The organism is Staphylococcus equorum, assembly GCF_029024965.1.
Taxonomy (GTDB): Bacteria; Bacillota; Bacilli; order Staphylococcales; family Staphylococcaceae; genus Staphylococcus; species Staphylococcus equorum.
Map to the genome: position 1 here is coordinate 1,672,472 of NZ_CP118982.1, position 57,671 is coordinate 1,730,142.

Below are 57,671 nucleotides of genomic sequence, written 5' to 3' on the forward strand. Positions count from 1 at the left end.
CTCCTGTAGAAGATTTTACAGGACCAGTTGGCCGTTACGAAACAATATTGGAAATTATTCGTGATACTCATCCAACTGTAAGAGAACTACTCGGTTACTTAAATGCTGGTGGCGGGCATTTCACCTTGATTGGTACTCCTGAAGATATCGTAGATCAAATGGAGTACTGGTTACTAAGTGGTGTAGCCGATGGTTTTAATTTGATGCCGCCTGTCTTTCCAGATAGTTTAGAGGATTTCGTAGCATTGATTGTACCAGAATTACAAAAAAGAAATTTATACAGAACAACTTATGATGGTCATACTTTCCGTGATCATTTGGGATTAGAAAAAATTTAATCATTCTTCAAATAATATAATTGACGAGAAACCAGAACGGTAATTTGTCTAAGAATCATTACAGAACGAAGACAAACCAAATGACCTTACATCATTTGGTTTTTTAATAAGTCTTAATTTTTAGGATTTATGGCAAGACAAATCAGCGTCGTATTTATAGATTTTTTATTCCTCTACACTTTCTCATATCATATCTTTAGTATCTTCAAATCTTCTTTCAATTGTTTGAGACCACAATTTTCACTAATTCTATTATACATTTGTTTTTTATTTACCTTTATATAAGTTGCATCAATAAATAACGATAAATGATTTATTAAATTCATTTTATTTGAAATGTGGCAGTGGGTTGGGCGGACTCCTGTGGAAAAGTATTAATCGAAGAATACAGGCTGATACTATTAACTAAGGAAAGAAAGCACAAAAAAATGCCAACAAAGTCATAGACTTTGTCGACACTATGGAACGATTTGTCTAAGCATCGTTGTTTTGGTTTTTATTATTTATAGTTATACAAAATTTATGATTTTAGAATGGTAAGTTCATGCCATTCATCATATTTTCCATTTGTTTGCGTTTGCCTTTTTTGCCTTTACCGCCACCGGAAAATTGTTTCATCATTTTTTTCATATCAGTGAATTGTTTCATTAATCTATTGATTTCTTGCACTGAACGTCCTGAACCTTTAGCAATACGTTTTTTACGAGAAACATTTAAAGTTTCAGGTTTGTTACGCTCATTAGGCGTCATGGATTGAATGATGGCTTTAATATGATCAATTTGCTTATCGTCCATATTCATATTTTCAATGCCTTTCATTTTGTTCATGCCAGGAATCATTTTCATAATGTCATCAAGAGGTCCTAAACTTTTAACTTGGTCTAATTGTTCTAAGAAATCTTCCAATGTAAACGAAGATGTACGCATTTTCTTTTCTAAGTCTTTTGCTTTATCTTCATCCACATCTGTTTGTGCTTTTTCAATTAAACTCAATACATCTCCCATACCTAATATACGAGATGCCATACGTTCAGGATGGAATGCTTCTAAGCCATCTAGTTTCTCACTCATACCTACAAATTTAATCGGTTTTTGAGTAACTGATCTGATTGAAAGTGCAGCACCACCACGTGTATCACCGTCTAATTTTGTTAATGTTACGCCAGATAATTCTAATTGAGAATCAAAAGATTCTGCAACATTCACAGCATCTTGACCTGTCATCGCATCAACAACTAACATAATTTCATCTGGTTTCGTAATTTCTTTTACATCGCTTAATTCTTGCATTAATGCTTCATCAACGTGTAAACGACCAGCAGTATCAATAATAACAAAATCTAAATGCGCTTCTTTTGCATGTGCGATTGCATTTTCAACGATTTGTTGTGGCTTAACTTGATCGCCTTCACTATAAACTGGAATGTCGATTTGTTTACCTACTGTTTGCAATTGATCAATTGCCGCAGGACGATAAATATCTGCCGCTACCAATAATGGCTTTTTATTATATTTTTTACGCATTAATAATGCTAATTTACCAGCAGTGGTAGTCTTACCAGCACCTTGTAAACCAACCATCATCACTACAGTTGGCGGCTTGTTAGCCATTTTAATCGTAGCATTTTCCCCTCCCATAAGTTGGGTGAGTTCTTCTTGCACAATTTTGATGACTTGTTGTCCAGGTGTTAATGACTTCATAACATCTGAACCTAAAGCTCTATCTGATACAGTTTTGACAAATTCCTTTACCACTTTAAAGTTAACATCGGCTTCTAATAATGCTAATCTTACTTCGCGCATCATCAATTTAATATCTGCTTCAGTAACTTTACCTTTGCCTCGGATTTTTTGCATCGTTCCTTGTAGACGATCGGATAATCCTTCAAATGCCATATCAAATACCCTCCTTTATATACTTTTATTCTAAATCTTCAAGTGCTTGAATGTATTGTTTTATTTTTTCTGGATCATTTATGTGCTGTTTTATATGTTCATATAATTTTTGTCTTTGTTCAAAATTCCGGTATAATCCTAATTTTTCTTCATAATCTTCCACTAAATCGCCAGTTCTTCTTATATTATCATACACTGCTTGGCGACTCACATCAAACGTATCAGCAATCTCACTTAAAGAATAATCTTGTAAATAAAATAATTCTAAATAGTTTCTTTGCTTATTTGTTAGTAATGATTGGTAAAAGTCAAACAGATAATTCATACGTATCGTTTTAATTAAATCATTTTGACTCATCTGAATTACCTTCAATTTCTGCTTCACTCTGATTTGACTCAGGTGCTTCTTCGACATTTTGTTCAATCATATCAGCGAATAATCCATACACATAGCTCTCAGGATTGAATGGTTGGAGATCATCTAATTTTTCACCTAAACCTACGTATTTAACTGGGATATGAAGTTCATTACGAATCGCTAATACGATACCACCTTTAGCAGTACCATCTAATTTTGTTAATACAATACCTGTAACGTTTGTAACCTCTTTAAATGATTTTGCTTGTGACAATGCATTTTGACCTGTCGTTGCATCAAGACAAAGTAAAACTTCATGAGGTGCCTCTGGTACAGCACGTCCAATAACTCGTTTAACTTTCTCTAATTCATTCATTAAATTAGATTTATTTTGTAAACGGCCAGCAGTATCACATATTAAAATATCTACGTCTTTACTTTTAGCTGCGTTAATTGCATCATACATTACAGCAGCTGGGTCTGAACCTTCTCTTTGGCTCAACACTTCAACACCAACGCGTTCACCCCATACTTTAAGTTGTTCAATTGCACCAGCTCTGAATGTATCTCCAGCAGCAAGCATTACTTTTTTGCCTTCAGCTTGGTAACGATGCGCTAATTTACCAATTGTTGTTGTCTTACCAACACCATTCACTCCGACCATAAGGATTACATTTAATCCTTCATTTTCTATATTCATCACTTCTGAGTTATCATCATCTTGGTGATAGATTTCTACAATTTTCTCAACAATAACTTCACGTAAATCCTCTGTTTCAGTAATATTGCGACGTTGCGCTTCTTCACGTAATTCTTCTACAAGTTGCATCACAGTATTAAATCCAACATCTGCAGTAATTAACATTTCTTCTAATGCTTCGAAGAACTCTTCATCAACTTTACGATAACGTGCGAGTAAATTATTAAGTTGTGCTTGGAAATTCTCACGCGATTTTTCTAAACCAGCTCTAAATTTGGCACCGAGCTGTTGCGCTTCAATTTCTTCAAAATCTTCAATAGAGATTAATCCATCATCATCAAAGTCAGCTTCTTTTAATTTTTTAACTTTTTTCGCTGGTTTATCTTGAATTTCGGTTTCTCTATCTTGTGATGCTTCACCTTGTTGTTCTGATTGTTGTTCTGCGTCTTGTTGTTCTAATTCTTCAAGTTGTTGCTTTTGTTCTTCTGAAGGTGCTGAAAATTTATCTTTTAATCGTTTGAAAAAGCTCATGTTTGTTCCTCCTTAATCACTTCATCAATCGTATTTAAATTAACACTTACTAGTTTGGAAACTCCAGATTCTTGCATTGTTACACCATATAAGCGATCTGAGAATTCCATTGTACCTTTACGGTGTGTAATCACAATAAATTGAGTTTGGTCTGATAGATTTTTTAAATATTGTGCATAACGTATCACGTTTGCTTCATCAAGTGCCGCTTCAACTTCATCTAAGATAACAAATGGCGCTGAGCGAACTTTTAAAATCGCAAATAATAATGCTATAGCACTCAAGGCACGTTCTCCACCACTAAGCAGTGACAAATGTTGTAACTTCTTACCAGGTGGTTGCACAATGATATCTACACCTGCAGATAGATAGTCATCATCTGTTAAGCGTAGTTCTGCTTGACCCCCACCAAACAATGATTTAAACACATCTGAAAAATATCCTTGAACGGCATGAAATGTTTCTTTAAAACGATCTTTCACTTCTTGATCCATTTCTTCGATAAGTTGTTCTAAAGTTGTTTTCGCTGCTCTCAAGTCAGCACGTTGTTCATCTAAAAATGTAAAACGCGTATTAATTTCTTCAAATTGTTCAATCGCATTTAAATTAACTGGTCCTAACTCTTCAATAGACATTTTAGTTAATTTTACTTTTTTGCGTAAAACGTCTATATCTTCATCTAAATCATATAATTCACTCGCACGTTCATATGTTATGTGATAATCTTCGCTCAAATGATCAATCGCATAATTAATTAATACATCTAAACGTGACTGCTCGGATTTAATATCTTGATAACGATTTTCTATAGAAAGAATATCTTGATTTGCTTCTTGAAGTTTTTGATCTGTCACTTCAATTGTATCATTCAATTCGAGTCTACGCGATTTAACGTCTTCTATGTTTTGAGATAATTTTGCTTTCTCGGCTTTACTTTGTTCCATATTATATTGAATCGTTTCAAATGCTTTTTCGCCTGTCATTTCATCTGAATTAAAGAGTTTAATTTGTTCTTCTAATTTTTGATGTTGCACAATAACATCATTGAGTTGTTTTGCTATTTTTGACTCAGTTTGTTTTTGAGTATTTAATCGTTCTTTTACAACTGCCAAATCGGATTGCTTTTGATGTAATTGTTGCTGGATTTGTGTTGTGCTTTCTTTACCTTCTTTAGAAAGTTTTGTATAAAGATTGATATCATCTTCTAATTTTTGTAGCTGTGTTTTGATTTTAGATAATCTTTGCTTTTTATCATCAAGTGTTTGTTTACTTGTTTCACTTTGGTAGCCATCATTTTTTTCAAATTCAAATTCTTCATGCTCGTCTTTTAAATGCGCTTCACTTTTACGTAATCTGTCTAGTTCTAATTCATAATTATGAGCACTTTGTTTAATAGCATTATAATGTTGACTTGTATCAAAATATTTTTCGCTCAGTTGATCTGACTCATTTTTAATATTTTGAAATTGTTTTTCAAATGCTAATGTTTGCTGTTGATAATCTTCGAGTTGGGCACGCATCGTTGTCAGTTCATCTTTTTGAGCTAAAATACTTTTAGATTTACGATCTCCGCCACCCGTCATTGAACCACCAGGGTTCACGATATCGCCTTCTAAAGTCACAATACGCGTACGATAACGGATTTTACGTGCTAAGTCGTTGGCATTTTTCAATTCATCTACAATTATTGTATTACCAAGTAAATTTTGAACTACATTTTGATAATCTGAATCTACTTCAATTGCTTGTGCAGCAATATTAATAAAACCCTCACTATTTTGTGCAGTTTTCATAATTTCATTACCAATTTGGCGAGGTTGAATTACATTGAGTGGTAAAAACGTCGCTCTACCGAAACCGTTTTGTTTTAGATATTGAATTGCCTGTCTACCATCTTTTTCTGAATCTACAATCACATGCTGTAGTGATGCACCAAGTGCAGTTTCGATTGCTTTAGTTAAATCGGATGGCACTTGAATTACTTCAGCAACTGCTCCACGTATCCCTGAAAGTTTATTGTCTTTAGCCTTAAGTATATGTTTTACACCATTAAAGAAATAGCTATATTCTTCCTGTTGCGTGGCCAAACTATCGATACGGGATTTTAATTTATCGTTAAATCTATACGCTTGATGCAATTTTTCTTCGTACTCAGATTGTTGTTGTTTAAGTTGTGTTAATTTCTTTTCATAATTATTGAGCTGTTGCTCAGATTTTTTCAATTCTTTTTGAGCCGTCGCGGTTTGTTTTTCAGCTTCATTGATGTCGCTTTGAATTTTCTTCAGTTGTTCAAAGGCTTCAAGTAATCTACTATCTAAACGTGATTGTTTCGTTTCATTTTCTTGGATGGTATGTTCTAAAAAGCGAATGTCATTATTTACATCAGATTGTTCAGACATGAGTTGATAATATTCATCTTTGATTGTTTCTAATTTTTCGTCATGTTGTTCATCACTGACATAGAGTTGTGATTCAAAGTATTGAATTTTTTCATTCAACTCTTTTTGTTGTTTTTTTAATTTATCTATTTGATTTTGTGCATCTATCTTTTCTTGTTTTAAGGTTTCTGTTTGTATTTTAAGACTTTCTTGTTCTTCTTCAAAACGAGCGTTTGTTTGTGATTGATTTTTCTTACGTTCTTCTAACACGTTAAGTTGTCCTGCATACTTTTCAACTTCTTCTGTCGCTTTAACAAGTTGAAAATTTAATGATTCAATATGTTCATCTAGTTGTTGTCTTTCAGATTTATATTTGTTTAATGCTTGTGTATATTGTACTTTCTCTGCATCTTTTGTAGCTTGATGACTCTTTAAATTATTTAAATTATCATCAAGTTCATGAATATTCTTACTATATTGTTCAATATCATAAACCGTTACAAGTACATCACTTCTTTCCATTTCTTTGGAAAGATGTTTATATTCTTTAGCAATTGCTGCTTCTTCTCTTAATGGTTCAACTCGCCCCTCTAAATCATATAGAATATCTTGTATTCTTGAAAGGTTATCTTCTGTTTGATCGAGCTTTTGTACAGAAGCAGCTTTGCGTTTTTTATATTTTAAAACTCCTGCAGATTCTTCTAGTATTTGTCTTCTATCCACTGGTTTAGCATTTAGTATTTCATCTACACGACCTTGCGAAATAATACTAAACGCTTCTTTTCCTAAACCTGAGTCTAAAAACAAATCAATAATATCTTTTAATCTTGCACGGTCATTATTAAGATAATACTCACTTTCACCACTTCTGTATAATCGACGTGTTACGACGATTTCTGTCGCGTCTAATTGTAACTTGCCTGAGCTATTATCTAATTTCAATTTAACTTCTGCATAATTTTGAGCTTTTCGATGTTCTGCGCCTGAAAAAATAATATCTTCCATTTTAGCGCCACGTAGTGATTTAGCTGATTGTTCACCTAACACCCATTTTATTGCATCTGTTATGTTACTTTTCCCACTGCCGTTAGGGCCTACAATTGCTGTTACACCTTCATCAAATTGTACATTTGTGTGCTCCGCAAACGATTTAAACCCAAAGGCATCTATTGATTTCAAATATACCATGCTATTCTCCTTTAAAGTGTTCCTTGCTGCTTCACAGTTTAGAAATACTCATGCATTAACCTGAAGGCTAATATATTTCTTTATTAACTACATTGCTATTGCGAAGGTCTTAACAATATATGATTTTTTTATCATATTGTTTTATAACAAAGTTATTTAGCTTTGTTTTTCATTGATTTATATGCACTTTCTGCTGCTTTTTGTTCGGATTCTTTTTTAGTCTTCCCTTTACCCTCTGCTACTGCAGCATTTTCTAATATCACTTCAGAAGTAAATAGACGATGATGCGCTGGTCCTTCTTCATTGATTAAACGATAAGTGACATCACCTTTATTTTGTTTATGGACAAATTCTTGAAATTGGGTTTTAAAGTCTACAACACCATCAAGTTCTTCATCTTCGACATACGGAAAAATAATTTGTTCTGCAAATTTCCACACAGATTCTAAGCCTTGGTCTAAATATAACGCACCTACAAATGCTTCAAATGCATCTGATACGAGTGAAGGACGAGTTCTGCCACCTGTTTTCTCTTCACCTTTACCTAACAAGATAAGTTCATTGATTTGAATTTTTTTCGCAAATATTACAAGTGAAGGCTCACAAACAATTGTTGCACGCATTTTTGTTAAATTACCCTCTGGCAATTCTGGATATTTATCAAATAAATAACGTGAAACCGTCAATTCTAATACCGCATCTCCTAAAAATTCTAATCGTTCATTATGCTCTAAACGATTCATATTAAAATCATTTATAAAACTCGAATGCGAAAATGCTTGCTGATATAATTCTATTTGTTTAAAATTCAAGTCTAATTCTTGCATCTTCTGCGCAAATTTTTTTTCAAATGCTTTAACCATTTCTATTTTTTTATAATTGGACAATCTATTCCCTCCTCAGATTTAATGATAAAGTACTAATACCTTTATATTTTACGTGAAAATACAATAAAACTAAAGAAAAAAACTGTCTACTGTATTTACCATCTATATATCTAGTGATAATCGTTATAGCACTATTATCTTACAATATAAATTCTGTTTAAAATCAATAAAAAATCTGAGCCGTCATCTCAACGACTCAGATATTTTTTTATTATTTTTCGATACTATTAATAAAGTTTACTGCGTCACCAACAGTGTTGATTTTTTCAGCTTCTTCATCAGGAATTTCAGTACCAAATTCGTCTTCTAATTCCATAACTAATTCAGCAATATCAAGTGAGTCAGCGCCTAAATCATCTTTGAAAGATGCCTCTTTAGTTACTTTTTCAGCGTCAACACCTAAACGGTCAACGATGATATCTTTTACTTTGTCGAAGTTTTCCACGTCGATTCACCTCCTTTAAAAAATCTTATTATAGACTTATATATTTTCCCACTTTATCAATTGAAATACAAGTAGTATTTCAATTGATTGTACTGTATAAACATTATATAAATGGATCTTATACAATAAAGTGTAGTAATGAAGTTGTGACACAATCATTTTAAATCTATACTTTATACCATATCATAATCTCTTATATGAGTTCAGAAGTTTTATAAAACAAGATTTGTCATGTTGTGTAGCACTTACTTACATATACATACCACCATTGACATGTATTGTTTGACCCGTAATATACTTCGCTTTGTCTGAAGCTAAAAATGCTACAGTATGAGAAATATCTTGGTCTTTCCCGAATTTAGCTAATGGGATTTGTTCTAACATTTTTGCTTTAAGCTCATCACTTAAAGCATCAGTCATATCAGAAACAATAAAACCTGGTGCAACAGCATTTACTGTGATGTTTCTTGAAGCCAGTTCACGTGCTGATGATTTCGTTAAACCAATTACACCAGCTTTAGTCGCAACATAGTTTGCTTGCCCTGGATTACCCATAGCTCCAACAACACTTGATAAATTAATAATTGCACCACTCTTTTGTCTTAGCATTTGTGGTGTCACTTTTTGAATACAGTTGAAAACGCCTTTTAAGTTTGTATCAATTACGTCATCCCATTCTTGCTCTTTCATACGCATAAGCAAATTATCACGCGTAATACCTGCGTTATTAACAAGGACATCAACAGAACCAAATTCGCTAACAACCGCTTTAATCATTGCTTTTACTTCATCACCATTTGCAACATTTGCTTGAATAGCAAAACTTTCAACGCCTATCGCTTTAATTTCTTCAACAACAGCATCCGCTTTTTCTTTGTTTCCCGAAAAATTCACAGCAACATTGTATCCTTCTTCTGCCAATTGTATCGCTATACTACGTCCTATACCTCTCGAAGCACCAGTTACTAATGCACTTTTAGTCATTTTCATTCCACGCTTTCATATCTTCTAATGTTTGAATCGAAGTTATTTTCACATCTCTATTTATCTTTTTAATTAAACCTGAAAGTACTTTACCAGGACCAATTTCAATAAAGTGATCTACACCTTGATCAATTAACCATTGCGTTGAATCAATGAATTGTACTGGTGAATATAATTGTTTAATCATATTATCCTTAATTACATTGGCATCTGTTTCACCTTTTGCATGCACATTTTGAACTACAGGGAATTGTGCATCATTCCAGTCAAATTGTTCAACATACTCAGCAAAATCGTCTTTGATCACCTGCATCATAGATGAATGAAATGGGCCAGATACAGCAAGTGGTAGGACACGTTTCGCACCTAATGATTTGCCTTCTGCCACTAATTTATCTATTAATGTTTTGTGTCCAGAGACAACGATTTGTCCAGGAGAATTTATATTTGCTGGTTCAATAATTTCTTCATCTGTTGAAAGTTTTTGACATATTGCATTAACATCATCAAAATCCAAACCTAATACTGCTGCCATACTTCCAACACCATCAGGAAAAGCGACGGCCATCAGTTGTCCACGCTTACGAACAATTTGAACTGCATCATCAAATTTCAATACACCACTCGCTACTAGACTCACATATTCACCTAAACTATGGCCCATTGTATAATCAGCATTTAGATTATTAAGTGCTTGTAATAAAGCTGAGCTATGTGTGAGCAACGCCGGTTGTGTATTTTCTGTTTGACCTAATTTATTTTCTTCATCTGAAAACATTGTTTCTAAAATATCAAAATCCATTTGTGCTTGTGCTTGATTAAGAATCGTTGTTGCAGCATCATTTTGATTAAATAAATCATTTGCCATCCCGACTTTTTGTGATCCTTGGCCTGGGAAGATAATCGCAGTTTTACTCATTTACTTTACCCACCGTTTCTCTCATAGTTTCCACAATATTTTGTTCTCCCGCTATTTTAGCTTGACGGATTGCTGAATAAAAAGCTTTCGCACTAGAACTACCATGTGCTTTTACTACAATGCCATTCAATCCTAATAATACCGAGCCACCATATTCTGCATAATCCATTTTTGACATTAAACCATTTAAGTCTTTACGTAATACAAATGCGGCAATTTTATTCTTGAAACTACTTAGAAGCGTTGTTTTAAGCATTTTACCCATCGCTTTTGCAACACCTTCTAAATTTTTAAGAATCATATTACCAGTATATCCGTCTGTAACTACAACATCAGCTGCGTCGTCCATTAAGCCTTTTGCTTCTACATTTCCTGTGAAATTGAAGACATTTTGTTCGTCCATCAAACTAAATGCTTTTTTAGTTAACGTGTTACCTTTAGCTGCCTCTGTACCAATATTCAACAAACCTACTGAAGGCTGTTCAACGCCCCTGATTTTTTGGGCATAAATATTGCCTAATTGGGCGTATTGTAATAAGTGTTCCGGCTTGGCGTCTGCATTAGCACCTACATCCATAAACACAAATCCTTTTCCAGAAATTGTTGGCAAAGTGAGGACTAATGCGGGACGCTCAACACCCTTAATACGTCCTACTATAAACAAACCAGCAGACATCAATGCACCTGTATTTCCTGCAGATACACAACCATCTGCTTCACCAGCTTTAACTACTTCAGCCATACGTGCCATTGAGCTATCTTTTTTACGTTTAATCGCTCTAACTGGTTCATCGTCCATCGTAATTTCTTCTGTACAATGACGTACTTCTACACGACCATGTTTGAGTGTGCATTTAGTTTGATCACCAAATAAAATTATTTCTAAATCTTTAAAATCATTCACAGCTTTTTCAACAGCTTCTAAAACGATTTCAGGTGCATCGTCTCCACCCATCATATCAATCGCTATTTTAACCATCTTGTTCATCCTCACTTGTATAATACATTTTGAATGTACCTCTAAATACCAAAGTATCTTTGACATACGAATTTACTTTTATCATATAATATTTACTTGTAATTTCAATCGTTTGTGCGTCAGCACGTACTGTATCATTTAATTTCACTGTTTTTAAAAATGCTACATTACTTTCCTGAGTTAACACAACAGGTTTATGTATAAGCGCTACACACAGTGAATTCGCTTGTGCAAAAAGTACATGTCCTCTGGCAATTTTATTTCTAGTAAATACAGAATCTTCATCAATATCTATAATTGAAGTTGCGAGTTGATCAGGCTGAACATTTATTACATCGCCTATGATTTCACTACCATCAATGGATCGAATACTTTCATAATTTTTTCTTGCTACGGATTTAATTCGTTTTCTTAGTTCTGGAATATCTAAGTATGTACGATCTAACCTAATAGTTTGAATACTCACTGAAAAAAGTGTACTCAAATCCAAATCTGTAATAAAGGGGTTTTTTTCAATCTCTTTTTTAATTGCTTCGCGTCGTTCTTGTTTTTTTAACTTCATTTTGTTCTAACCACCTAAATCACCTAATTTTTAGTACCAAGTCTTAAACATTCCTAACACATCATAACACTTTCTATTTCATTAGCTCAACAAAAAACATACTTCCTTAGATGTTTTTCATGTCAGATAACCAATATAAGAAATATTATAACGTTTAAATCGATTTCCAAGGGGGTTAATTATCAAAATAAATACAAACACTAATCATTCTATATAAATATTTATTAAGATATTGAATTAAATAAAATTGAAATGTATAATTTGAATTGTTTTAAAGGTGTATTATATTTATTTTTCAAAAATTATTCCATTAATTGGATAATTTATTTAGGAGGATCTAATGAAAAAAGTATTATCAACTACATTACTGTCATGTTCATTATTAGCCTTTACTACAAGCTATGCTCATGCACAAGAAAGTAATAGTATTAAACCTGAAAGTTTAGAATCATCAAATACCCCTACGATTAATAATAATGCAGATGTAGAACAATTTTTACAAAATAATGCACAATCTCTTGTTAATCAATCATCCAAGACCAAGCAAGAAACTATAAATAAAGAAGCTTTCAAACAATACAACGTAATAGATAAGCAACAAGATAAAACTGGTGTCACACATTACGCATTGAAACCAAAGGTAAACGACGTTACATCAGAAGGCACAACAATTAAAGTACATGTCAATAATAAAGGTAATGTAACATTAATAAATGGTAATGTAGATAAACCATACATAAAGGTAGAGAATGAAGCTAAATTATCTTCTGCTAACGCTGAAAATAAAGCTTTTGAAGCTATAGGTAAAGCAAAGTCTGATGTAAAAAATATAAAAAGCTATCCTGTAGTCAGTAAAAATAACCTTGATATAAATAGTGATAAACAAAGACTTGTTTATGATATCGAACTTAATTACATTTCCCCTAAAGCAGCACATTGGAAAATTCAAGTTGACGCTACTACTGGTGAAATATTAACAAAACAAAACGTTATCAAAAATGCAACAACTGAAGGTAAAGGAACAGGCGTTAATGGAGATGAAAAACAACCTTTAAGCGTTACAAAAGCAAATGGTTCATATTCATTACTCGATACTTCTCAAGATGCAGTTATAGAAACTAAAACTGCAAATGAGACCACAAATGCCTATTCACCTATTACAAATGACAGCAATAATTTCAATAAAGAAGATCAGCGCGCTGGTGTAGACGCTCATTACTACGCAAAAGAAGTCTATAACTATTTCCTCAATAAACATGATAGAAACAGTTATGATAATAACGGCGGTGACATTGATTCGGTAGTCCATTATGACAAAAGCTTTAATAACGCTGCTTGGACCGGTCAGTATATGATTTATGGTGACGGAGACGGCCAGACGTTTAAAGCATTGTCAGGTGCGAATGATATCGTCGCCCATGAGCTCACGCATGCAGTAACAGAACGAACTGCTGGTTTAGAGTATAGTCATCAGTCGGGTGCATTAAACGAATCTTTCTCTGACGTTTTTGGTTATTTTGTTGATTCAGACGATTGGTTACTAGGTGAAGATGTATATACACCAAATAAAGATGGCGATGCATTAAGAAGTTTAAAAAATCCAGAACAGTATAACCAACCTGCCCATATGAATCAATATTTACAAGGTAGCCAAGATAGTGGTGGGGTTCATACCAATAGTGGCATTCCTAACAAAGCTGCATACCTAACAATTAATGCAATTGGCCAAGAAAAAGCTGAACAAATTTATTATTTAGCACTCACACAGTACTTAACACCAAACGCCCAATTTTCTGATGCAAAAGCATCATTAAAAGAAGCTTCTAACCACCTTTATGGTACGAATAGCGAAACATCTAAAGCAATTGAAAAAGCTTGGACTGACGTAGGTGTTAATTAAAACACTAGCAAACATTATACATTCTCGTTTCAGCGGGAGCTGGGACATAAATATCCCATTCTCAAATTTATAGCACTAATCTATTAATTTATAATAGATTAGTGCTTTTCTATTTAAAAGCGCGTGCCTTCCTAGGGTATCGGACTCGGACAGAAATCTAATTTTTCTAACAAGGTCTCATCGTATGAACCAGCCCAGCAAAGCCCCCTAGAAAATGGAATACAAGAGCTGAAGCTATTGCATAAGCACTACTTATCTTCATAAATGAAGTAGTAGTGCTTTAAAAACTTAGTATAAAGGCATTTTCAGTTCAGTCATCTACCGCCAATATAACAATAAATGCTGAGAGATTATTTACTTTACTCACCAACCGTTAAAAGTCTATAGCCAAAATAAAACACTTTCGTATAAATTCATTTTAGTATGAATTCAACGAAAGTGTTTTTATTTTATTCCCACAATTTGGGATTAGTTCATAATAGCACTTGTTTTGTTATTTTGTGCCTTCTTTATTAATCAAAACTCATATATAATAAGTTTTCTTCTACAAATGTTCTCAACATTTGATATTGTGATTCGAAAAAGACACCAGACTGAATTAATTCAGCCGCTTCATCTCTTGCTACTTCTAACATTTTATAATCTTCAACAACATTTGCGACTAAGAAGTCAGGCAAACCACTTTGTTTCACACCAAAGAAATCACCTGGACCCCTCATTTCTAAATCACGTTCACTTAATTCAAAACCATCTGTCGTTTGCGTCATAATATTCATTCGTTCAATACCCGTTTCTGTTTTCGGTGAAGCAATGAGTACACAATAACTTTGCTCTTCACTTCTACCTACACGCCCTCTTAATTGATGTAATGTAGATAAACCGAAACGATCAGCATCATAAATCATCATGAACGTTGCATTAGGTACGTTAACCCCTACTTCTACAACGGTAGTTGATACTAAAACGTCTATTTCGTGATTACTAAATTGCTGCATTACTCTATCTTTTTCTTCTGAATGCAACTTACCATGTAGTAGTCCTACTTTTTCAGAACCATAATATATCTGTAGCGATTCATATAACTCAACAACGTTCTGTACGTCTTCTAAATGCTCAGAACTTTCAATTAGAGGACAAATTACATATGCCTGCCTACCTTTTTTTAATTCCGAAGTCATTTGATTGAGTACACTTTCATAGGCTTCATGTTTGGACCATGAAGTAATAATCGGCTTTCTGCCTTTTGGTAATTGTTTAATGGATGACACATCCATTTCTCCAAAAACGGATATAGCTAATGTTCGTGGAATGGGTGTAGCAGTCATGAAGAGGACGTTAGTCATCGCACCTTTTTCTCTCAACAATTGACGTTGATTCACACCAAAACGATGTTGCTCATCTGTAATCACTAAACCAACATTATTAAATACTACATCATCTTGTATTAAGGCGTGTGTGCCGATAATACAATCAATTTCATTATTTTGTAGTTGTTCTAACAACAGCTTTCTCTTTTTACCTTTCACTGAACCTGTAAGTAACGCCACATTCATCCTGTCACCGAAAATTTCAACTAAACTTTCTGCATGCTGTTCCGCTAATATTTCAGTAGGCACCATCAATGCTGATTGAAATCCCGCAGTTTTCAGTGCATACATACAGATTGCTGCTACGACAGTTTTACCTGAACCTACGTCACCTTGTAAGAGACGATGCATTCTTATTGGTGCTTTCAAGTCTCTGAATATTTCATTTACACTATGTTTTTGCGCATCAGTGAGTTCAAAAGGAAGACTATCAATGAAATATTTCACTAAATTGATATTATAATCTACTTCAATCGCTTCATCTGATGTTTTTTCTAAGCGGTTTAACCATTGCATTCGTAATTCAAACATAAATAATTCTGTAAAAGCATACGTTCTACGTGCTTTTAACAAAGATGACTTATCTGTCGCAAAATGCAACGCCTTAATCGTATTCTCTAATGACTCTAATTTATATTTTTGTCTCAATTCATCAGAGAGCCATTCATGTATTGTGACTTCTCCCAATGATTGTCGAATCATATCTCTCAATGGTTTTTGTTTAATGCCTTCTTTAACACGATAAACAGGTTCAAATTGTGAGTTTTGAGACTCTTGTTGATTGAAGAACATCCTACTGCCATTTATCTCTTGCTTACTTCTATTCCATTTACCTTTTACCGTAACCGTACCATGCAATTCAATTTTCTTTTTTAAATAAGGTTGGTTGAAAAAAGTGCATTTTACAGCAATATTATTGACCATGATATGTACGGTTAACTTAGATTTATTACGACCAAAAAAAGCGACAGTAGGTGTCGAATATACTTCTCCTACCACTGTCACTGTCGCTTGATCTTCGGCCGTATTCAAGTCAATTACTGTATTATCTTCGTAACGGGTTGGTAAATATAAAATTAAATCCTCAACAGTATGGATATTTAATTCATTTAATACGGACAACCTTTTTGGCCCCAGTCCTTTTATCTGTGATAAAGGAAAAGGACTATCTATTAAATTGACTTTTGACATTTTTAATCACCAAATATTTCTTGTTTTAGACGCTGACCTGTTGGTGTACCAGCTAAACCTCCACGACCAGTTTCACGCAATGCTGATGGCATTGTTTGGCCGATCTTGTACATTGCTTCAATCACTTCATCTGTAGGGATTCTTGAAGTTACACCTGCTAAAGCCATATCAGCAGAGACAATTGCGTTTGATGCGCCTGCAGCATTTCTCTTCACGCAAGGCACTTCGACTAAGCCAGCTACTGGGTCACATACTAAACCTAGCATATTCTTCAAACAAATTGCAAAAGCTTCAGCCGATTGTTGTGGTGTTCCGCCAGCAAGTTCCACGGTTGCACCAGCTGCCATCGCTGCAGCAGAACCAACTTCTGCCTGACAACCGCCTGCCGCACCTGAAATTGATGCATTGTTGGCAACTACAAAACCAAATGCTCCTGAGGTAAGTAAAAAGTTCAGCATATCTTTTCTAGTAGGTTCAAGGCGTGGTTTGAGTCCAAATAATACGCCTGGTACTACACCTGCAGATCCGGCAGTAGGAGTTGCACAAATTTTACCCATTGCTGCGTTGACTTCGTTTGTCGCAACTGCTTTACTCACTGCATCCAATAAAGTTGGGCCAGATAATGATTTACCTGTCTTCAAATAATTTTTGATTAACACAGCATCTCCACCAGTTAATCCGGTAGTTGAAGTTACCCCTTCTAAACCTTCATCAAGTGCATTTTCCATCGTTTGTAAGTTTTTATCCATACCGGCATAAATATCAGCTTCAGATAAGCCAGTAACTTCCATTTCTTGCTCGAGCATGATTTCATGAATTTTTTTATTTTCTGTTTCGCATTTTTCTACTAATTCTTTCACACTTTTAAACATGCGTTACCCTCCATTAGGCGTCGCCCATGAGTGAAACTGTCACTACACCTTCGACGTTTTTAATTTTATCTATAATCTCATCTGTCACAGATTCATCTAACTCACAAGTCATTAATGCTTGGTCGCCCTTTTCTTTTCTAGAAACTTGCATACTACCAACATTAATACTAGAATCACCTAAAATATTTGCTACACGACCAATTGTGCCGAAAGTATCTTTATGAAAAACAAGCAGTGCTGGATAATTACCGCTAATCGCAATATTAAATCCATTAATCGCAACTACCTCTATTTTGCCGCCACCTATAGAAACACCTTCAACAGAAATTTCTTTATCCGCATCTCTCATATTAATAATAGCAGTGTTAGGATGTGATCTTTCTTCAGCCATTTCTATAAAATTCACTTTCATTCCCATTTGCTCAGCCGTTTCTAAGCTTGTTTGTATACGGTCATCATCTGTATCATAACCTAGTAAACCACCAACAAGTGCTACATCTGTACCATGTCCTTTGTATGTTTCCATAAACGAACCGTAAAGATAGATATCAGCTTGTTTTGGCAATTGATTAAACAAATCTTTTGCTACTAATCCAATTCTTACTGCACCAGCAGTATGAGATGAAGACGGCCCCACCATTGTAGGTCCTATAATATCGAAAACTGTTTTATATTTCATAATTATACCCCACTCTTATTTTTAATGTTTCTAATGTAATGCGCTTACATTTATATGCATGCAACTCATTATAACAATTAAGCTAGACATTATAAACCAATACTGGTTGCATTATCCTTATTTAAAACAAGAATATTGTTGTAGAAGGTTTAAATAAATAAAAATGTTTCCATTTAATTTAATTATACAAATTTTTTCATACGATAAAATAATTGCTATCAAAAATTTTATCCTTAGTAGACTAACTCTATATTTTTTAGTTTCTGAATTTTTCATCTAAGACGCCTGTCATAATGCGAATTATCCAGTATGAGTCAATGACTATAAACTGAGGTCATGCCCTAGATAAGCGAGGATGAAATTTAGAATGAAGCTGTAGTTATACCAACGTAAAGCGTACATAAAAAAATTGCCAACAAAGCTTTTAGACCTTGTCGACAACTTAAAATAGCTTCCTAAAATGGAAGCTATCCTTATATACAAGTGTTCAATAAATATATTTATTCTACAGAGAAAAGATACTGATATACAGGTTGTTGGCCATCATGTTGATCTAATTCAATTTCTGGATAAGATGTTTCAAGCCAAGTTTCAATATCCGAAGTCAATGATGCATTTGCATCTTCACCGACAATCATCGTAATGATTTCACTATCATCTTGAATCATTTCAGACAATAAACCTTTAACAGTTTCAAATTCATTTTCGTTACTCGTAACGATTTTATCTTCAACTAAGCCCATAAATGCGTCTTTTTTAATTTCAACGCCATCAATTTTTGTATCTCTTACAGCATATGTCACTGAACCTGACGTCACTGCTTCAAGTGATTCAACCATACGTGTTTTGTTAACTTCAAGAGCATCTGATTCATCATAATTAAAGAGTGCAGCAATGCCTTGTGGTATTGATTTAGTTGGGATAACTACAGCTTCAGCACCTACGATATCTGCAGCCTGTTCGCTAGCCATCATAATATTTTTATTATTTGGTAAAATAATTGCGCGTTTACATTGTGACTGCTCAATTACTTTAACAATATCTTCAGTTGATGGATTCATTGTTTGACCACCGCTAATCATATGTGTTGCACCCATTGATTTGAACAATTCAGATATACCATCTCCCATTGAAATAGCAATAACTGCTGTTTCAACTGTTTCAGGTGTTTGAGCATCACTTTGACTTACTTGTTCTTTTTTTACAACTTCTCGGTGTTGTTCACGCATGTTTTCTACTTTTAATTTAATAAGTTCTCCATACTGTTGACCATAATTAAACACATCACCTGGTTTTTCACTATGTACATGCACTTTAACGATTTCGTCATCGTTTATGACTAATAATGAGTCACCATATGTACTCATATCTTCTCTAAACGTTTGTTCGTCAAATACTTTTTTATTTTTACCGAAACGAACCATCATTTCTGTACAATAACCGTAAACGATATCTTCAGTATTAATTACACCATGAAAATCATGTTCTTCATTAACTAAAGAATCTTTATCTAATTTGGCTGTTTCAGCACTTACCGTTTCACCTTTTAACGCTTTAAGGAAGCCAGCATAAACGACAACTAAACCTTTACCACCGCTATCTACTACGCCCACTTCTTTTAATACAGGCAATAAATTAGGTGTATTTTCGAGTGAGATTTCTGCTTCTTCTAAAATATATGTCATCAATTCGATACAATCTTCAGTTTCTTCTACTTTGCGCATAGCAGCATCTGCAGCATCTCTAGCTACGGTTAATATCGTACCTTCCACAGGCTTCATAATTGCTTTATATGCAGTTTCTACGCCAGCTTTGAAACTTTCTGCTAATTGTTGTGCATTGATTTCATCATACGCTTCTAAATTTTTACTGAATCCTCTAAATAGTTGTGATAAGATGACCCCAGAGTTCCCTCTAGCGCCCATTAACAAACCTTTTGAATATGTTTTTCCTAGTTCACCGATATGCTGCGACAAGTTTTCTTCTACTGATTCTCTTCCAGATGTCATCGTTAAATTCATGTTTGTCCCTGTATCTCCATCTGGTACTGGATACACGTTTAATGAATCAACCAAGTCTGCATGATTTGATAAATTTTGTGCCCCTTGTATAATCATTTCGGCAAATAATTTACCATTAATTTTGCTAACCATTCCGTATTGTCCTCCTAGTTCTTAGTGCCATTATTAACTCGAACACCTTGTACAAATATATTTATTGAATTTACTTTTACTTTTAATGTTTGCTCTAATGTATATTTTATTGTTGACTGTAAATTGCTTGCTACTTCAGATATCTTAGTACCATAACTTACAATGATATACATATCAACATCTATAACGCCATTGCCTTCTCTTACAACAATACCTTTAGAATAATTTTCATGCCCTAATATTTCAGCAATTCCATCTCTTACTTGTTGTCTAGAAGCCATTCCTACAATCCCATAACATTCTACTGCTTTGCTACCCACAACTGAAGCTATTACTTCGTTTGAAATGTCTATACTACCATAATCATTTGTGATTTCTAATGTCATTTAAATTGGGCCTCCTAGTTTATGGTTGTTTAATTAACTATAAAATTAACAAATAATATAATTTATCTAATTAAGCAAATTTTTACATTTATCCACAGTTTATAATTATACCATAATTTGATTTTAACAAAAGTAGAATCTATGTAAATAGAAAAATTCATTCTTCTTATTTACATCTAATTTTATTTGTGGTACATTATTCAAGTATGTAGTAGATGCGTGTATTTATATTTATTAAAGGAGGTACTTTCATGGGCAAACAATGTTTCGTAACAGGTCGTAAAGCTTCAACTGGAAACAATCGTTCTCACGCTTTAAATTCTTCTAAAAGAAGATGGAATGCTAACCTTCAAAAAGTTAGAATTCTTGTAGACGGAAAACCAAAAAGAGTTTGGGTTTCTGCACGTGCTTTAAAATCTGGTAAAGTAACTAGAGTTTAATAAATATAATGCACGAAAAGACCAGTCCTTATGTGGAGGAATGGTCTTTTTTTATGCGCTCATTTAAATTAACTCATAAACATAAGCGTTATTATGTTATTGGATTTTAGTCTTTACTTCTCACCATTAATACGTTGCCTTCAGTAATATTCACATCACCTTCTGTTTGGTTAAGTTCGTTGGAAATCGTAAGCGTAGATCCTAGTTTAAGTTGTTCCTTTTCTAGATTATATTTAAAATTATTTAACGAGATAACCGTAGGATAAGTGACTGGAATAAATGAGATATAACGGTAGTTGTCATTTTTCTGAATCGTATATGACCCTGTTTTTAAAAATTGAATTTCATTATTCACATCAATAAGTTTAATGACAATATTTTGCTCTGTATATTCTGGTTTTTCTAAAATTTGTAACGCGCCCATAAAATGATCTAATCGACCACCTGTAGCACCATAAACACAAATCTCTTTATAACCATTGGTCACTGCTTGATCAATACCTAAAGCTAGGTCTGTATCATTTTTTTCCGAATTAAATGGATTAATGTCAATTCGTTTTTCAACAAATGCTTTTTCCTCACTTGTAATTGAGTCAAAATCACCTACAGCAAATCGAGGTATTATCCCTGCTTCTATCAAAAGTAACGCTCCTCGATCAACCCCAATCCAATGCTCATCTGTTTCTGTCTTTAATAAACCTTCAGGCAAATTTCTATTGCCACACAATAAATTCACTTTCATTAGCTTCAGCCTTTCAATGTTTTCGTTACTTCTTTGTAATCATCATGTTTAAAGAAATATGACCCCGCAACTAACATTGTAGCACCATGGTTTATAACAGTTTCAACAGTCTCATTGTTAATACCACCATCTACTTCGATTTCAAATTCTAAGTTCAATTCATCTTTGATTTTTGATAGTTGATCTAATTTTACAACAGTATCATTAATAAATGATTGACCCCCAAAACCAGGATTCACCGTCATCACTAATACAAAATCCACCATTTTTATCACTGGTAAGATTGCATCTACGGGTGTGCCAGGATTGATTACAACACCTGCTTTTACATTTTCATTCTTTATTTGTTCTATTACTCTATGAATATGTGGTGTTGCTTCTACGTGCACTGAGATCATATCAGCCCCGTAGTCGGCAAATAATTCGACATATTTTTCTGGTTTTTCAATCATTAAATGAACATCAATTGGCAGTCGTGTACCTTTACGCACTGCTTCAAGTATTGGTAAACCAATCGAAATATTTGGCACGAATTGACCATCCATAACATCAAAGTGTACACCGTCTACACCTGCTTCTTCTAATGCTGTTAATTCTTCTTGTAATTTTAAAAAATCAGTTGATAATAATGATGGATAAAGTTTTGCCATTTAATATCTTTCCTTTCTATTTGCAATTTCGTTAAAGAGTTGTAAGTAATGGTCATATCTGAATTGTGCAATGTTTCCATTTTCCAACTCATTTTTCACATTACATTTTGGTTCATTAATATGATTACAATCTCTAAATTTACACTTTTCGCCGTATTCATTAATCTCCATAAAGTAATTTTTTAATTCGTCTTTTTGGATATGTGTAAAATCTAACGCACTAAACCCAGGCGTATCTGCTATATAACCATGGCTTCGTTCAAAAAGCTCTATATGTGTTGTAGTATGACGACCGCGGTTAAGTGCTTTTGAAATATGTTGCGTTTCAATATTCAGTTCTGGAAAATATTTATTTAATAGTGTTGATTTACCGACACCAGATTGACCGCTTAATACAGCAAGTCCTTCCCCCCAAGCAGCAAAAACAGGTTCAATATCATCATCGATACTAATGAATTGTGTTTTATAGCCCATATTTTCATAAATATTTAACAATTGTGTAACTTTTTGCTGCGTTTCAACTGAGGCTAAATCTCTTTTAGTTATGAGAATACGCGGGCGCATATGATACGAATGCGCAATGACTAAAAATCTATCTAGTAATTGCGTTGAAAAATCAGGTTCTACTGCACTCATTACTAATATAAGATGATCCACGTTACTAACAAGTGGCCTTTTTAATTCATTTTTTCTATCATGAACGTATTGAATATATCCTTCTGTTATATTTTCAACTTCGAAATCAACTACATCACCAACGATTGGTGAAAATTTATTTTTTCTGAATAAACCGCGTGGTTTCGTATCGTACATTTCACCTTCTACATCTACACGATAAACGCCACTTAATGATTTTATAATGCGTCCTGTCTTCACTTAGACACCTCTCTTTAAAAACTATTATCTTATATATTATAGCAAAGCCTTTTTAATTTAAATATGATTTAAGACTATTTCGTATAAAAATCAGCATAAACCATCTTACTATTCTTATATAAACAATAAAACCTATAAAATAAAACACCATTTCAACAGACTTTATATCAGTTGAAATGGTGTTCACTTATGTTTATTTGACTCTAAGATAAATTAGCAACACTAAACTCTCTTTGTTCGTTAAGTGCCAGTTCAGATCGCAAGCTTTGGCTTGCATTAGCAACACTAAACTCTCTTTGTTCGTTAAGTGCCAGTTCAGATCGCAAGCTTTGGCTTGCATAAGCAACACTAAACTCTCTTCGTTCGTTAAGTGCAAGCTCGGATCGCAAGCTTTGGCTTGCATAAGCAACACTAAACTCTCTTCGTTCGTTAAGTGCAAGCTCGGATCGCAAGCTTTGGCTTGCATAAGCAACACTAAACTCTCTTCGTTCGTTAAGTGCAAGCTCGGATCGCAAGCTTTGGCTTGCATAAGCAACACTAAACTCTCTTCGTTCGTTAAGTGTTGCTAAAAATCATAAGGGATATCTTTATCAGCAACGATCTTATCATCAACTCGAATGGTATATCCTGCTGTCTCACCTTTTTGAATTGTCATTGGGATTTTTACTGTTTTATTTTCTTTTATCTTGTACGTCTGTGAAGGTGAATCGCCTTCGTCATCTTTATCTCTTACATAAACTTTGACTTCTTGGCTCTCATCATCATCACCTGTATACTGTACTTGATATGTCTCTGTATACGTTTTGTCTAGTTCATCATCTTTAGACTTATCTTCATCTTTTTTATCAGAATCTTCTTTATCCTTGTCTTTGTCTTCATCTTTTTCCTCAGGTGCTCCTTTAGAAACTGTGAATCCAATAGTTGAACCTTCATCAACTTCTTCACCTTTTGGTGATTGGCTGATAACGTGATCTTTCTTAACTTTGTCGTCGTCTTGTTCTTCATTAACCACAACTTTAAAGCCTTTAGCTTCTAACTCTGATTTAGCTGTTTTAAAGGATTTGTTTTCATAATCTTCGACATAAACTTGTTTTGTACCTAATGATTCAGTTAATTCGATATTACTATCATTCACTTCAACTTTATCGCCAGGTGATACGTTTTGTCCTTCGATTAATCCTTTAGCTACATTTTGGTTCGTATACGCTTGTTTTACTTTAGCGTCTTTAATGCCTAAGTCTTTCAACTTATCCATCGCTTCTGCTTTAGGGATACCATAAAGACTAGGCATTTCTGCTAATTTAGGCCCTTTAGATAAAACGATATCCACCTTACTATTCTGTTCTAAACGCTCACCTTTTTTAGGTGTTGTTTTAATGATTTTATTTTCAGAGTATTTATCACTATACTCACGAGAAATATCACCAAGTTCTAATTTATTATCTTTTAATATCGTTTCTGCTTCTTTTTCAGTTTTACCAGATAAGTCAGGCGTCTCTAAATACTTACTCCCAAACATTCCCATAGCCATAAAACCAAATAAGCCAAATAATAAAAGAATAATTACAATAGCGTAGAAAAACTTCTTTTTCTTTGAACGTTGTTTCGTTGGCACTGCATATATATGCTCTTCACTAGATTGGAATTTTTGTTGATTCACAATAGGGATTTGCATCGTTTCTTTAATATTTTTATGTTGATTTTCTGATTGTGTTTGATTAGCAATTTCTTCTTTATTTATAGGCACTGTTTTAGTGTTCGCATCATCTGACAGATATTTTGCTTCATACTCTCTACTTTTTGACAATGCACTATCAAGATCTTCTTGCATATCTTTAACAGTTTCATAACGTTCAGATCTATCTTTTTCAGTTGCTTTTAGCACAACATTACTTATAGCTTGTGGCACATCTGATCGATGCTCCGTAACATTGGGCATCGGGTCTTGTATATGCTTAATTGCAATACTTACTGCGGTTTCTCCTGAAAATGGAGGCTTACCAACAAGCATTTCATACAATACTACACCGATGGAATAGATATCAGTTCCATTATCTGTAGACTTTCCTCGTGCTTGTTCTGGAGATAGATACTGTACTGTACCTAACACATGATTCGTTTCGGTCATTGTTGTTTCACTTAACGCTTTAGCTATACCAAAATCTAATATTTTTAAAGTTTTATCCTTTTCCACCAAAATATTTTGAGGTTTGATATCACGGTGAACAATTTTAGTATCATGCGCATGCTTGATACCATCGATAATTTGTCTCGTGAAATTCAACACAGTTTCAATATCTAATGGATGATTTTCTTGAATGTATTCTGATAATGTTGGACCTTTTATGTATTCCATCACTAAAAAGAAGTTCTCTTCATTTTCTGTGACATCAAATACACTAACAATATTGTCGTGTGAAAGTTGAGTTAAGTTATGTACTTCGCGCTCGAAACGTTTAATTGTTTCTTCTTTTTCACCCGAGGGAATTCTAATTGCTTTAATTGCAACTTGTCGGTTGAGTATCGAGTCTTCAGCAAGATAGACAGTACTCATACCACCGCCACCAAGTTTTTTAATCACTTCATAGCGTTCATTTATTAATTTGCCTATCATACTTTATCACCTTCAATCTCAGCCAAAATTAAACTTACATTATCATTCGTATCTTGCGATAATGCAAGTTCTATTAAATTTTGTCCATGTGTTTCTAATTCATTGTCTTGAATTAATACTTCTTGAATCATATGATTACGAACAAAATCAGTTAGACCATCAGAATTCAACATTAAAAAATCATAAAAATTCGTTTTTTTCACAAAAATATCTGGCGTAACTAATTTATCCGTACCCATCACTTTCGTAATAATATTGCGTTGTGGGTGCGTAAATGCTTCTTCAGCGCTAATTTGGCCGATCATCATAAGATGATTCACGAATGAGTGGTCGTTGGTAATTTGTTCAATATCTCTACTATTCACTAAATACGCACGTGAATCTCCAATATTTGCAACAACTACATAATTATCAAATACTAATGCACAAACACAAGTCGTACCCATACCTTGGTATTTTGGATTTTCTACTGACAATTGATATAATTCACGGTTAATCGCTTTTAGTGTTGTTCTCAACCAATCTTCAGCTTGATCTGCCTCGATGAGATTTTCTTCTTCAAATCGACTTTGCAGTTCATTGGTTACAAATTGGCTCGCGACTTCACCTGCAAGATGTCCACCCATACCATCACAAAGCACTAATAACTGTTGCTCTGTTTGATTATAAAATACGCCACCTGCATCTTCATTCTTATCACGATATTGACCCGTGTCAGTAAAAAATTGTGCTTTTAGCATGTCTCTACCTCGTTTCTACTTTTCGTTCCTTCGCTCTTAATTGACCACACGCAGCATCTATATCTGCACCTTGTTCTCGTCTAATTGTTGCATTAATACCTAAACGTTTTAATTCTTTTTCAAATTTAAATATGTCTTCTTTAGGCGTCTTAACGTAATTTCGTTCTGGTACGTGGTTAACAGGAATTAAATTAACATGACAATTTAAGTTTTGAATTAAATGAGCTAATTCTCTAGCATGTTCAAGTTGATCATTAACGCCACCAAACAATCCATACTCAAACGTAATACGTCTATTTGTTGTTTCTTGATAATAATTAATAGCTTCCATTAATTTTTCAACGTTGTATGCTCTGTTAATAGGCATTAATCTAGAACGTATTTCATCATTTGCACCGTGTAAACTCACAGCAAAATTAATTTGAATGTCTTCGTCTGCGAAATCATATATACGTGGAATAATACCTGAAGTTGATACCGTAATATGACGGGCACCAATATTCAACCCATTATCGTTATTGACAATTTTTAAGAAATCCATCATTTCATCATAGTTCTCAAACGGTTCACCAATACCCATGATAACAATTTGTGATACGCGTTCTTCTGATTCATCTAGTGCTTTTTGAACAGTAAGTACTTGCGATACTATTTCACCCGCTTCTAGATTACGTTTCAACCCACCTAATGTAGATGCACAGAACGTACAACCAATACGACAACCTACTTGTGTCGTAACACATACTGAATTCCCATATTCATGTCTCATTAGAACTGTTTCAATTGTATAGCCATCTTGTAGTTCAAATAAAAATTTGATTGTACCGTCTCGGCTCTCTTGTTTAACGACTGTCGTCATAGTTGTCATTGTAAAACTTTCTTTTAAAACTTCTCTAAGTTCCTTAGATAAATTCAGCATTTCGTCGATGCTATCTACACGTTTTTCATAAAGCCATTCAAAAATTTGTTTCGCTCTGAATTTTTGCTGACCATTTTGTATCAACCAATCTTGCATCTCGTCATATCTAATTGAATAAATGGACTGCTTTTCAAAATTGGGAAGAAACTTATTCTTTTTCTTCTTTTCTTCAGTAATCATAATTTAATTTTCCTTTCTTCTAATCCTAGTAATGAAAAAGCCATCAGAGTTGAAATCTTGAGGTAGTACTTGCATCGTTTTCACTTTTTCTCCAGTAATCGGGTGTTCAAATGTGTCAAACTCAAAATCTTTATTATCTTTTAAAAATGTATATACTACATTCTCATTTTCTAATTGTTCAATTGTGCATGTAGAATAAATTAACGTGCCACCTGGTTTTAAATTATCTTTCACATTATTTAAAATTTCCAATTGAATTTCGACTAATGATTGAATCGATTGTTGCGATTGTTCATATTTAATTTCAGGTTTGTGTCTTAGGACACCTAAGCCACTACATGGTGCATCAACTAAAATCTTATCATACACTTTACCATATTTTTCAGTAGCGTCGTGTTCAAAAGCAGAAATGTTAGACAATCGTAATTTTTTAATATTGAAATCTATCAAATCTATCTTATGTTCATAGATATCAGTTGCATCAATATGGCCTGTGCCGTTTAATACTTCTGCAATATGGCACGCTTTTCCACCTGGCGCACTACATGCATCTAATACTTCGTCGCCGTCAGTTAATCCCATTAATTCCGCAACGAACATAGAACTTTTATCTTGGATAGAAACTAAACCATCTTTGAACATACGTGATTCGATAATTGGTTTGCCACTGATATGCAAACACGTATCAATTTCGTTATCTTGTTCCACGATGTAATCATCTTCAACTAATCTTCTAATTGCATCTTCAATTGAAATCCTTGTTAAATTCACACGTACAGTTGTCGCTACTTTTGTTAAAAATGATTCCGCGATTGCTTCAGTTTTTTCAATACCAAAGTGTGTCGACCAATGATCTACTAACCATTTTGGCAAACTGTATTCGATAGCGATTCTTTTTTTATCATCAGTGATTTCAGTGAAGTCTGGCAAGTCACTGCGCATAATATTACGTAATATACCATTCACTACGTTACCGTTATGCGGTCCACCCTTACGTTTAGCAATTTCTACTGCTTCGTTAATAATCGCATGTTCAGGAACCTTGTCTAAATAAACATATTGATAAATACTCATCCATAATAATTGTCTTACCCAACCTTTGAGCTTTGTTTGAACGAAAGGTTTTAGTAGGTAATCCAGTGAAAATTTTCTTTTTAATGTGCCATAAACGAGTTCAGTAAATAATCCTTTATCTGCACGATTTAATTCATTATTAGATAAAACATCATTAATGATGATATTGCTATAAGCCTTGTCATTAATGATGTCTTGTAAAGTTTCAAACGCTAACTGTCGTACATTCGTGTCTATTGTCATAATAATACCTTCCCAACGAGTGACGTTTGCACTCCACTTAAGTAATTTGCAGCAAGCATTCGTTTTTTACCTGCAACTTGTATGTCTGTTAAAGCAATAGCATCTTTAGAACCCGTTGCCACGATGATTGCTTTTTTAGTTGTTTCTATAATCGTACCTGGTTTTCCCGTTTTATCTTTTTCAATTCTAGATGCATATATTTTTAAATTTCCGTCATCCATCACCGTGTAAGCAACAGGCCATGGTGATAAGCCGCGAATATGGTTATATATCTGTTCTGCTGATAGTGTCCAATCAATTTTCTCGTCTTCACGATTAATATTAGAGGCAAATGTCGCTTCACTTTCATTTTGAACAACACTGTCATTGGTGCCATCTATTATAGAGGGCAACGTTTCTTTCAGTAAGTTTGCACCTAAAAAACTCAATTTCTCGTGCATCGAACCTACATCATCTTGCTGTTCTATCTCGATAGCGCGTTGAGATATAATATCACCCGCATCTAATTTTTTAACCATATACATAATAGATATACCTGTTTCCTTTTCACCATCAATAATTGCTTGATGAATTGGAGCGCCACCTCTATATTTAGGTAATAATGATGCGTGGACATTAATCGCACCCAGTTTAGGTGATGCTAATAATGATTCTGGTAATAATTGTCCAAAAGCTGCTGTGACGATTAGGTCTGCATTTAAATCAATAAGTACTTTTAAATCTTCTGATTGTGCTAATTTTTCTGGCTGGTAGACCGCAATGTCATGTTCTACTGCCACTTTTTTTACTGGTGGTGGTGTGAGTGTACGCTTTCTACCAACTGGTCTATCTGGTTGCGTTACAACTGCAATTACATCATGTTCAGCAATTAGCATTTCTAAAACTTTAGTTGAAAAATCAGGTGTCCCCATAAATATAATTTTACTCATTGTCAAAATACGCCTCCATTTCAGCTTCACTTAAAAATTTACTTACGCGCTCAGTAAATAACTTACCTTCAAAATGGTCAATCATATGTAATATCATACGTGCAATATCATCATATGCAGTCATTTCAACCTCATTACCATTTTTATCATTACTTTTAACAACGATCATTTTGCTTCTGGTCACTTCACCATATACGTTAGGTATACTAATAGAGCCTTCTAAATCTGTAACTTTCTCATTAGATTCGCTTATTAATTGAGGATTAATCAGTTGTAACAAGCCATCTACTTCCATATCTATAATCGCTACTTTTTGCGATATACCAATTTGTGGTGCACATATAGCGGATGCACCTACATCATACATTGTATCTTCTAAATCGAGTAACAACTCCGCTAATTGAGCGTCAAATAAAGTAACATCAGGTATTGATCTTTTTAGAATTGGGTGTTGACTCGTAACAAGCTGTTTAATTGTCATCATAATTCTCCTCACAAAAATTCATCATATCATTATAACTTATTTTGACCAAAAATGCATCATGCATTGTGTAACAGCTAATTTAAATAACCGTACTAGCCGTTTATACTTTAATTTGAAAATATATTTCATCCATTTTAATTACTACATACAGCTTAACAATTCCAAACAAAAAAAAGGAAATATTTTATCAGTTTACAATAAAATATCTCCTTCGTTTTACATGTAATTCAATTATATAAATATTAATTCTCTTTTTTAATTCATAGATAAACTAGTAAGCTGTATGCCAAACTCATCAAAATTATAAGGATTCAGCCACTTTTCAAATTCTATTTTATTTTCATGCCATTCGCTATCTATCATAGATAACCAACATGTATCTCGACTTCTATTTTTATAAATTGTATGATTTCTAAAAATGCCTTCATATTTAAATCCAAGTCGTTTGGCTGCCTTAATAGAAGGTTGATTCAAAGCATCACATTTCCATTCATATCTTCTATAACCTAATGTTTCAAATACATACTTTGCTAATAAATATTGAACCTCAGTTGCAATACGTGATTGTTTTAAAACATTTGAATAATGAATATGGCCCACTTCAATAGATGCATTTTTTTGATTTATTCTTAACAATGATAAAATACCAACCGCTTCTTCCGTTTTGTTGTCAATAATTGAAAAGAAATAAGGATCTTTTGATTTAATTTTATTATTTATGTAGGCTTTAAATTGATTGAAATCTTGAGTTTGTTCATCAGGTAGATATGTCCAATTCGGCGCATCTGCTTCTACACTAAAATGGTTGAATAAATCATCGATATGTTGTGTTGACAATTTTTCCAAGTGACTATATTGTCCTTTTAATGACTTTGTTTCAGGAAAACCAGGCATTTCAAAATCATTTATTATATCACCAATTGGTTGATTGTATTCATTATATACCATTGCAACATCGCCCCTTTATTCACTCGTACTATGCCGAGATTTATAGGCTCACTATACACTAATATTTTAAATTTTGTCTATTTATTTTAAATATTAATTTATAACGCTAAGCTCAATATTTAACAGGTGCGATGATGCGCACACTTTATTGTTACACACTTATTTGGATGAATTTTTGAAGTCTGCTTGATTCACATTAAATCTTCAGAGGTTGTATTAAAAAATTCAGCCAATATTTGTGCGTCTTCATTTTTTAACTTCGTTTGCTTACTTTCTATGCGTTCAATTAATTCAGGACTTAATTTCGTATTATATAAAGATGCGATGCGATTTGATAATTCAACTATGCTTAATCCCGTAGCTTCTCTCTTATTCATTAAACTCATAGACAAAACCCCTTAGATATTGTATTTAGATGATGAAAAATACTCAGCAATGTATTTTATTGTTGATTTTAAAATCTCAGACCTTTATTTTAAATAAGTTCGATTTCAATTTATATTGGACTCGTTACTATTCAATATAACTGTACAAATCATTAAATGCAAATTTTAAATTTGATATGTTTTATATATATTGAATTTGCATACATAATAATTGTTATAGACATTTAAAGTTTTAAAAACAAAAAGTTAAAAAGACCTTTATAATAAATAGTAGCTCACTATTCACTTTTAATAACATTGTTAATTTAACTTAAAGATTTAATTACATTCACCCTATGTTATTGATTTTAGTTATTCTTTTATAATATGGTTACTATATACTTTTACAAAGGATGAATAAGTTTGGATAAAGAAAACTGGTTTATAGCTATTCTAGTAATACTTATGTTTTTAGCGTATTTATTCCCCTTCATAGATGCTATTTATAATCATTAGCAATATTAATAATCTCTTTTTTCCTCACAAAACTCCTCTAATATAATATTTCAAGGATGCAAATCGACGAATGCCAAATATATTAACCAACATTGTTAGCAATCATTCAAATATATAACATTAAAAAGGACAAACAGTTAACTAAGACTTTAAAAACGTCTCAAATTAAACTATTTGTCCTTTTTTGTAGTTTATTTAATTATACAAACCTCTCTAAACTTTGGATCAACTGTAGACAATACATTTAACTAAGTTGCTTACATCATCATTTGGGGATTAATATCAATTTTTAACGATAGCTTGTCTTTTAAATATTGGTCATGATAATAATCATCTAAATACTTAAGCGCTTCGTGGAGCGCTGGTTCACTTTTATATTTAATTAAGATTTGAAAGCGATATTCATTATTTATCCTTGATAATGCTGCTGGTGATGGTCCTAACACTAATGCTTTATCCGATAAATGCTGTAATAAAATTTTATGAATATGTTTCGATGCTTCCATGACTTTCTTCATATCTTTGTGTGAGATAGTGAAATTAATTAAAAAGAAGTAAGGAGGATATTTACCTATTTTCCTATAATTCATCTCTTTGTTAAAGAAAGCCGGATAATCATTTTCTTGAACATCTTTAATCGCATAATGTTCTGGGTTATAAGTTTGAATGATTACTTGACCTTCTTTTTCGTGACGTCCTGCACGACCTGATACTTGCGTTAATAATTGGTAAGTACGTTCACTTGCTCTGAAGTCAGGAAGGTTCAACATTGTATCCGCGTTGAGTACACCTACGAGTGTGATGTTAGGAAAATCTAACCCTTTCGCAATCATTTGAGTACCTAATAAAATATCTCCTTTACCTGAGCCAAAATCATTTAATAATTTTTCATGAGCACCTTTACGAGATGTAGTATCAACATCCATTCGTATAATGCGTGCTTCCTGGAACACTTCTTGTAATAACTCCTCAACTCTTTGTGTTCCAGTACCAACTTGTCTGATATGTTCACTTTCACAATTAGGACATTTGCTCGGTGGTGTTTCTTGATGACCACAATAATGACACTTCAATTGATCCGAAGACTTGTGATAAGTTAATGAGATATCACAATTAGGACATTGTGGTACATGACCACAATCTCTGCATAACATAAATGATGCATAGCCTCGACGGTTTAAAAACAATACAATCTGTTCTTGTTTATCTAAACGAGTTTGAATGGCTTCACGTAATTGTTCGGAAAACATAGACCGATTACCTGAACTTAATTCAGCTCTCATATCAACGATTTCAATTTCTGGCAACGCCTGTTGATTGACTCTGTTTGGTAAAGATAACAGTTCATAAACGCCCTTATCTGCGCGCGCGTATGTTTCTAAACTTGGTGTGGCACTCCCTAATATCAATGGGCACTGATGATATTGACTGCGCCACTCTGCGATATCACGTGCATGATATCTAGGATAATCCTCTTGTTTATAAGATGATTCATGTTCTTCATCAATAATGATCATGCCTAAATTTTTAAATGGCGCAAACACGCTTGACCGTGCACCAACACTTACCCGAGCTTTACCATCTCTGATTTTTTGCCATTCATCATAGCGTTCACCTTTCGACAAACCTGAGTGGAGCACGGCAACTTCGTCACCAAATCGTTGCTTAAACCTTAAAACCATTTGTGGGGTTAATGCAATTTCTGGCACTAGCATCATAGCTTGTCTATCTAAATGCAACACTTCCTCAATTGTTTGCAAATAAACTTCAGTCTTTCCTGAACCAGTCACACCATGGAGTAAAAAAGTTCTCTGTTCATGTGCCTTAATATTTTTAAGTATTGCTTCAAACGCTTGTTGTTGATCAGCTGTGAGTTGTTGCTTTTCATCTTGTTCAAATACACGCGTTTCAAAGGGATCACGTTCCACGATTGCATCGTATTTTTCCACAAAGCCTTTGCGCATCAGTGTATCAATACTTGATTTTGAAAAGTTCATTGCTTCTAATTGTTTCAGTAGTACAGTATGATGACGTTCATCAATTAAATAAGCATATAAATCATATTGCTTTTGAGACTTTTCTAAAGAACCCAATACAGCATCATATTCAAAACCTTCTACCACTCTCACAGCACGTTGTTTCTTTTTGCTGAGACTTTGAGAAAGCAATGTCACTTCACTAATATCACCTTGCTTTAATAAAGGAGAGATGGCGGATAGATCATCATTATATTGAGCTTCTTTATACGCATAATGACCTTCACTGTCAAAACGGAGTCGTAACTGTTCCGGAATCGCTTCATCATTTTCAATTGAAAAAACTTTTGTATATTTAGCTTTAATTGCACTTGGTAACATCACTTCTAACATAGAAATACGCTTCGTCACAAAGTAATTATTATACCAATCTGTTAACTTAATAAGTTCTTCAGTTAATTCTGGTTTAATATCTTGAATTTCTTTTATCTCTTTAAGCTTAGCTATATCTATATTTGCATCGGGTTGTTCTGTTATTTCCATAATATAGCCTTGAATTGTCCTTGGTCCAAAAGGCACAATGACACGCATACCAACTTGTATCATAGATTGTAGTCTTGTAGGAATTATATAATCGAACGTAAAGTCCACACTTTTAGAAGGTATATCAACAATTACTTTTGCTATCATTTTATTCCCACCTTGTTTCTAAACTATCTAAGATATGCTCCGCTAATATGACTTTTTTGTGTTTTCCTAAACTCATAGGATTTCCATTTTTAAAGTACATCGTATAGTCATTATCATCTGAACTAAACCCTATTGAACGATCTCCTACGTTATTAGCAATAATCACATCTGCATTTTTATGTTGCAGTTTTTTCTGCGCATATGTTTCAATATTTTGTGTTTCTGCTGCAAAGCCTACTAAGAATTGCTTTGTTTTGTGTTCACCTAGATATTTCAAAATATCTGGTGTACGTTTAAAAGTCACAGATAATGTACCGTCTTGTTTTTTTAGTTTGTGCTCTAACATTTCAGCAGGCGCATAATCTGATACTGCTGCAGCTTTAAATACGATATCTTGTTCATCAAAGTGTGTTTTCACCGCTTCAAACATTTCCTCAGCACTCTGAATTTGAATAACATTCACATTTTCTGGAGGTGTTAGATGTGTAGGTCCAGATACGAGTGTGACGTTAGCCCCACGCTTAGTTAGTGATTCTGCCAATGCATAACCAATTTTTCCTGATGATCGGTTAGATAAATAACGTACTGGGTCTAACTCTTCGACAGTCGGTCCAGCAGTGATTAGTGCATTCATACCTTCAAATCGACTGTCTATCGAATAAGATGCTTGGTCATTGTGTTTAAAAAACTGGTTTAACCTTTCAACAATTTGCAAAGGTTCTTCCATACGGCCTTTTGCTACATAGCCACATGCTAAAAAGCCCTCACCAGGTTCAAGAAAATAATAACCATCTGAACTCAGTGTAGCGAGATTGTGTTGTGTTCGCTTATTTTCATACATATGCACATTCATCGCTGGCGCAATAAATTTAGCAGTTTCAGTAGCGAGCAATGTCGACGTTACCATATCATCTGCAATACCATTTGCAAGTTTAGCAATGATATTTGCTGTCGCTGGTGCCACTACGATTGCGTCTGCCCAATCACCTAATGCGATATGTTGAATTTCTTCCGGATTTTGTTCTAAAAAAGTACTTGTATAAACTGGATTTCTACCAATTGCTTGAAAAGCTAATGGAGTCACAAACTCTTGTGCATGATCTGTAAGCATGACTCTAACGTCATAGTCTGCTTGCGTTAATTTACTTGTTAAATCAATTGCTTTATACGCAGCAATTCCACCTGTAACAGCAAGTAATATTCGTTTCATTGCAAATCTCCTCCAAATAATTTAAATATGACCTCTTAATGGACTATAACTTTATATTTTTAAATAAAACAAAGGTTAATTTGTTATTGAATGCTTTAAATAAATGATTAATCACCATTATACACAAAATTTTAAATTAAATAAAAAAAGGGAGCAGGATAGAAATCAAAAATTTGATTTCGTATTCCCGCTCCGCAAGCCTTATTAAAAAAGAACACAAGAACTGAAGCGCTTATATCCGCACTACTTTCTCTTCATAAATGAAGATATAGCACTTTAAAAGCTTGAAACAAGTACAATGAGATATCAAACAACTACTGTTCAATCTAACAAATGAGTCTGAGACACGCATTTATGTCCCAGACTCATTTTGAAAAACTTTAAACTAGCAGCGTGCTAGTTATTATTTATATGTTTCAAGATTAACTTTTAATTACTTAGATGGTATTTTATATAGTCCGTCCGGATAAACATCTCCGCCAGCGATTTCTTCTAGCGCTTTACCTACAGGTTTTTTTGCATCATATTTACTTAACAATGCTGATTCTGGATTTTCATCTATTTCACGAGCACGTTTTGCAGCAGTAGTTGCAATTAAATATTTTGAATTAACTTTTGCTGTTAATTCGTTTAATGGTGGGTATAACATTATTTTTTTGCCTCCAATATCATTTTTCTATATTTCGCTTCAATACGTTCTCTCTTCAAATGCTCAGCTTCTACAATAGATTGAATACGTTGTTTAGCTAACTCTACTTCATCATTAACTACAACATAGTCATACAAGTTCATCATTTCGACTTCTTTACGTGCTTCATTCACACGACTTTGAATTTTTTCATCAGATTCCGTACCACGACCGACTAATCGTTCACGTAAATGATCTAAACTTGGCGGGGCAAGAAAAACAAACAATGCATCTGGGAATTTCTTACGCACTTGTTTCGCACCTTCTACTTCAATTTCTAAAAATACGTCATGGCCTTGCTCCATCGTATCTTTAACATATTGAACAGGCGTCCCATAGTAATTTCCTACGTATTCAGCATATTCTATAAATTCATCTTGTTTAATTAATTCCTCAAATTCTGCTTTTGCTTTGAAAAAATAATCAACACCATCTACTTCACCTTCACGTTTACTACGTGTGGTCATTGAAATAGAATATTTATAAGATGTGGCTGGATCATCAAATATTTTTTTTCTAACTGTCCCTTTTCCTACACCAGAAGGTCCAGATAGTACAATCAATAAACCTTTCTCATTATCCATGACTTACTACCTCTCTAAGCTAATCTTCTATTATTAACATATGATACCATAAGAAACATTCAATTGTATAGCGTCCCACAACACAAACTTTGCTCATGACCTAATCTTTGCGCCATGTTACAATATGTTGAATGACTAAAAATAAGGTGGCTGATAGTAATGGCATATGATGGTTTATTCACTAAAAAAATGGTGGAATCTCTACAATTTCTTGTAGGTGGTAGAATCCACAAAATAAATCAACCAGAAAACGACACACTTCTTGTCGTCGTGCGTCAAAATCGTAAAAATCATCAGCTTCTACTTTCTATCCATCCAAGTTTTACTAGAATGCATTTAACTAATAAAAAATATGATAATCCATTTGATCCTCCTATGTTTGCACGTGTGTTCCGTAAACATATTGAAGGTGGCTTTATAAAAGCAGTAAGACAAATTGGTAATGATAGACGTGTAGAAATAGATGTACAGAGTAAAGATGAAATTGGCGATACAATACATCGTACAATTATATTGGAAATTATGGGTAAACACAGTAATTTAATTTTAGTAAATGAACAGCGCAAGATTATTGAAGGCTTTAAGCATTTAACACCAAATACAAATCAGTATCGTACTGTAATGCCTGGTTTTCAATATGAAGCACCACCTGCGCAAAACAAAATTAATCCATATGATATATCAGGAGAAACTGTATTAAAATATATAGATTTTAATAGTGGAAAAATAGCACGACAATTACTAGATCATTTAGAAGGTTTTAGTCCATTAATCACTAATGAAATTGTTAGCAGAAAACAATTTATGACTGCTCAAACATTGCCTGAAGCATTTGATATAGTAATTGAAGAAACTAAGGGGGAGCCCACACCTGTTTTCCATAAAAATCATGAAACAGGTAAAGAAGATTTTTACTTTATGAAATTAAATCAATTTTATGATGATGTTGTAGAATATGATTCACTGCATGATTTACTTGATCGCTATTATGATGCACGTGGCGAGAGAGAACGCGTCAAACAACGTGCGAATGATTTAGTTAAATTTGTACAACAACAACTTCATAAATATCAAAATAAATTAAGTAAACTAATTGATGAGCAAGAAGGTACAAAAGAAAAAGAATTACAGCAACTGTATGGTGAGTTAATAACTGCCAATATTTATCAAATTAAGCAAGGCGATAAAGAAATTACAACGCTTAATTATTATACTGGTGAAGAAATTACGATTCCTCTTAACCCAACTAAAGCCCCTGCTGTTAATGCGCAGAATTATTATAAAAAATATAACAAGTTAAAAACAAGAGCACACGAGTTACTACGTCAAATTGAATTAACTCAAGAGAATATTGCTTATTTTGAAAGTATTGAACAACAACTCGCACATATCTCTGTTGATGAGATTGATGATATCCGTGATGAGCTTGCAGAACAGGGCTTTATGAAACAACGCAAACAAAATAAGAAGAAAAAGAAACAAACCATTCAATTACAAGAATATGTTTCAACTGATGGTGATACAATTCTTGTCGGTAAAAACAATAAACAAAATGATTATTTAACGAATAAAAAAGCGGCAAAAAACCATCTTTGGTTCCACACGAAAGATATACCAGGCTCACATGTTGTGATACTTAGTGATGCACCAAGTGAAGACACGATTAAAGAAGCGGCCATGTTATCTGGTTATTTCTCCAAAGCTGGTAATTCCGGACAAATTCCAGTAGATTACACAGAAATTAGGCATGTACACAAACCTTCAGGTGCCAAACCAGGTTTTGTAACATATGATAATCAGAAAACGCTTTTTGCTACACCAGATTATGATCACATTCAAAAAATGAAAGTAAAATAATTTTTATTATAAGCGTTAGGATTATCAAAGCGCATAATAAAAAAGCTAGGATAAAGTCGTTTGCTCTTTCAAAAACGATTATATCCTAGCTTTTTTCATTTTATAATTTAATTTTATTCTGGCAATGCTAATTGAAAATTAACACCAAATTTATCTTGTATCCAAGCAAATTCTCTAAATGGTGGCATCTGAGTTTTAGGCATTAAAATAGCCCCACCACTTTTCAGATTACTGAATAAGCGTTCCATTTCTAACGCACTGTCTACAGTGACATACAATGATACGGCTGGATTCATTTCTATATCGACACCATTCATGTTATCAATTGCCATAAACACTTGATCTTTCAACCTGAAAATAGCGTGTTGAACAGCACCTGTTGGTTCTTTATCACTTTCACTATATCTTACCAATGCCAATATTTCAGCATCTTCAAATGTATTAACATATAAATTAATTGCTTCTTCTGCATCTCCATTGAACATTAGAAATGTAGTTATTTTTGGTATAGCCATTATCCAACCTCCTTAATTCTTCTTAATACTAGAATAAATGATAAATTGTAAAAAATCGAATATACAACGCTATTATAAATTGTAAAATATTTACAAATTCTTATTTGCAATCGTTTAAAATATTGGCTTATGTTAAATTAATAAATCCACTGCCTAGCACGTCACGTACATCATGTATAACTAAGAAAGCTTTGTCATCTTCTTCATTCACCAATTTTTTGACTCGCGTGACTTGGGATTGTGGCACTACAACATATAACATACTTGTTTCTTTTTTACCGAAACCGCCTTTCCCTTTAAGTAAGGTTGAGCCTCTGCCTGTAAAACTGTTAATTTTATCACTAATATTTTCATTTTTATCTGAAATAATTGTAACAGCTTTTTTAGGATTAAATCCTTCAATTATAAATGCAGTTGCACGTTCGGTAATGAATATCATAATAATCGTAAACAACACATTTTCTAACGGTAAGACAAACAAGAACGATAGGACAACTAAACCATCTAATAAGAATATACCTTGTGAAGTTTTTATATCAAAGTACTTATTCAGCATTTTAGCTACAACTGAAGTTCCTCCAATGACACCACCTGCTGCAATAACCAAGCCGATGCCCACGCCTACAAACACACCACCAAAAGCAGCGTTGATTACAAAGTTATCTATACCTGTACTAAAATTTTCAGTTAAATCTAAAAATAGAGAAATTGCCGTATTTGCAATAAAAGTATATACAGCAGTTCTGGTACTTAAAAATTTCCAACCTACAATAATAACGATTGTATTAATAATTAAAGAAGTTAAAGCTGGCGACCAACCAAAAGCATATTTGAGCGCTAAAGATATACCAACTGTGCCTCCATCCCCTAGATTAGATTCTAAGATAAAGCAATTTACTGCAATTGCACTGACAAATGCGCCAATTAAACAAACAATGACATTTTTAGTATGATCACGGAATAATTGTTTCATCATTTTCATTTAAGCACCCCTTACATTTTCAAAAATTATACCTCTTTGGCAAACAATTACGAGTAGTATTTTCAATTCAGTCAGCTAAAATCAATATAACTATTGAGGCTAAGACTTATATTTATGTCCCAGCCTCATGAAAATATATTATTGTAATTCTAAGTTATACATCGTATTATAAATGTAAATGTACCACAACAATAGTAGTCACACCACTTTGTAATTTTTGTAAAGCTTTTAGCCCATTACTTTCAAAAAATGTATAACAGTCAACTCTTTTTTTAGTTGAATGACTATATCATCTTTATTTCTTTTACTTTTTCATATTTACAGTTAGAATAAATATAAATCTAATTGGAGGTATTTCATGTCTTTTTATATTATTCCATTACTTATCGCAGCATTAGTATTATTAGTAGGTTATATTATTATTAAACTTATGATCCGCTAATAACTATACTACACAATTACACAATTTAGTTTTAATACGGTCAGCACATATAATAAGTACTATATTGATAGTCTTTATCGGTAAAAAATGACTTTAATTTAACAAATTCCAACAAAAAGTTTACTATATCAAAATGATTTAATATAAAGAGGAAGGTCAAAATGGAATTCATTTTGATCTTCCTCTTTATTATGGTCTTAAATACGTCTATACATATTACATGTTATGATTTACTTAATGTGTCCTTTTTGTTTAATACTAGACTTTGATTTCTTGTATATATTTGCTTCAGATGTGTTAGCTAGCCATTCGTTTTTATCGTCTGAATGAGATGGATGTCTATAATCGTCTTCTTTTTTTAAAAAATCATTTAAATGTGCAAAGTGATTATATGCTTTTTTCGGGTCTTCTGTCATAATATCCCCTCCAACTCATATTTTAAGACAAGTTGTCCCGCCATTCAACTAATGTATCAATATCAATGTCAGAAATTTCTCCCTTTTCTTTAGCTACCTCAATTAATTCATTATAATTACTTAAAGTAAAGAAAGGTATTTGGGCTGCTTTAAATTGTTCATCCGCTTTTTTTAGACCGTACGTAAATATAGCTACAACGCCTAGAACATCAGCTCCTGCCTCTTTTAACGCCTCCACAGCAGTTATAGAAGAACCTCCTGTTGAAATTAAGTCTTCAATGACAACCACTTTTTTACCTTTGCTCAATGCACCTTCAATTTGGTTTTGTTTACCATGGCTCTTACTTTTAGAACGCACATAATTCATCGGTAAATCTAGCACTTCAGAAACATAGGCAGCATGTGGAATACCAGCTGTTGCAGTGCCTGAAACGATTTCCACATCCGCAAAATTATTTTTAATTAATGTAATTAAACCATTTCTAATATTACGTCGAACAGAAGGATGACCTAATGTCACTCGGTTATCGCAATATATAGGTGATTTAATACCTGAACTCCATGTAAACGGGTCGTTTGGCGAAAGTGAAACTGCTTTAATATCTAATAGTGCTTTTGCTATTGCTTTAGCCATTTTAACTTAACCAACTTTCTTTAATTTTATGATAACTTGCAACCGGATTATTACTTTTTGTAATTGGTCGTCCTACTACAATATGTGTCGAGCCTAATTGTTTTGCTTCTTCCGGTGTAGTAATTCTTTTTTGATCGTCCAAATGCGTATTCGCTGGCCTAATACCAGGTGTTACTTTTAAAAAGTTTTTGCCGAGTTCGCCTGTGAGTAATGCCGATTCAAGTGGTGAACATACGACACCATCTAAACCAGATGTTTTGGCTAGATGCGCATAATTAAGCACTGCATCTTCTATAGAACTTTGAATATTTTGTTCATTTCTTAACATGGTTTCTGTAGTTGAAGTAAGTTGCGTAACTGCCACAATTTTAATATTTTGGTTATGTTTTTTTAAGCCTTCTAATGCGCGCGTCATCATTTCAGTTCCGCCAGCAGCATGTACGTTGACTAAATCAACGTTTAATTTACTTAATCCTTCCATTGCCTTACCCACAGTATTAGGGATATCATGTAATTTTAAATCCAAAAAAATATCGTGTCCGCGTGCTTTAATAGACGCTATTAATTGTGGTCCAGTTTGATAAAAAAGTTCCATACCTATCTTTACAAAAAGTGGCTCATCAAATTGGTCTAAGAATGTATCCACCGCTTCTGATGAATCAAAGTCTAGTGCAATAATTGGTAAATTATTCATAATATGTTCTACACCTCGTATTTTAAAAACTTCTACTATATGAACTAAGATAAAAAAATTGTTGCGCAATCACGCTATTATTTTATCTTAGTTGATAGCAAACTTAACTATTACATATTTTTCATGGTAAATGTCATGCTTTCAATCACTGACGTTAGTGCATCAGCTGTGTCTAATGAAGTGAGACAAGGCACGCCATTCTCAACTGATGTACGTCTGATTTGGAAGCCATCACGTTCGAATTCCTTACCTTTCGTCATCGTATTCACTACAATTTGTACTTCGCTTTGTTGAATACGCGTTAATAAATCATTTTCTTTACCAATTTTACCGACAATTTCTGTTGGTATATTATGCTCAGCTAATTTATTGGCAGTACCTTCTGTTGCTAAAATTTTATAGCCTACTTCATTTAAACGATGTGCGATACTGACTACTTCTTCTTTATCTTTATCACTCACTGTCATCAATACAGTACCATGATCTTTTACTTCCATACCGCTGGCTGTTAATCCTTTGAATAGGGCTTTTTCCATTGTTGTATCTTTACCCATAACTTCTCCTGTTGATTTCATTTCAGGTCCGAGCGTAATATCAACATTTTTCAACTTATTAAAGCTAAACACTGGCGCTTTGACAAAGACACCTTCAGTATATGGCTGAATACCTGCTTTATAACCTAAATCTACAAGTTTTTCACCCATAATCGCACGCATCGCTAGCTGAGCCATTTGGATGTTCGTAATTTTACTTAAAAATGGTACTGTACGGCTCGAACGTGGATTCACTTCTAAGACGAAGACACCATCACGCGCAATAACAAATTGGATATTAATTAATCCTTTAATATTTAATCCTTTAGCTAACCTAATCGTATAGTCCTCTAACGTAACCATTTCTTCTTGCGTTAATGTCTGTGGTGGATAGACTGCTATAGAGTCTCCTGAGTGAACACCAGCTCTTTCGATATGCTCCATAATACCAGGGATTATAACAGTTTCCCCATCAGATATCGCATCCACTTCAATTTCTTTACCTGTCAAATAACTATCTACTAGTACTGGATGATCAGGACTCGCTTTAACCGCTTGGTTCATGTAATCTTCTAGTTCGGCATCACTATTCACAATTTCCATCGCGCGTCCACCTAATACATATGAAGGCCTTACAACAACTGGATAACCTATATTTCTCGCATTTTCTAATGCTTCTTTTGGAGACGTCGCTGTTTTACCTTGAGGCTGAGGTACATCAATCATGTGTAATAATGCTTCAAATTCTTTACGGTCTTCAGCACGATTTAGATTTTCTAAAGATGTTCCTAAAATTTGAACGTCATGCTTAGCAAGTTTATCTGCTAAGTTGATTGCTGTTTGGCCACCAAATTGTACAACTACACCTTTAGGCTGCTCTAAATCAATAATATTCATAACGTCTTCTTCTGTTAATGGCTCAAAGTATAATTTATCAGAAATTGAAAAGTCTGTTGATACGGTTTCTGGATTGTTATTAATGATAATTGCTTCATAACCTGCACGTTGTATTGCCCACACCGCATGCACTGTTGCATAATCAAATTCTACGCCCTGTCCTATACGAATTGGCCCTGAACCGAGCACAAGAATTTTTTCTTTGTCTGTAACAATAGATTCGTTTTCATATTCATACGTACCATAATAATATGGCGTTGCTGATTCGAATTCTGCCGCACAAGTGTCTACCATTTTATAAACTGGCGTTATACCATTTTTTATTCTTAAATCATGAACTTCTTCTTCGGTCATATCAAAACGGTGTGCAATGACACGATCACTAAAGCCATAATCTTTGGCAAATTTCAGATATTCGATATCACCTTTATTGGCCTTCAAATCATGCTCAATGTTGATGATATGTTGGAATTTATTTAAGAAGAAGTAATCAATTTGTGTCATATCATGAATTTCTTCTAATGTTGTTCCACGGCGTATCGCTTCACCTATAAAGAATAAACGTTCATCATCTTGATCATTGATACGAGCTTTAATGTAATCTAAATCATAAGAATCTCCGTTTGGTAAACCAAGGTGATGTACACCATACTCTAAGGAACGAATTGCTTTCAGTAGTGACTCTTCGTAAGTTCTACCAATTGCCATAACCTCGCCAGTTGCTTTCATTTGAGTTCCTAAAACACGTTCACCTTTTTCAAATTTATCAAATGGGAAACGTGGAATTTTCGAAATAACATAATCTAAAGTTGGCTCAAATGCAGCATAAGATGTACCTGTAATTGGATTTAACATTTCGTCTAACGATAAGCCAACTGCGATTTTAGCTGCTAATTTAGCAATTGGATAACCTGTTGCTTTAGAGGCTAATGCCGACGAACGAGATACACGTGGATTTACTTCAATAATATAATAATCCATAGAGTGTGGATCTAAAGCTAACTGCACGTTACAGCCGCCTTCTATACCTAAAGCACGGATTACTTTTAATGACACGTCACGTAGCATCTGATATTCAATGTCTGACAATGTTTGACTCGGCGCCACAACAATCGAATCGCCTGTATGTATACCAACTGGATCAATATTTTCCATGTTACACACAACGATAGCGTTATCGTTTTTGTCACGCATTACTTCATATTCAATTTCCTTGAAACCAGCAATTGATTTTTCAATTAAACATTGTGTTGCTGGACTATAATGTAATCCATTCGCTACAATTTCTTTGAATTCATCATCATTATGACAAATACCGCCGCCAGTACCTCCCATTGTAAATGCTGGTCTTACGATGAGTGGATAGCCAACTTTTTCTTTAAACATAAACGCTTGTTCTACAGTGTTTACAATATCACTTTCAGGCACAGGCACATCAAGTTCATTCATTAATGATCTAAATAATTCTCTGTCTTCTGCCTGTTGAATAGATTCTAATTTAGTGCCTAAAAGTTGTACATTGTTTGCTTCAAGTTCACCGCTATCATGTAATTGAATGGCCATGTTCAATCCTGTTTGTCCACCTAATGTAGGTAATAATGCGTCCGGCTGTTCTTTACGAATAATGCGAGCTATGAAATCATGTGTTAATGGTTCAATATATACTTTATCTGCAATTTCTTTGTCAGTCATAATTGTTGCTGGATTAGAGTTTACTAATATTACACGGTAGCCCTCTTCCTTTAATGCTAGACAAGCTTGTGTTCCTGCATAATCAAATTCTGCAGCTTGACCAATGATAATTGGTCCGGATCCAATAACTAAAATCGTTTCTATATCTGTACGTTTAGGCATTTGACATACGCTCCTTCGCTTTAAAATCATTCATCATATCGATAAACTCATCAAATAAGTAATTTGAATCAGATGGTCCTGGACATGCTTCAGGGTGATATTGAACTGAAAATGCTGGTAATGACTTATGTTTTAAACCTTCTACCGTTCCATCATTGATTGCAATATGTGTAATTTCTAAGTCACTATCAATTAATGAGTCTTTATCGATTGCGTAACCGTGGTTTTGACTTGTTATTGCAATTTTTCCTGTTTTGAGATCTTTTACAGGATGATTGGCACCTCTATGACCAAATTTCATTTTGAATGATGTGGCACCTTGAGATAAGGCGAAAAGTTGATGTCCTAAACATATACCAAAGAACGGAACGTGTCCTAGTATACCTTTAATCATTTCAACTGCGATTTTTACTTCTTCAGGGTCTCCTGGTCCGTTAGAAAGCATTACCCCATCTGGAGTCATTCTCATAATTGCCTCAGCTGAAGTATCATATGGTACGACGGTTACATTACAACCACGCAAATTCAATTCTCTAACGATATTCTGTTTTTTACCAAAATCGACTAATACGACACTCAAATCATAACCAGTTGAAACGTAAGGTGTTTTCGTTGATACTTCTGTCACCTCATTTTTAGGTAATTCAGTCGTTTTTAACTGTTCTACTAATGATTCAATTTCAGCTTTATTATCAGTATAAGCTGCTTTTAACACGCCGAAATTTCTGATTTTTCTGGTAATACTACGCGTATCAACACCTGAAATACCTGGAATATCATATTCTACTAATACGTCATGTAATGTCTTTTGTTTTCTGAAATTGCTTGGATGATCACTTGCTTCTTTAACAACTACACCATTTAGGGTAGGTACAAGTGATTCAAAGTCATCTCGATTTATACCATAATTTCCGATAAGTGGATATGTAAATGTAATAATTTGACCCGTGTATGACGGGTCCGATATTGTTTCTTGATAACCCGTCATTGCAGTATTAAAAACAATTTCTCCTACTGTTAATTGGTCAGAACCAAGGGGATAGCCTTCGTAATATGAACCGTCTTCTAAAACTAGATAGCGTTTCTTCAACATTATTGTTCCTCCTTAAATTTAACTTCACCTTCAACCATTGTTAATACTGGCGTACCATATACTTTATAACCTATAAATGGCGTATTACTTCCTTTAGATGCAAAATCCTCTGCTTTTATTTCACTTTCCTCATCTAGGTTAATAATTGTTAAATCTGCTAATCCGCCTTCTTCTAATGTACCATAAGGTAACTCGAAAGTCTGAGCTGGTTTAATCGTTAAATAATCTACTAACTGTTGTAACGACCAATCAGCATTTTTTACAAAATGCGTATACAATAATGGGAAAGCTGTTTCGCTTCCAACAATACCAAATGGCGCTTTTGTCATAGGCTGTGCTTTTTCTTCTGTAGCGTGTGGCGCATGGTCTGTTGCAATACAGTCTATCGTACCATCTAATAGGCCTTCAATCAGTGCTTCTCTATCTTCTTTGCTTCTTAATGGAGGATTCATTTTATAAATCGCATCATCACCTGGAACATCATCTTCAGTTAATAATAAATGATGTGGTGTAACTTCTGCTGTCACATGTATCCCTGCTTTTTTAGCATCACGAATTGCTCTGACACTCTCTTTCGTAGATACATGACATACATGATAATGTGCGCCAGCCGCTTCTGCTAATAGCACATCACGTGCAATTTGTACTGCTTCACAAATATTTGGAATACCAGGAATGCCTAAAGCTTTACTGCGTTGTCCTTCATGCATAGCGCCACCATAAATTAAACTGTTATCTTCACAGTGTGCTACGACTGCTTTATTCACTTTTGCTGCTGCTTGCATCGCCTCATACATCATATTAGCTTGTTGAACACCTACACCATCATCTGTAAATGCAAATGCACCGTTGTTAGCAAGTGTTTCAAAATCGACATGTTCTTTACCAGCTTGTCTCACTGTAATAGCTGCGTAAGGTAATACTCTTACTTCAGCATTATCTTCTATTAATTGATTTAAATGATTTAAATTTTCTTTTGAATCAGGCACTGGACGCGTATTTGGCATTGGACAGACGGTTGTAAATCCACCTCTAGCAGCTGCTTTCGTACCCGTTGCTATTGTTTCTTTATGCTCCCCACCTGGTTCACGTAAGTGCACATGCACATCTACTAAACCTGGAGAAACAAACCGTCCTTTAACATCAATTATCTCAGTATTTGTATCTACCTCAATTTGCGTAGCTATTTGTTTAATATGTTGTCCTTCAACTAAGATAGACACCGTTTCAAATTCACCGTTTTTTAAGATTTTAGCATTCGTTAATAATTTCATTTGTTTCTGCCCCTTTCGATTGTAAAATATAATCTATAACTGCCATGCGTAAGTACATGCCATTTTCCATTTGTTTGAAAATACGTGATTTTGATGCTTCTACAAGTGAATCTTCTATTTCCACACCTCTATTTACTGGTGCTGGATGCATCACGATTGCTTGTGATTTTAGCCTATTATATCTCGCTTGCGTTAACCCGTATTGATTATGATAGTTACTTACTTCAAATTGTGTTGTGTTCTCGTCTGTATGTCTTTCGTGTTGTACTCTTAATAACATTACTATATCTACCTCATCTATTACAGTATCAATATCTTGATACGGCGCATCTAAGGAATCATCTTTCCAAGCATCTGGGCTAGAAAACATTACGTTAGCACCCAGTGCTGTTAAACTTTGAAAATTACTTCGAGCGACACGAGAGTTTTTAATATCACCACAAATCAAAATATTTAAGCCCTCAAAAGTTTGATATTCTTCATAGATTGTCATGATGTCTAGTAAGCTTTGTGTCGGGTGTTGCCCACTGCCATCTCCTGCATTAATAATTGGTACGTTAAGCGATTTTAATTCATCATAATAAGTGGTTTGTGAATGTCTTATTACCAGAACATCTGCACCTACTTGTTCTAAAGTTTTACACGTGTCATATAATGTTTCCCCTTTTTGAACAGAAGATGTATTTGTTTCAAAATCAATTAATTTCAGTCCTAATTTTTGTTCTGCTACTAAGAAACTACTTTTCGTACGTGTTGAGTTTTCAAAAAATAAATTTGCTACAAATTTATCTTCATAACGTCGAGGTTCTAGTTCACCTTTTTTTATTGCACTCGCACGTTTGACTAATTCATATATTTCATTTGTAGTTAGATGTTCCATCGACAATAAGTTATCCAATTTTTTAGCCTCCTCATAATGATCAATGCTTATTTATTCGCTGGTGTTTCCTTAGGTAAGATAAGATTGAGTATAATGCCTGCTAAAGCTGCTAATGCCATGCCTTCTATTTGCATATTGATACCGACGCCATTTAAGTTAAAGACGAGATTACCAATACCAATTACAAGGATAACTGATGCAATAACAAGGTTACGGTTACTTGCAAAATCAACTTCACTTTCGACTAGCATTCTTAGACCACTTGCTGCGATAATACCGAACAGTAGTATAGATACACCACCCATTACTGGGGTAGGTATAGATGAGACGAGTGCTGTAAATTTACCAACAAATCCTAAAATAATAGCGATAACTGCTGCGCCACCGATGACGTATACACTATAAATTTTTGTGATGGCTAAAACACCAATATTTTCACCATAAGTTGTGCTCGGTGGCCCGCCAATCAAACTTGCAAACATGGTAGAAACACCGTCACCAATAATCGAACGATCTAAACCTGGATCCTTAAAAAAGTTACGTCCTACAATTTTGTTAATGACCATTTGGTGACCGATGTGTTCACTTACAGTCACAAAGACAATAGGTATCAGGACAATGATTAGTCCCATGTGAATGGATGGCGTGTAGTCTTTAAATGGCAAGTACACGTCTGGAAATTGTAACCATTTTGCTTTCGCTATTGGAGCAAAATTGACAAGTCCCATAAATGCTGAAAGGATGTAACCTGTGACGATACCAATTAATACAGGTATCAAGGATAAGAATCCTTTGAAGTACCCTTGCACTACGATTGTTACTATCAACGTGGTCATTGCTACTGCTAAATAACTCAGATTATAGCCTTGCATCTCTGAGGAATTCTCAAACATTGCCATATTAACTGCTGTAGGTGCCAAACTTAATCCTATAACCATAATGACTGGTCCTACAACAACCGGCGGCAATAAATGCATCAACCATGCTGTTCCAGTTAATCTAATTGCTAAACCGATGAGTACATACATTACACCGCTCATGAATAACGCCATCAACATGTCACCTAAGCTATGTGAATTAAGTCCTGTAATAATGGGTGTAATAAATGCAAAGCTCGACCCTAAGTATGCTGGTATCTTTGCTTTGGTAATTAGTATGTATAACAATGTCCCAACACCAGAAGCTAATAACGCTGAAGATATAGGTAATCCTGTTAAAAATGGTACGAGTACAGTTGAGCCAAACATCGCAAATAAATGTTGTGTACTTAGAAATGCCCATTGTCCTAATTTAGGTCTATCTTGCACATCTAATACTGGCTTAACTGTCCGTTCAAACATTGTTTCATTTTCCATGTTTTATGCTTCCTCTCATAAAAAAATCTCTTTACATTAAATTCATGTAAAGAGACTAAAAAGTATATATCTTGATTATTGCTATGTTGAATTATAGCCATTTACATTTAATGACTATAGATAACTCGCAATAAAACAAAGTATATGTGAAGAGGAATGTTATCAACATCGTGCATTTGACAACTATAAATGAATTGCTTACGTATCTAATGGTTAGATCGTAGCTGAAAATTTAAATCCTCTTCCCTTTTTCAGTCTCTCGTACTGAATTAAAAGGTGCTATTCAATTACTACTGCATTTCTATCATCAATTTCTTCAAGAAAAACTGCCACAGCTTCTTCCCTTGCTGTTGGTATGTTTTTACCAACAAAGTCTGCACGTATCGGTAATTCTCGATGTCCTCGATCTACTAGTGTAGCTAAACCTATTTTCTTAGGTCTAGCGTACTGTAACACTGCGTCTAAGGAGGCCCTGACTGTTCGTCCTGTATATAAAACATCATCAATGATAATTACGACTTGATTTGTAATATTAACATCAATTTCATATGCGCTTTCTTCAGCTTCGTTTATTGTCTGTTCTAAATCATCTCTAAATTGAGTGATATCAATTGTTCCAGTTGGCACAAGTTTCTCTTCTATGCGCTCAATTTTTTGTTGAATACGTCGTGCTAAAAATGCACCGCGCGTTTTAATACCTAACAATATTAAATTATCAGTACCTTTGTTATATTCTAAAATTTCATGTGCAATACGTGTCACCGTTCTTTGAATCGCTGCTTCATCCATAATAACTCGTTCTGACATTTTAGGCACCTTCCTTAATTTGATAAATATTTATCTTATTTAATATAAAGAAAACCTCATGTCTTTTTAGACATGAGGTTTAGTTATAAAGTATCATAAACAAACAAGAGATTTATCTTCACTTAACTTAGATGCTTTCTCTTCACAGGGAGTTAACCACTATGTTTCCCATTGCGCGATAAACTTCAGCTACAACAGTGTTCATTTGTCTTCACAAACATACAATATGTTTATGTACCTTATATTAAATCCATGTCTTCGAAGCCTCTCTGGACTTTCATTTAAAGACGATATGGCGCTCTATTAAACTGTCACTATATTACCATGAATATAATTCACTTGCAAGCGGTCAAATAAAATTCAAAATAATCATTTGACGCTATTTCACGTCACTCATATGATAGATTAGGGGCGGGACCTGTATTTTGTCCCAATCTCATAAAAAGCTACTAGGTTCTAATATAGAATTCTAGTAGCTCGTTCTTATATATTAAATTTAAGCCTTCAAAACTTTATATTTCAAATTTACTTTTATTAGTTAGCTGTCACTTTTACGAATATCTGCTAATAATTGTTCAAAATCCTCAGGAAGTGGTGTAGACTTTTCAATATATTCTTGCGTCACTGGATGTTCAAAACCAATGATACCGGCATGTAGCGCTTGCCCGCCAATATTCAAGGTTTTCTTTGGTCCATATTTCGGATCGCCTACAAGTGGAAATCCAATATACTTCATATGTACACGTATTTGGTGTGTACGCCCTGTTTCTAATTCACATTCTACTAAAGTATAATTATTAAAATGCTCTAATACATTAAAATGTGTAACTGCTTCTTTACCATCATCAACAACGGCCATTGATTGACGATCATTTTTATTTCTACCAATTGGTGCCTCTATCGTACCATAATCATGCGGTATATTCCCATGAACAAGCGCTACGTATTTACGTGTCACAGTTTTCTTAACTAATTGATTCACTAAACTACGATGTGCAATATCATTTTTGGCTACCATTAATAGACCAGATGTATCTTTATCAATACGATGTACGATACCTGGACGTACTTCACCATTAATGCCAGATAAATTTTTCATTTGATACATTAAACCATTTACAAGTGTCCCTGTTGAATGCCCAGCTGAAGGATGCACCACAATACCTTTAGGTTTATAAACGATTGCTACATCATCGTCTTCATAATATATATCTAAGTTTAAATTTTCTGGATTGATGTCTGCTTCTACAATTTCTTTTTCAGTTACTACAATATGGTCGTTTAACTTCGTCTTATAATTTGGTTTAATTAGCTTATCATTTACTTTTACAAGTGATAATTTTATCCAATCTTGAATCTGTGTACGTGACCAATCTGAATTGAATTCAGGTAATACTTTGTCGATACGCTGGCCTGCGTCATCTTTATTTTCTATCTTATACTCATGTATTGTCATGCAAAATCTCTCCTATTCTTCGTTCTTCATATCTGTTAACAAAGCGATAATAATTAACAAAACGCCTATCGTCAAACTAGAGTCAGCTACATTAAATATTGGAAAGTTATAACCAAATATATATGTGTCAATAAAGTCAACAACTTCACCGTGTAATACGCGATCAATAAAGTTACCTAAAGCACCTGCAAATAATAAACTAATAGCGATTTGCATTAACAAACTGTGTTTTGCTTCTTTAATATAAAATACAATGAGCACTACGAGTATAATAACTGTAATAATATAGAAAAAGCCCATTTTCCCGCTCATAATACCCCAAGCGGCACCATCATTTCTGTGAGAAGTTATATTTAAAAAGTTGGGAATAACTTCAAATGTTTCTCCAACCTTCATTGAACTAGCAACAATAAATTTTGTGATTTGATCTAATATTAATATAACGATTGTTATGAATAAAGAAATACCAATATAGTACGGACGTTTCATGTCTGTACCTCCTATTCTAATCTCAGTCGCTTTTACAACATCTTTCATTATATCCTAATCAAACTTATAAAAAAAGTTACAGTTTGAATATCTGATAAAAAAGTTACATTATTAATACTAAATCACTAATAATATTCACATATACAATAAGGTAATTTAAAAATTCATCTACAGTTAACAATAAAATGGCGCACCATGTTGCCTATTTTTAATAGTTAATGTAGATGAAATATTTTATGTTCAAGTAGTGACAATATTGTATTGAAACGTCGGCACCTAGTCGAATAGTTCAACATGAGTTGAATACTAAAGGCTGTGGCCGCGGAAAGCATGCAAAAGAACTGCCACAAAATAAAAAACTATATGAATATATTAAGTAAATCTTCCTATTAAAACATAGACATGAGTTATTGAAAACATATTTCATATTATTTTAATATTAAATCAAGGTAACGACTTGTGCTGACTCCTGCGGGAAATGCACGAGCCGAAGACTACAGGCTGAGGCTGTGCCCGCGGAAAGCATGCACAAGTATTGTCTCTAAATACTATTATGTTTAAACACTAGCGTTTTTCTTAGGATGGATATATTTATAATCTTTAACTTCGTCTTTCGTTATAATTCGGTTTGATATTTCAAAAGGCTTGTTATAATTCATTTCACTAACTTCTAATGAACCATTGTCATTTCGTTGTTCAATATAAGCTACATGACCATACTCACCTTCAGTAGTCTGTAAAATGCTCCCTACCTTGGGTGATTGATTGACTTTATAGTCACTTTTTTGTGCATACGATGCCCAATACTTTGCGTCGTTCCATTTCTTCCCTATTTTCATTCCATCTTCTCTTACTTTTTCAAAGACGTAGTGCGTGCATTGTCCTTTAGTATACGTATTATATTTCATTGGATCTAATGACCAGAAATGATTTGTTGGCTCAGTCATATCTTGGTTATCTAATCCTTCATATGCAGCAGCAACAGTAATAATAGCACTTATCGCAAACATCGTACCAAGTCTTTTTTTCATTTAATCACACGACCTTATTATAATTAAATCGAAATTGTATACCATCTGGTCCTGTTAATAATTTGTGCGTAGTCTCAGGGTAATGAAAATCAATAATTGCTAAACCATACGTTCTATTATTCTCAATTCGTTTAATACTAGATAACCAATTATTAACCACTAAATGTTGATGATAACCATTAGAGGATAAGTAAAATGCGCCATCTGTTTCTAATGATGATGTTTCAAGTCCGAAATAATTATTATAGTACTGCTTAACTTTGCTTAAATCAATTGATTTTAAATTCAAATAACCAATAACACTTTCATCAGGTATACCTTGCCATTTTTCATTTGAAGTATACGCTAATAGATTAGGCACGTTAATCGGTTGCGTTTCAAGCACTACTTTTTCACCTTCAAATAACCAGTCTTCAATTGGATTATCAACATAAAATTCTAAACCATTACCTTCAGGGTCTTCTAAATATAATGAGGTTGTCACATCATGCTCCCCACCGTGTACTGGAATACCAGACTCATCTATTTGTACAAGCAAATCTGCAAGGTCTGTCTTAGCAGGTAACTTGATTGCCAAGTGAAATAATCCTGCTTCTGAACGTAACGGCTCTCTGCCCTGTATAACCTGGTTAAAAGTCATAAAATGATTTAAATTACCAATCTCATATTGGATTGTTGAATAAGATTCATTTACCACATTCATACCTATGATGTTTTCATAAAATTGTTTCATTTCATCTTTATCTCTAACATTTAATGTAATGCCATTTACAAAATGCGCGCTTTGACTATGGAACATGTATAACACCTTTCTAAAACTCTAATAAATTCAGTATACTTGAAATCCATTTTTATACATTAAAAAAGCTCATTCAATAGTATTATTTTTATCCATTTCTTCATAATTATCTTAATAGTTCAAACATGAAAAAGGCTATATGCTTTGCGCGAGGCAAAACATATAACCTAATTTAATTATTTCATTTTTATTTCTAATTAATCACACTACGTTTTATACGAGTGTTTTAACGACTTCTTGGCAACGTGGACATAAGTCTTCAAGTTCGCCAACTGAGCCTAGTTCTTCACTATAATTCCAACAACGTTGACATTTTTCACCATGCGCGTGTTCAATACGGATATCACCATATTGATAAGCCACACCATTTTCAACTGATTCCACTACTTCTGCTTGAGAAGTAATAAATAACTGCTGTAAATCAGAGAATTGTTGTAAAAATGATGTTGCATCAAAGTTGTCATTGCTACCGATTACAACTTTTGCTTCTAATGATTTACCAATTACTTTTTCACCACGTGCTACTTCTAATGCACGGTTAACATCATCACGTAAATCCATAAATGTATTCCATCTATCTAAAAATTCACGGTCTACTTCAGCTCGTTCTGGCATACGAGTTAAGTGAATACTTTCTTCTTCAACATGCGGAATATGAGACCAAACTTCTTCAGCAGTATGCACTAAGATTGGTGCTAATAATTTCGTCATATCCACTACAATTTGGTATAACACTGTTTGCATACTACGACGTTTATGAGAATCACGTTCTTCAATATATAAAATATCTTTACCATAATCTAAATAGAAATTACTTAATTCTACGTTAATAAAGTTTTGAACTTCTTGATAGATATCTAAGTAATCATAGTTATCATAATGATCTAAAGTATTTGCTGTAAATTCACGTAGTCTATTTAATAAATATTTATCTACTTCTAATAAATCTGCTTCAGCTAATGCATCAGTAGCAGGATTATAATCATTCACGTTACCTAACATAAATCTTAATGTATTTCTGATTTTACGATACACATCAGAAGTTTGTTTTAAAATTTCATCTGAGATACGAACGTCAGCTAAGTAATCAACACTACTTACCCACAGTCGTGCAATATCTGCACCTTTTTGTTTAACAATTTGATCTGGCACAATAACGTTACCTAATGATTTACTCATTTTTTTACCTGAGCCGTCCATAACAAAGCCGTGAGATAAGAGCATTTTATATGGTGATTTACCTCTTGTCGCAACAGAAGTTGTAATTGATGAGTTAAACCAACCACGGTATTGGTCACTACCTTCAATGTATAAATCTGCTGGATAAGATAATTCAGGACGCCCTTCTAAAACGCCTCTGTGAGATGAACCAGAATCAAACCAAACATCCATAATATCTGTTTCTTTAGTAAATTCACCGTTTGGACTACTTGGATGTGTAAATCCTTCTGGTAGTAAGTCTTTTGCATCACGTTCAAACCAAACATTAGAACCAAATTCTTCAAATAAATCTGCAACATGATTAACAGTTTCGTTTGTCATGATGATGTCACCATTTTCAGCATAAAATACTGGTAGAGGAACACCCCAGACACGTTGACGTGAAATAACCCATTCACCACGGTCACGGATCATATTGAAAATACGTGTTTTACCCCAATCTACTTTAAAATCAGTTACTTCAATTGCATCTAAGATGTCTTGACGAACTTTATCAATAGATGCAAACCATTGTGGCGTTGCTCTGAAGATAACAGGTTTTTTCGTACGCCAATCATGAGGATAACTATGTGTGATAAACTCTAAATTTAATAAAGCATCTTTTTCTTTTAACACATCCGTAATTGCTTTATTGGCTTTGTCATAGAACATACCTTCAAATTGACCAGCTTCTTCTGTAAAGACACCTTTATCATCAACTGGGCTAATTACTGGTAATTTGTACTTCTGACCAACGACATAGTCATCTTCACCATGACCAGGTGCTGTATGCACACAACCTGTACCAGCATCAGTAGTAACATGTAAGCCATTGATAACCAATGAAACTCGGTCAACAAATGGATGTTGTGTCTCCACATA

51 protein-coding genes (2 of these 51 running past the window's edge) are annotated in these 57,671 nt (G+C 33.8%); 4 read left to right on the forward strand and 47 right to left on the reverse strand.

Going from position 1 to position 57,671, the window contains the following annotated elements; all coding sequences use genetic code 11:
- Positions 1-338, forward strand: partial view of an NtaA/DmoA family FMN-dependent monooxygenase gene (locus PYW44_RS08075; protein ID WP_021338727.1) — the 3' end only. It extends 976 nt beyond the left edge of the window; the window shows 338 of its 1,314 coding nt (coding positions 977-1,314); its start codon lies beyond the left edge, outside the window; it ends in the stop codon at positions 336-338.
- Between the two features lie 528 nt (positions 339-866).
- Here PYW44_RS08075 and ffh read toward each other — a convergent pair.
- The 10 genes from ffh to fapR form a co-directional block, all read right to left on the reverse strand.
- The gene (gene ffh, locus PYW44_RS08080; protein ID WP_002507878.1) at positions 867-2,234 is read right to left on the reverse strand and encodes a signal recognition particle protein; all 1,368 of its coding nucleotides are present in this window, start codon (positions 2,232-2,234) and stop codon (positions 867-869) included.
- Between the two features lie 25 nt (positions 2,235-2,259).
- Entirely contained in the window at positions 2,260-2,592 is a 333-nt protein-coding gene (locus PYW44_RS08085) for a putative DNA-binding protein (protein WP_002507879.1), read from the reverse strand.
- Positions 2,579-3,823: a signal recognition particle-docking protein FtsY gene (gene ftsY / locus PYW44_RS08090; protein ID WP_021338725.1), complete on the reverse strand. Its 1,245-nt coding sequence runs from the start codon at positions 3,821-3,823 to the stop codon at positions 2,579-2,581. Before ftsY ends, PYW44_RS08085 begins: the two co-directional genes overlap by 14 nt.
- Positions 3,820-7,389: a chromosome segregation protein SMC gene (gene smc, locus PYW44_RS08095; RefSeq protein ID WP_021338724.1), complete on the reverse strand. Its 3,570-nt coding sequence runs from the start codon at positions 7,387-7,389 to the stop codon at positions 3,820-3,822. The genes ftsY and smc overlap by 4 nt, the downstream gene beginning before the upstream one ends.
- Before the next feature lie 152 nt (positions 7,390-7,541).
- On the reverse strand, positions 7,542-8,276 hold the full coding sequence (gene rnc, locus PYW44_RS08100) for a ribonuclease III (RefSeq protein WP_021338723.1): 735 nt from the start codon (positions 8,274-8,276) through the stop codon (positions 7,542-7,544).
- Between the two features lie 211 nt (positions 8,277-8,487).
- The gene (locus tag PYW44_RS08105) at positions 8,488-8,721 is read right to left on the reverse strand and encodes an acyl carrier protein (RefSeq protein ID WP_002507883.1); all 234 of its coding nucleotides are present in this window, start codon (positions 8,719-8,721) and stop codon (positions 8,488-8,490) included.
- Positions 8,722-8,970: 249 nt separating this feature from the next.
- Positions 8,971-9,705 (reverse strand): 3-oxoacyl-[acyl-carrier-protein] reductase, encoded by a 735-nt coding sequence (fabG, locus tag PYW44_RS08110; RefSeq protein ID WP_002507884.1) that lies wholly within the window; start codon positions 9,703-9,705, stop codon positions 8,971-8,973.
- Positions 9,698-10,624 (reverse strand): ACP S-malonyltransferase, encoded by a 927-nt coding sequence (fabD, locus tag PYW44_RS08115; protein WP_002507885.1) that lies wholly within the window; start codon positions 10,622-10,624, stop codon positions 9,698-9,700. Before fabD ends, fabG begins: the two co-directional genes overlap by 8 nt.
- Positions 10,617-11,603 (reverse strand): phosphate acyltransferase PlsX, encoded by a 987-nt coding sequence (gene plsX, locus PYW44_RS08120; RefSeq protein WP_021338722.1) that lies wholly within the window; start codon positions 11,601-11,603, stop codon positions 10,617-10,619. The genes fabD and plsX overlap by 8 nt, the downstream gene beginning before the upstream one ends.
- The gene (fapR, locus tag PYW44_RS08125; protein WP_002507887.1) at positions 11,596-12,165 is read right to left on the reverse strand and encodes a transcription factor FapR; all 570 of its coding nucleotides are present in this window, start codon (positions 12,163-12,165) and stop codon (positions 11,596-11,598) included. Before fapR ends, plsX begins: the two co-directional genes overlap by 8 nt.
- A gap of 340 nt (positions 12,166-12,505) precedes the next feature.
- Here fapR and PYW44_RS08130 point away from each other — a divergent pair, with 340 nt between their 5' ends.
- Positions 12,506-14,065, forward strand: a complete 1,560-nt coding sequence (locus PYW44_RS08130) for a M4 family metallopeptidase (RefSeq protein WP_021338721.1) — start codon at positions 12,506-12,508, stop codon at positions 14,063-14,065.
- Positions 14,066-14,577: 512 nt separating this feature from the next.
- Here the strand turns inward: PYW44_RS08130 and recG are convergent.
- From recG to PYW44_RS08155, 5 genes are all read right to left on the reverse strand, one after another.
- Entirely contained in the window at positions 14,578-16,623 is a 2,046-nt protein-coding gene (gene recG, locus PYW44_RS08135; protein WP_021338720.1) for an ATP-dependent DNA helicase RecG, read from the reverse strand.
- A 2-nt stretch (positions 16,624-16,625) separates the two neighbouring features.
- Positions 16,626-17,495, reverse strand: a complete 870-nt coding sequence (gene sdaAA / locus PYW44_RS08140) for an L-serine ammonia-lyase, iron-sulfur-dependent, subunit alpha (RefSeq protein ID WP_002507890.1) — start codon at positions 17,493-17,495, stop codon at positions 16,626-16,628.
- Positions 17,496-17,508: 13 nt separating this feature from the next.
- A complete protein-coding gene (gene sdaAB, locus PYW44_RS08145) occupies positions 17,509-18,174 on the reverse strand; it encodes an L-serine ammonia-lyase, iron-sulfur-dependent subunit beta (protein WP_002507891.1) in 666 nt (221 codons plus the stop codon).
- A gap of 500 nt (positions 18,175-18,674) precedes the next feature.
- Positions 18,675-20,327 carry a fatty acid kinase catalytic subunit FakA gene (gene fakA, locus PYW44_RS08150; protein ID WP_002507892.1) on the reverse strand — a complete coding sequence of 551 codons (1,653 nt, stop codon included), beginning with the start codon at positions 20,325-20,327 and terminating at the stop codon, positions 18,675-18,677.
- A 14-nt stretch (positions 20,328-20,341) separates the two neighbouring features.
- Positions 20,342-20,713, reverse strand: coding sequence for an Asp23/Gls24 family envelope stress response protein (locus tag PYW44_RS08155; protein WP_021338719.1), 372 nt, complete (start codon positions 20,711-20,713; stop codon positions 20,342-20,344).
- Positions 20,714-20,964: 251 nt separating this feature from the next.
- Here PYW44_RS08155 and rpmB point away from each other — a divergent pair, with 251 nt between their 5' ends.
- Entirely contained in the window at positions 20,965-21,153 is a 189-nt protein-coding gene (rpmB, locus tag PYW44_RS08160) for a 50S ribosomal protein L28 (protein WP_002507894.1), read from the forward strand.
- 106 nt (positions 21,154-21,259) lie between these two features.
- Here rpmB and PYW44_RS08165 read toward each other — a convergent pair whose 3' ends face one another.
- The 16 genes from PYW44_RS08165 to gmk form a co-directional block, all read right to left on the reverse strand.
- The gene (locus PYW44_RS08165; protein WP_046465278.1) at positions 21,260-21,895 is read right to left on the reverse strand and encodes a thiamine diphosphokinase; all 636 of its coding nucleotides are present in this window, start codon (positions 21,893-21,895) and stop codon (positions 21,260-21,262) included.
- Between the two features lie 5 nt (positions 21,896-21,900).
- Positions 21,901-22,545: a ribulose-phosphate 3-epimerase gene (rpe, locus tag PYW44_RS08170; RefSeq protein WP_021338717.1), complete on the reverse strand. Its 645-nt coding sequence runs from the start codon at positions 22,543-22,545 to the stop codon at positions 21,901-21,903.
- Positions 22,546-23,421: a ribosome small subunit-dependent GTPase A gene (rsgA, locus tag PYW44_RS08175; RefSeq protein WP_021338716.1), complete on the reverse strand. Its 876-nt coding sequence runs from the start codon at positions 23,419-23,421 to the stop codon at positions 22,546-22,548.
- Between the two features lie 193 nt (positions 23,422-23,614).
- Entirely contained in the window at positions 23,615-23,950 is a 336-nt protein-coding gene (locus PYW44_RS08180; RefSeq protein ID WP_142711454.1) for a hypothetical protein, read from the reverse strand.
- 36 nt (positions 23,951-23,986) lie between these two features.
- Positions 23,987-26,035 carry a Stk1 family PASTA domain-containing Ser/Thr kinase gene (pknB, locus tag PYW44_RS08185; protein WP_021338714.1) on the reverse strand — a complete coding sequence of 683 codons (2,049 nt, stop codon included), beginning with the start codon at positions 26,033-26,035 and terminating at the stop codon, positions 23,987-23,989.
- Complete coding sequence (locus tag PYW44_RS08190) at positions 26,032-26,775, reverse strand: Stp1/IreP family PP2C-type Ser/Thr phosphatase (protein WP_021338713.1); 744 nt, start codon at positions 26,773-26,775, stop codon at positions 26,032-26,034. The genes pknB and PYW44_RS08190 overlap by 4 nt, the downstream gene beginning before the upstream one ends.
- A 4-nt stretch (positions 26,776-26,779) precedes the next feature.
- Complete coding sequence (gene rlmN / locus PYW44_RS08195; protein ID WP_002512298.1) at positions 26,780-27,874, reverse strand: dual-specificity RNA methyltransferase RlmN; 1,095 nt, start codon at positions 27,872-27,874, stop codon at positions 26,780-26,782.
- Between the two features lie 3 nt (positions 27,875-27,877).
- Positions 27,878-29,185 (reverse strand): 16S rRNA (cytosine(967)-C(5))-methyltransferase RsmB, encoded by a 1,308-nt coding sequence (rsmB, locus tag PYW44_RS08200; RefSeq protein ID WP_230621995.1) that lies wholly within the window; start codon positions 29,183-29,185, stop codon positions 27,878-27,880.
- A gap of 2 nt (positions 29,186-29,187) precedes the next feature.
- Positions 29,188-30,120: a methionyl-tRNA formyltransferase gene (gene fmt, locus PYW44_RS08205; RefSeq protein ID WP_031265888.1), complete on the reverse strand. Its 933-nt coding sequence runs from the start codon at positions 30,118-30,120 to the stop codon at positions 29,188-29,190.
- The gene (locus PYW44_RS08210) at positions 30,113-30,601 is read right to left on the reverse strand and encodes a peptide deformylase (RefSeq protein WP_056935551.1); all 489 of its coding nucleotides are present in this window, start codon (positions 30,599-30,601) and stop codon (positions 30,113-30,115) included. Before PYW44_RS08210 ends, fmt begins: the two co-directional genes overlap by 8 nt.
- A gap of 258 nt (positions 30,602-30,859) precedes the next feature.
- Positions 30,860-31,552, reverse strand: coding sequence for a GNAT family N-acetyltransferase (locus tag PYW44_RS08215; RefSeq protein WP_021338709.1), 693 nt, complete (start codon positions 31,550-31,552; stop codon positions 30,860-30,862).
- A 191-nt stretch (positions 31,553-31,743) separates the two neighbouring features.
- A complete protein-coding gene (locus tag PYW44_RS08220; protein ID WP_002512295.1) occupies positions 31,744-31,938 on the reverse strand; it encodes a helix-turn-helix domain-containing protein in 195 nt (64 codons plus the stop codon).
- A gap of 752 nt (positions 31,939-32,690) precedes the next feature.
- Positions 32,691-35,099 carry a primosomal protein N' gene (priA, locus tag PYW44_RS08225; RefSeq protein ID WP_021338708.1) on the reverse strand — a complete coding sequence of 803 codons (2,409 nt, stop codon included), beginning with the start codon at positions 35,097-35,099 and terminating at the stop codon, positions 32,691-32,693.
- A 1-nt stretch (position 35,100) separates the two neighbouring features.
- Positions 35,101-36,309 carry a bifunctional phosphopantothenoylcysteine decarboxylase/phosphopantothenate--cysteine ligase CoaBC gene (gene coaBC / locus PYW44_RS08230; protein WP_002507907.1) on the reverse strand — a complete coding sequence of 403 codons (1,209 nt, stop codon included), beginning with the start codon at positions 36,307-36,309 and terminating at the stop codon, positions 35,101-35,103.
- 433 nt (positions 36,310-36,742) lie between these two features.
- The gene (gene rpoZ / locus PYW44_RS08235; protein ID WP_002507908.1) at positions 36,743-36,958 is read right to left on the reverse strand and encodes a DNA-directed RNA polymerase subunit omega; all 216 of its coding nucleotides are present in this window, start codon (positions 36,956-36,958) and stop codon (positions 36,743-36,745) included.
- Positions 36,958-37,581, reverse strand: a complete 624-nt coding sequence (gene gmk / locus PYW44_RS08240; RefSeq protein ID WP_002507909.1) for a guanylate kinase — start codon at positions 37,579-37,581, stop codon at positions 36,958-36,960. Before gmk ends, rpoZ begins: the two co-directional genes overlap by 1 nt.
- 159 nt (positions 37,582-37,740) lie before the next feature.
- Between gmk and PYW44_RS08245 the strand changes: the two genes are divergently transcribed.
- Positions 37,741-39,438 (forward strand): Rqc2 family fibronectin-binding protein, encoded by a 1,698-nt coding sequence (locus PYW44_RS08245; protein WP_002512293.1) that lies wholly within the window; start codon positions 37,741-37,743, stop codon positions 39,436-39,438.
- 113 nt (positions 39,439-39,551) lie between these two features.
- On the opposite strand, the gene PYW44_RS08250 is transcribed toward PYW44_RS08245, so the two are convergent.
- From PYW44_RS08250 to ileS, 16 genes are all read right to left on the reverse strand, one after another.
- The gene (locus tag PYW44_RS08250; protein ID WP_002507911.1) at positions 39,552-39,953 is read right to left on the reverse strand and encodes a VOC family protein; all 402 of its coding nucleotides are present in this window, start codon (positions 39,951-39,953) and stop codon (positions 39,552-39,554) included.
- Positions 39,954-40,080: 127 nt separating this feature from the next.
- Positions 40,081-40,935 (reverse strand): YitT family protein, encoded by an 855-nt coding sequence (locus PYW44_RS08255; RefSeq protein ID WP_002507912.1) that lies wholly within the window; start codon positions 40,933-40,935, stop codon positions 40,081-40,083.
- Positions 40,936-41,607: 672 nt separating this feature from the next.
- Entirely contained in the window at positions 41,608-41,793 is a 186-nt protein-coding gene (locus tag PYW44_RS08260) for a hypothetical protein (protein ID WP_002507913.1), read from the reverse strand.
- Positions 41,794-41,815: 22 nt separating this feature from the next.
- Positions 41,816-42,427 carry an orotate phosphoribosyltransferase gene (gene pyrE / locus PYW44_RS08265; protein WP_021338707.1) on the reverse strand — a complete coding sequence of 204 codons (612 nt, stop codon included), beginning with the start codon at positions 42,425-42,427 and terminating at the stop codon, positions 41,816-41,818.
- Position 42,428: 1 nt separating this feature from the next.
- Positions 42,429-43,121 carry an orotidine-5'-phosphate decarboxylase gene (gene pyrF, locus PYW44_RS08270; protein ID WP_021338706.1) on the reverse strand — a complete coding sequence of 231 codons (693 nt, stop codon included), beginning with the start codon at positions 43,119-43,121 and terminating at the stop codon, positions 42,429-42,431.
- Positions 43,122-43,231: 110 nt separating this feature from the next.
- Positions 43,232-46,405, reverse strand: coding sequence for a carbamoyl-phosphate synthase large subunit (gene carB, locus PYW44_RS08275; protein ID WP_021338705.1), 3,174 nt, complete (start codon positions 46,403-46,405; stop codon positions 43,232-43,234).
- The gene (locus PYW44_RS08280) at positions 46,398-47,498 is read right to left on the reverse strand and encodes a carbamoyl phosphate synthase small subunit (RefSeq protein ID WP_021338704.1); all 1,101 of its coding nucleotides are present in this window, start codon (positions 47,496-47,498) and stop codon (positions 46,398-46,400) included. The genes carB and PYW44_RS08280 overlap by 8 nt, the downstream gene beginning before the upstream one ends.
- Positions 47,498-48,772 carry a dihydroorotase gene (locus tag PYW44_RS08285; RefSeq protein ID WP_107518225.1) on the reverse strand — a complete coding sequence of 425 codons (1,275 nt, stop codon included), beginning with the start codon at positions 48,770-48,772 and terminating at the stop codon, positions 47,498-47,500. Before PYW44_RS08285 ends, PYW44_RS08280 begins: the two co-directional genes overlap by 1 nt.
- Positions 48,750-49,670: an aspartate carbamoyltransferase catalytic subunit gene (locus PYW44_RS08290; protein WP_021338702.1), complete on the reverse strand. Its 921-nt coding sequence runs from the start codon at positions 49,668-49,670 to the stop codon at positions 48,750-48,752. Before PYW44_RS08290 ends, PYW44_RS08285 begins: the two co-directional genes overlap by 23 nt.
- A gap of 29 nt (positions 49,671-49,699) precedes the next feature.
- Complete coding sequence (locus tag PYW44_RS08295; RefSeq protein ID WP_021338701.1) at positions 49,700-51,007, reverse strand: uracil-xanthine permease family protein; 1,308 nt, start codon at positions 51,005-51,007, stop codon at positions 49,700-49,702.
- 279 nt (positions 51,008-51,286) lie between these two features.
- The gene (gene pyrR, locus PYW44_RS08300; protein ID WP_002507921.1) at positions 51,287-51,814 is read right to left on the reverse strand and encodes a bifunctional pyr operon transcriptional regulator/uracil phosphoribosyltransferase PyrR; all 528 of its coding nucleotides are present in this window, start codon (positions 51,812-51,814) and stop codon (positions 51,287-51,289) included.
- Positions 51,815-52,352: 538 nt separating this feature from the next.
- Positions 52,353-53,270: an RluA family pseudouridine synthase gene (locus tag PYW44_RS08305; protein ID WP_002507922.1), complete on the reverse strand. Its 918-nt coding sequence runs from the start codon at positions 53,268-53,270 to the stop codon at positions 52,353-52,355.
- A gap of 12 nt (positions 53,271-53,282) precedes the next feature.
- The gene (gene lspA, locus PYW44_RS08310; protein WP_002507923.1) at positions 53,283-53,759 is read right to left on the reverse strand and encodes a signal peptidase II; all 477 of its coding nucleotides are present in this window, start codon (positions 53,757-53,759) and stop codon (positions 53,283-53,285) included.
- A gap of 557 nt (positions 53,760-54,316) precedes the next feature.
- The gene (locus PYW44_RS08315; protein WP_021338700.1) at positions 54,317-54,790 is read right to left on the reverse strand and encodes a CHAP domain-containing protein; all 474 of its coding nucleotides are present in this window, start codon (positions 54,788-54,790) and stop codon (positions 54,317-54,319) included.
- A 4-nt stretch (positions 54,791-54,794) separates the two neighbouring features.
- Positions 54,795-55,589 carry a VOC family protein gene (locus PYW44_RS08320; protein WP_107518224.1) on the reverse strand — a complete coding sequence of 265 codons (795 nt, stop codon included), beginning with the start codon at positions 55,587-55,589 and terminating at the stop codon, positions 54,795-54,797.
- 213 nt (positions 55,590-55,802) lie between these two features.
- Positions 55,803-57,671, reverse strand: partial view of an isoleucine--tRNA ligase gene (gene ileS / locus PYW44_RS08325; protein WP_021338698.1) — the 3' portion only. It continues 882 nt past the right edge of the window; the window shows 1,869 of its 2,751 coding nt (coding positions 883-2,751); its start codon lies beyond the right edge, outside the window; its stop codon occupies positions 55,803-55,805.

What these genes read in the sequence shown, in the direction of transcription:
- ffh (WP_002507878.1), bottom strand. Translation starts at nt 2,234, where the DNA reads ATGGCATTTGAAGGATTATCCGATCGTCTACAAGGAACGATGCAAAAA.
- ftsY (WP_021338725.1), bottom strand. Translation starts at nt 3,823, where the DNA reads ATGAGCTTTTTCAAACGATTAAAAGATAAATTTTCAGCACCTTCAGAA.
- PYW44_RS08295 (WP_021338701.1), bottom strand. Translation starts at nt 51,007, where the DNA reads ATGGAAAATGAAACAATGTTTGAACGGACAGTTAAGCCAGTATTAGAT.
- PYW44_RS08255 (WP_002507912.1), bottom strand. Translation starts at nt 40,935, where the DNA reads ATGAAAATGATGAAACAATTATTCCGTGATCATACTAAAAATGTCATT.
- pknB (WP_021338714.1), bottom strand. Translation starts at nt 26,035, where the DNA reads ATGATAGGCAAATTAATAAATGAACGCTATGAAGTGATTAAAAAACTT.
- smc (WP_021338724.1), bottom strand. Translation starts at nt 7,389, where the DNA reads ATGGTATATTTGAAATCAATAGATGCCTTTGGGTTTAAATCGTTTGCG.
- rpmB (WP_002507894.1), top strand. Translation starts at nt 20,965, where the DNA reads ATGGGCAAACAATGTTTCGTAACAGGTCGTAAAGCTTCAACTGGAAAC.
- PYW44_RS08250 (WP_002507911.1), bottom strand. Translation starts at nt 39,953, where the DNA reads ATGGCTATACCAAAAATAACTACATTTCTAATGTTCAATGGAGATGCA.
- fapR (WP_002507887.1), bottom strand. Translation starts at nt 12,165, where the DNA reads ATGAAGTTAAAAAAACAAGAACGACGCGAAGCAATTAAAAAAGAGATT.
- lspA (WP_002507923.1), bottom strand. Translation starts at nt 53,759, where the DNA reads ATGAAACGTCCGTACTATATTGGTATTTCTTTATTCATAACAATCGTT.
- PYW44_RS08130 (WP_021338721.1), top strand. Translation starts at nt 12,506, where the DNA reads ATGAAAAAAGTATTATCAACTACATTACTGTCATGTTCATTATTAGCC.
- PYW44_RS08165 (WP_046465278.1), bottom strand. Translation starts at nt 21,895, where the DNA reads ATGAAAGTGAATTTATTGTGTGGCAATAGAAATTTGCCTGAAGGTTTA.
- plsX (WP_021338722.1), bottom strand. Translation starts at nt 11,603, where the DNA reads ATGGTTAAAATAGCGATTGATATGATGGGTGGAGACGATGCACCTGAA.
- rpe (WP_021338717.1), bottom strand. Translation starts at nt 22,545, where the DNA reads ATGGCAAAACTTTATCCATCATTATTATCAACTGATTTTTTAAAATTA.
- pyrE (WP_021338707.1), bottom strand. Translation starts at nt 42,427, where the DNA reads ATGGCTAAAGCAATAGCAAAAGCACTATTAGATATTAAAGCAGTTTCA.
- PYW44_RS08210 (WP_056935551.1), bottom strand. Translation starts at nt 30,601, where the DNA reads ATGACAATTAAACAGCTTGTTACGAGTCAACACCCAATTCTAAAAAGA.
- PYW44_RS08215 (WP_021338709.1), bottom strand. Translation starts at nt 31,552, where the DNA reads ATGGTATATAATGAATACAATCAACCAATTGGTGATATAATAAATGAT.
- PYW44_RS08085 (WP_002507879.1), bottom strand. Translation starts at nt 2,592, where the DNA reads ATGAGTCAAAATGATTTAATTAAAACGATACGTATGAATTATCTGTTT.
- PYW44_RS08315 (WP_021338700.1), bottom strand. Translation starts at nt 54,790, where the DNA reads ATGAAAAAAAGACTTGGTACGATGTTTGCGATAAGTGCTATTATTACT.
- sdaAA (WP_002507890.1), bottom strand. Translation starts at nt 17,495, where the DNA reads ATGTTTAAAAGTGTGAAAGAATTAGTAGAAAAATGCGAAACAGAAAAT.
- PYW44_RS08155 (WP_021338719.1), bottom strand. Translation starts at nt 20,713, where the DNA reads ATGACATTAGAAATCACAAATGATTATGGTAGTATAGACATTTCAAAC.
- carB (WP_021338705.1), bottom strand. Translation starts at nt 46,405, where the DNA reads ATGCCTAAACGTACAGATATAGAAACGATTTTAGTTATTGGATCCGGA.
- rlmN (WP_002512298.1), bottom strand. Translation starts at nt 27,874, where the DNA reads ATGATTACTGAAGAAAAGAAGAAAAAGAATAAGTTTCTTCCCAATTTT.
- gmk (WP_002507909.1), bottom strand. Translation starts at nt 37,581, where the DNA reads ATGGATAATGAGAAAGGTTTATTGATTGTACTATCTGGACCTTCTGGT.
- PYW44_RS08320 (WP_107518224.1), bottom strand. Translation starts at nt 55,589, where the DNA reads ATGTTCCATAGTCAAAGCGCGCATTTTGTAAATGGCATTACATTAAAT.
- fabD (WP_002507885.1), bottom strand. Translation starts at nt 10,624, where the DNA reads ATGAGTAAAACTGCGATTATCTTCCCAGGCCAAGGATCACAAAAAGTC.
- sdaAB (WP_002507891.1), bottom strand. Translation starts at nt 18,174, where the DNA reads ATGAAATATAAAACAGTTTTCGATATTATAGGACCTACAATGGTGGGG.
- PYW44_RS08245 (WP_002512293.1), top strand. Translation starts at nt 37,741, where the DNA reads ATGGCATATGATGGTTTATTCACTAAAAAAATGGTGGAATCTCTACAA.
- PYW44_RS08260 (WP_002507913.1), bottom strand. Translation starts at nt 41,793, where the DNA reads ATGACAGAAGACCCGAAAAAAGCATATAATCACTTTGCACATTTAAAT.
- coaBC (WP_002507907.1), bottom strand. Translation starts at nt 36,309, where the DNA reads ATGAAACGAATATTACTTGCTGTTACAGGTGGAATTGCTGCGTATAAA.
- fabG (WP_002507884.1), bottom strand. Translation starts at nt 9,705, where the DNA reads ATGACTAAAAGTGCATTAGTAACTGGTGCTTCGAGAGGTATAGGACGT.
- PYW44_RS08305 (WP_002507922.1), bottom strand. Translation starts at nt 53,270, where the DNA reads ATGACAATACATGAGTATAAGATAGAAAATAAAGATGACGCAGGCCAG.
- pyrR (WP_002507921.1), bottom strand. Translation starts at nt 51,814, where the DNA reads ATGTCAGAACGAGTTATTATGGATGAAGCAGCGATTCAAAGAACGGTG.
- PYW44_RS08180 (WP_142711454.1), bottom strand. Translation starts at nt 23,950, where the DNA reads ATGCAAGCCAAAGCTTGCGATCCGAGCTTGCACTTAACGAACGAAGAG.
- PYW44_RS08280 (WP_021338704.1), bottom strand. Translation starts at nt 47,498, where the DNA reads ATGTTGAAGAAACGCTATCTAGTTTTAGAAGACGGTTCATATTACGAA.
- PYW44_RS08220 (WP_002512295.1), bottom strand. Translation starts at nt 31,938, where the DNA reads ATGAGTTTAATGAATAAGAGAGAAGCTACGGGATTAAGCATAGTTGAA.
- pyrF (WP_021338706.1), bottom strand. Translation starts at nt 43,121, where the DNA reads ATGAATAATTTACCAATTATTGCACTAGACTTTGATTCATCAGAAGCG.
- recG (WP_021338720.1), bottom strand. Translation starts at nt 16,623, where the DNA reads ATGTCAAAAGTCAATTTAATAGATAGTCCTTTTCCTTTATCACAGATA.
- fakA (WP_002507892.1), bottom strand. Translation starts at nt 20,327, where the DNA reads ATGGTTAGCAAAATTAATGGTAAATTATTTGCCGAAATGATTATACAA.
- PYW44_RS08285 (WP_107518225.1), bottom strand. Translation starts at nt 48,772, where the DNA reads ATGAAATTATTAACGAATGCTAAAATCTTAAAAAACGGTGAATTTGAA.
- fmt (WP_031265888.1), bottom strand. Translation starts at nt 30,120, where the DNA reads ATGAGTAAAATTATATTTATGGGGACACCTGATTTTTCAACTAAAGTT.
- priA (WP_021338708.1), bottom strand. Translation starts at nt 35,099, where the DNA reads ATGATAGCAAAAGTAATTGTTGATATACCTTCTAAAAGTGTGGACTTT.
- rpoZ (WP_002507908.1), bottom strand. Translation starts at nt 36,958, where the DNA reads ATGTTATACCCACCATTAAACGAATTAACAGCAAAAGTTAATTCAAAA.
- PYW44_RS08190 (WP_021338713.1), bottom strand. Translation starts at nt 26,775, where the DNA reads ATGCTAAAAGCACAATTTTTTACTGACACGGGTCAATATCGTGATAAG.